The 57083-nt window shown below is 58.6% G+C and carries 50 protein-coding genes and 4 tRNA genes (2 of these 54 cut by a window edge); 31 read left to right on the top strand and 23 right to left on the bottom strand.

Annotated elements, in window-relative coordinates; translation table 11 throughout:
* The 4 genes from J3351_RS05960 to J3351_RS05945 all read left to right on the top strand — a co-directional run.
* Window positions 1-803 carry the 3' portion of a glycoside hydrolase family 32 protein gene (locus J3351_RS05960; protein WP_207697319.1) on the top strand. It extends 673 nt beyond the left edge of the window, so the window shows 803 of its 1476 coding nt (coding positions 674-1476); the start codon falls outside the window, past its left edge; the stop codon is at window positions 801-803.
* A gap of 318 nt (window positions 804-1121) precedes the next feature.
* Complete coding sequence (locus J3351_RS05955) at window positions 1122-2336, top strand: GTP-binding protein (RefSeq protein WP_207697318.1); 1215 nt, start codon at window positions 1122-1124, stop codon at window positions 2334-2336.
* Between the two features lie 31 nt (window positions 2337-2367).
* Entirely contained in the window at window positions 2368-3330 is a 963-nt protein-coding gene (locus J3351_RS05950; protein ID WP_156182206.1) for a GTP-binding protein, read from the top strand.
* Window positions 3331-3358: 28 nt separating this feature from the next.
* On the top strand, window positions 3359-3820 hold the full coding sequence (locus J3351_RS05945; protein WP_207697317.1) for a hypothetical protein: 462 nt from the start codon (window positions 3359-3361) through the stop codon (window positions 3818-3820).
* Between the two features lie 56 nt (window positions 3821-3876).
* Here the strand turns inward: J3351_RS05945 and J3351_RS05940 are convergent, their stop codons facing one another.
* Window positions 3877-4731, bottom strand: coding sequence for an NAD(P)/FAD-dependent oxidoreductase (locus J3351_RS05940; protein ID WP_207697316.1), 855 nt, complete (start codon window positions 4729-4731; stop codon window positions 3877-3879).
* Window positions 4732-5016: 285 nt separating this feature from the next.
* On the opposite strand from J3351_RS05940, the gene J3351_RS05935 reads away from it, so the two are divergent.
* The 3 genes from J3351_RS05935 (at window position 5017) to J3351_RS05925 (ending at window position 9628) form a co-directional block, all read left to right on the top strand.
* The gene (locus J3351_RS05935; protein WP_005934824.1) at window positions 5017-6024 is read left to right on the top strand and encodes an asparaginase; all 1008 of its coding nucleotides are present in this window, start codon (window positions 5017-5019) and stop codon (window positions 6022-6024) included.
* 339 nt (window positions 6025-6363) lie between these two features.
* The gene (locus tag J3351_RS05930) at window positions 6364-7881 is read left to right on the top strand and encodes a sodium/proline symporter (RefSeq protein ID WP_207697315.1); all 1518 of its coding nucleotides are present in this window, start codon (window positions 6364-6366) and stop codon (window positions 7879-7881) included.
* Between the two features lie 334 nt (window positions 7882-8215).
* Window positions 8216-9628 (top strand): MFS transporter, encoded by a 1413-nt coding sequence (locus J3351_RS05925; protein WP_156066737.1) that lies wholly within the window; start codon window positions 8216-8218, stop codon window positions 9626-9628.
* 99 nt (window positions 9629-9727) lie between these two features.
* Here the strand turns inward: J3351_RS05925 and J3351_RS05920 are convergent, their stop codons facing one another.
* The 4 genes from J3351_RS05920 to J3351_RS05905 form a co-directional block, all read right to left on the bottom strand.
* Window positions 9728-10390, bottom strand: a complete 663-nt coding sequence (locus J3351_RS05920; RefSeq protein ID WP_117535875.1) for a helix-turn-helix domain-containing protein — start codon at window positions 10388-10390, stop codon at window positions 9728-9730.
* A gap of 167 nt (window positions 10391-10557) precedes the next feature.
* A complete protein-coding gene (gene pckA / locus J3351_RS05915; protein ID WP_207697314.1) occupies window positions 10558-12162 on the bottom strand; it encodes a phosphoenolpyruvate carboxykinase (ATP) in 1605 nt (534 codons plus the stop codon).
* A gap of 311 nt (window positions 12163-12473) precedes the next feature.
* The gene (locus J3351_RS05910) at window positions 12474-14150 is read right to left on the bottom strand and encodes an AlwI family type II restriction endonuclease (RefSeq protein WP_207697313.1); all 1677 of its coding nucleotides are present in this window, start codon (window positions 14148-14150) and stop codon (window positions 12474-12476) included.
* A 14-nt stretch (window positions 14151-14164) separates the two neighbouring features.
* The gene (locus J3351_RS05905) at window positions 14165-15016 is read right to left on the bottom strand and encodes a Dam family site-specific DNA-(adenine-N6)-methyltransferase (RefSeq protein ID WP_207697312.1); all 852 of its coding nucleotides are present in this window, start codon (window positions 15014-15016) and stop codon (window positions 14165-14167) included.
* Between the two features lie 342 nt (window positions 15017-15358).
* On the opposite strand from J3351_RS05905, the gene J3351_RS05900 reads away from it, so the two are divergent.
* From J3351_RS05900 to trpS, 3 genes are all read left to right on the top strand, one after another.
* A tRNA-Glu gene (locus J3351_RS05900) sits at window positions 15359-15433 on the top strand.
* A gap of 41 nt (window positions 15434-15474) precedes the next feature.
* Window positions 15475-15551, top strand: a tRNA-Asn gene (locus J3351_RS05895).
* A gap of 271 nt (window positions 15552-15822) precedes the next feature.
* Window positions 15823-16884, top strand: coding sequence for a tryptophan--tRNA ligase (gene trpS / locus J3351_RS05890; RefSeq protein WP_005934814.1), 1062 nt, complete (start codon window positions 15823-15825; stop codon window positions 16882-16884).
* A gap of 76 nt (window positions 16885-16960) precedes the next feature.
* Here trpS and J3351_RS05885 read toward each other — a convergent pair whose 3' ends face one another.
* From J3351_RS05885 to J3351_RS05855, 7 genes are all read right to left on the bottom strand, one after another.
* Window positions 16961-17242, bottom strand: a complete 282-nt coding sequence (locus tag J3351_RS05885; RefSeq protein ID WP_207697311.1) for a type II toxin-antitoxin system YafQ family toxin — start codon at window positions 17240-17242, stop codon at window positions 16961-16963.
* Entirely contained in the window at window positions 17239-17511 is a 273-nt protein-coding gene (locus tag J3351_RS05880) for a type II toxin-antitoxin system RelB/DinJ family antitoxin (RefSeq protein WP_055191878.1), read from the bottom strand. The genes J3351_RS05885 and J3351_RS05880 overlap by 4 nt, the downstream gene beginning before the upstream one ends.
* A gap of 138 nt (window positions 17512-17649) precedes the next feature.
* On the bottom strand, window positions 17650-19440 hold the full coding sequence (gene thrS, locus J3351_RS05875) for a threonine--tRNA ligase (RefSeq protein WP_156066729.1): 1791 nt from the start codon (window positions 19438-19440) through the stop codon (window positions 17650-17652).
* A 368-nt stretch (window positions 19441-19808) separates the two neighbouring features.
* On the bottom strand, window positions 19809-21089 hold the full coding sequence (locus tag J3351_RS05870; RefSeq protein ID WP_207697310.1) for a chloride channel protein: 1281 nt from the start codon (window positions 21087-21089) through the stop codon (window positions 19809-19811).
* A gap of 244 nt (window positions 21090-21333) precedes the next feature.
* A complete protein-coding gene (locus J3351_RS05865) occupies window positions 21334-23076 on the bottom strand; it encodes an ammonium transporter (RefSeq protein ID WP_207697309.1) in 1743 nt (580 codons plus the stop codon).
* 252 nt (window positions 23077-23328) lie between these two features.
* The gene (locus J3351_RS05860) at window positions 23329-23739 is read right to left on the bottom strand and encodes a DUF1622 domain-containing protein (RefSeq protein WP_154277096.1); all 411 of its coding nucleotides are present in this window, start codon (window positions 23737-23739) and stop codon (window positions 23329-23331) included.
* Between the two features lie 69 nt (window positions 23740-23808).
* Window positions 23809-24585, bottom strand: coding sequence for an SDR family oxidoreductase (locus tag J3351_RS05855; RefSeq protein ID WP_227622200.1), 777 nt, complete (start codon window positions 24583-24585; stop codon window positions 23809-23811).
* 162 nt (window positions 24586-24747) lie between these two features.
* Between J3351_RS05855 and J3351_RS05850 the strand changes: the two genes are divergently transcribed.
* A complete protein-coding gene (locus tag J3351_RS05850; protein WP_207697307.1) occupies window positions 24748-25668 on the top strand; it encodes a sugar phosphate nucleotidyltransferase in 921 nt (306 codons plus the stop codon).
* A gap of 191 nt (window positions 25669-25859) precedes the next feature.
* Here the strand turns inward: J3351_RS05850 and J3351_RS05845 are convergent, their stop codons facing one another.
* From J3351_RS05845 to J3351_RS05835, 3 genes are all read right to left on the bottom strand, one after another.
* Window positions 25860-26909 (bottom strand): putative ABC transporter permease, encoded by a 1050-nt coding sequence (locus tag J3351_RS05845; RefSeq protein WP_207697306.1) that lies wholly within the window; start codon window positions 26907-26909, stop codon window positions 25860-25862.
* A 1-nt stretch (window position 26910) separates the two neighbouring features.
* A complete protein-coding gene (gene trmB, locus J3351_RS05840; RefSeq protein ID WP_207697305.1) occupies window positions 26911-27663 on the bottom strand; it encodes a tRNA (guanosine(46)-N7)-methyltransferase TrmB in 753 nt (250 codons plus the stop codon).
* Between the two features lie 169 nt (window positions 27664-27832).
* Window positions 27833-29020, bottom strand: coding sequence for an alanyl-tRNA editing protein (locus J3351_RS05835; protein WP_207697304.1), 1188 nt, complete (start codon window positions 29018-29020; stop codon window positions 27833-27835).
* A 124-nt stretch (window positions 29021-29144) separates the two neighbouring features.
* Here J3351_RS05835 and malQ point away from each other — a divergent pair, with 124 nt between their 5' ends.
* The 3 genes from malQ (at window position 29145) to J3351_RS05820 (ending at window position 32177) form a co-directional block, all read left to right on the top strand.
* Entirely contained in the window at window positions 29145-30686 is a 1542-nt protein-coding gene (gene malQ / locus J3351_RS05830; RefSeq protein ID WP_207697303.1) for a 4-alpha-glucanotransferase, read from the top strand.
* A gap of 195 nt (window positions 30687-30881) precedes the next feature.
* Window positions 30882-31676 carry a diguanylate cyclase domain-containing protein gene (locus J3351_RS05825; protein ID WP_117535880.1) on the top strand — a complete coding sequence of 265 codons (795 nt, stop codon included), beginning with the start codon at window positions 30882-30884 and terminating at the stop codon, window positions 31674-31676.
* Window positions 31677-31736: 60 nt separating this feature from the next.
* Entirely contained in the window at window positions 31737-32177 is a 441-nt protein-coding gene (locus tag J3351_RS05820) for a hypothetical protein (RefSeq protein WP_005934706.1), read from the top strand.
* A 16-nt stretch (window positions 32178-32193) separates the two neighbouring features.
* Here J3351_RS05820 and J3351_RS05815 read toward each other — a convergent pair whose 3' ends face one another.
* Window positions 32194-32877 (bottom strand): 5'-methylthioadenosine/adenosylhomocysteine nucleosidase, encoded by a 684-nt coding sequence (locus J3351_RS05815; RefSeq protein ID WP_207697302.1) that lies wholly within the window; start codon window positions 32875-32877, stop codon window positions 32194-32196.
* A gap of 67 nt (window positions 32878-32944) precedes the next feature.
* Complete coding sequence (gene ychF / locus J3351_RS05810) at window positions 32945-34078, bottom strand: redox-regulated ATPase YchF (RefSeq protein ID WP_097771383.1); 1134 nt, start codon at window positions 34076-34078, stop codon at window positions 32945-32947.
* Window positions 34079-34255: 177 nt separating this feature from the next.
* On the opposite strand from ychF, the gene J3351_RS05805 reads away from it, so the two are divergent.
* From J3351_RS05805 to J3351_RS05755, 11 genes are all read left to right on the top strand, one after another.
* On the top strand, window positions 34256-35536 hold the full coding sequence (locus J3351_RS05805) for a serine dehydratase subunit alpha family protein (protein ID WP_035394634.1): 1281 nt from the start codon (window positions 34256-34258) through the stop codon (window positions 35534-35536).
* Between the two features lie 168 nt (window positions 35537-35704).
* Entirely contained in the window at window positions 35705-36403 is a 699-nt protein-coding gene (locus tag J3351_RS05800; RefSeq protein WP_005934701.1) for a response regulator transcription factor, read from the top strand.
* On the top strand, window positions 36403-37917 hold the full coding sequence (locus tag J3351_RS05795; protein WP_207697301.1) for a HAMP domain-containing sensor histidine kinase: 1515 nt from the start codon (window positions 36403-36405) through the stop codon (window positions 37915-37917). The genes J3351_RS05800 and J3351_RS05795 overlap by 1 nt, the downstream gene beginning before the upstream one ends.
* A 254-nt stretch (window positions 37918-38171) precedes the next feature.
* Entirely contained in the window at window positions 38172-38822 is a 651-nt protein-coding gene (gene rpe / locus J3351_RS05790) for a ribulose-phosphate 3-epimerase (RefSeq protein ID WP_097771380.1), read from the top strand.
* Between the two features lie 13 nt (window positions 38823-38835).
* A complete protein-coding gene (locus J3351_RS05785) occupies window positions 38836-39840 on the top strand; it encodes an RnfABCDGE type electron transport complex subunit D (protein WP_207697300.1) in 1005 nt (334 codons plus the stop codon).
* Complete coding sequence (locus J3351_RS05780; protein ID WP_097773173.1) at window positions 39837-40556, top strand: Rnf-Nqr domain containing protein; 720 nt, start codon at window positions 39837-39839, stop codon at window positions 40554-40556. Before J3351_RS05785 ends, J3351_RS05780 begins: the two co-directional genes overlap by 4 nt.
* Window positions 40553-41161, top strand: coding sequence for an electron transport complex protein RnfA (locus J3351_RS05775; RefSeq protein WP_227610946.1), 609 nt, complete (start codon window positions 40553-40555; stop codon window positions 41159-41161). Before J3351_RS05780 ends, J3351_RS05775 begins: the two co-directional genes overlap by 4 nt.
* Window positions 41162-41187: 26 nt before the next feature.
* A complete protein-coding gene (locus J3351_RS05770) occupies window positions 41188-42297 on the top strand; it encodes a putative glycoside hydrolase (RefSeq protein WP_207697299.1) in 1110 nt (369 codons plus the stop codon).
* 33 nt (window positions 42298-42330) lie between these two features.
* Entirely contained in the window at window positions 42331-43629 is a 1299-nt protein-coding gene (locus J3351_RS05765; RefSeq protein ID WP_098924151.1) for a DUF1015 domain-containing protein, read from the top strand.
* Window positions 43626-45560 (top strand): DEAD/DEAH box helicase, encoded by a 1935-nt coding sequence (locus J3351_RS05760; RefSeq protein WP_207697298.1) that lies wholly within the window; start codon window positions 43626-43628, stop codon window positions 45558-45560. Before J3351_RS05765 ends, J3351_RS05760 begins: the two co-directional genes overlap by 4 nt.
* Window positions 45550-46395, top strand: coding sequence for a putative RNA methyltransferase (locus J3351_RS05755; RefSeq protein WP_156062260.1), 846 nt, complete (start codon window positions 45550-45552; stop codon window positions 46393-46395). Before J3351_RS05760 ends, J3351_RS05755 begins: the two co-directional genes overlap by 11 nt.
* Window positions 46396-46456: 61 nt before the next feature.
* Here the strand turns inward: J3351_RS05755 and J3351_RS05750 are convergent, their stop codons facing one another.
* From J3351_RS05750 to J3351_RS05740, 3 genes are all read right to left on the bottom strand, one after another.
* Window positions 46457-47827: a sodium-dependent transporter gene (locus J3351_RS05750; RefSeq protein WP_156062259.1), complete on the bottom strand. Its 1371-nt coding sequence runs from the start codon at window positions 47825-47827 to the stop codon at window positions 46457-46459.
* Window positions 47828-47946: 119 nt separating this feature from the next.
* Window positions 47947-49494: a lipase gene (locus J3351_RS05745; RefSeq protein WP_207697297.1), complete on the bottom strand. Its 1548-nt coding sequence runs from the start codon at window positions 49492-49494 to the stop codon at window positions 47947-47949.
* Window positions 49495-49630: 136 nt separating this feature from the next.
* Window positions 49631-50506 carry a LysR family transcriptional regulator gene (locus J3351_RS05740; protein ID WP_097773180.1) on the bottom strand — a complete coding sequence of 292 codons (876 nt, stop codon included), beginning with the start codon at window positions 50504-50506 and terminating at the stop codon, window positions 49631-49633.
* A 249-nt stretch (window positions 50507-50755) separates the two neighbouring features.
* Here J3351_RS05740 and J3351_RS05735 point away from each other — a divergent pair, with 249 nt between their 5' ends.
* Window positions 50756-51502 carry a TraX family protein gene (locus tag J3351_RS05735; protein WP_207697296.1) on the top strand — a complete coding sequence of 249 codons (747 nt, stop codon included), beginning with the start codon at window positions 50756-50758 and terminating at the stop codon, window positions 51500-51502.
* Between the two features lie 101 nt (window positions 51503-51603).
* Here the strand turns inward: J3351_RS05735 and J3351_RS05730 are convergent.
* Window positions 51604-51697: transfer RNA gene (locus tag J3351_RS05730), tRNA-Ser, on the bottom strand.
* Between the two features lie 33 nt (window positions 51698-51730).
* Window positions 51731-51818: transfer RNA gene (locus tag J3351_RS05725), tRNA-Ser, on the bottom strand.
* Window positions 51819-52048: 230 nt separating this feature from the next.
* On the opposite strand from J3351_RS05725, the gene J3351_RS05720 reads away from it, so the two are divergent.
* From J3351_RS05720 to J3351_RS05700, 5 genes are all read left to right on the top strand, one after another.
* Window positions 52049-52678: a LexA family transcriptional regulator gene (locus J3351_RS05720; protein ID WP_005934683.1), complete on the top strand. Its 630-nt coding sequence runs from the start codon at window positions 52049-52051 to the stop codon at window positions 52676-52678.
* 79 nt (window positions 52679-52757) lie between these two features.
* Window positions 52758-54116 carry a putative DNA modification/repair radical SAM protein gene (locus tag J3351_RS05715; RefSeq protein WP_207697295.1) on the top strand — a complete coding sequence of 453 codons (1359 nt, stop codon included), beginning with the start codon at window positions 52758-52760 and terminating at the stop codon, window positions 54114-54116.
* Complete coding sequence (locus J3351_RS05710) at window positions 54095-54889, top strand: TIGR03915 family putative DNA repair protein (RefSeq protein ID WP_154277114.1); 795 nt, start codon at window positions 54095-54097, stop codon at window positions 54887-54889. The genes J3351_RS05715 and J3351_RS05710 overlap by 22 nt, the downstream gene beginning before the upstream one ends.
* Window positions 54886-55950 (top strand): hypothetical protein, encoded by a 1065-nt coding sequence (locus J3351_RS05705; protein ID WP_207697294.1) that lies wholly within the window; start codon window positions 54886-54888, stop codon window positions 55948-55950. Before J3351_RS05710 ends, J3351_RS05705 begins: the two co-directional genes overlap by 4 nt.
* Before the next feature lie 162 nt (window positions 55951-56112).
* Complete coding sequence (locus J3351_RS05700) at window positions 56113-56589, top strand: peptidylprolyl isomerase (RefSeq protein ID WP_005934679.1); 477 nt, start codon at window positions 56113-56115, stop codon at window positions 56587-56589.
* 332 nt (window positions 56590-56921) lie between these two features.
* Here J3351_RS05700 and J3351_RS05695 read toward each other — a convergent pair whose 3' ends face one another.
* Window positions 56922-57083 carry the 3' end of an ECF transporter S component gene (locus J3351_RS05695; protein WP_157747404.1) on the bottom strand. The gene runs 510 nt beyond the window's last position, so the window shows 162 of its 672 coding nt (coding positions 511-672); the start codon falls outside the window, past its right edge; it ends in the stop codon at window positions 56922-56924.

The raw sequence follows: 57083 nt of genomic DNA, 5'->3' as shown, positions 1-57083 counted from the left end.
GCCCGGACTTCTTTCCGCTGGATGGCAAGCAGGTCTTGATGCTCGGCCCCATGGAGATGCTGCCCAAGGGCGAGTTCCACAACGGTCACAACGTGATTGCCTTCATCGGCAGCTACGACGAAACCACCCACACCTTCACCAAGGAAAATGTGCAGCTGATGGACGGCGGCATCGACTTCTACGCCACCCAGACCACCCTTGCCCCGGATGGCCGCCGGATCATGACGGCATGGCTGCAGACCTGGTCGGACACCGAGGATAAGCCCCAGGGCTGCAAGTGGTTCGGGCAGACCATCTGCCCGCGCGAACTGCACATCAAGGATGGGCGCATTATTCAGACCCCCGTGCGGGAGCTGGATGCCGTCCACGGTAAGCGCACCTTCCACGAAAATGTGACGGTGCAAAGCGAAACTTCTCTGGAAGGCATCAAGGGCCGTGTGGCAGACCTGACCGTCACGGTGCAGCCAGGCGAATACCGTTCCTTCACCCTGAAACTGGCTGCTGACGCAGATCATCACACCAGCCTGACCTACGATCCCTACACTTCCGAGCTGACGCTGGATCGCAGCTATGCCGGTTCCCGTGCCGACATCGTTCACCGCCGCAGCTGCAAGGTACGCAGCCAGAACTGTGCACTCAAGCTCCGCATCCTGCTGGATAAGAACAGCATCGAAGTTTTCGCCAACGACGGTGAGCAGACCATGACCGTATGGATCTACACCCCCCAGTCTGCCGATGGCATCACCTTTGCTGCCGATGGCAAAGCAACAATCACTGCAGAACAGTTTGAACTGAATCTGTAACCTGATATTTTCTTCATTTCTCCTTCATTGAATACAGCCCCGCTTTGGCCTCTCCTTCGCCAAAGCGGGGCTGTGTTTTTGTATGGGTTCTATGCGTTCTGCCCCCGTTCCGGGGGCTTTTTTGTGTCCGGGAGGCAGCGTTTTCTGAAAACGCTGCCAAACTGCAAAAAAAGTTACAATTTTCTCATCAAAAAAGGCGGTTTCCCATTGACAGCCTTGTTATAATAGGAGTGTAAGATTTTTGAGCCAGCACTCTGCGGCTCTGATTGCTGAACGGCCCTTGCGGGCTTTTGGAAAAAGAAAGAGGCATACAGCATTATGACGAATATCGATATTTTCTCCGGCTTCCTTGGTGCCGGCAAGACGACCCTGATCAAGAAGCTCATCAAGGAATCCTTTGCGGGCCAGAAGGTGGTCCTGATCGAGAACGAGTTTGGTGAGATCGGCATCGACGGCGGCTTCCTGAAGGAGTCCGGCATCCAGATTAACGAGCTGAACGCAGGCTGCATCTGCTGCTCTCTGGTGGGCGATTTCCGTGCCGCTCTGCAGCAGGTGGTGGAGCAGTACCACCCCGACCGCATCGTCATCGAGCCCTCCGGTGTGGGCAAGCTGAGCGATGTTACCCGCGCTGTGGAGGGTGTGGCTGAGCATCTGGATGTGAAGCTGAACAGCTTTGTCACCGTGGCCGATGTCAACAAGGTCAAGATGTATATGAAGAACTTCGGTGAGTTCTATGATGATCAGATCAGCCACGCAAGCTGCATCATCCTGAGCCGCACCCAGACCGCCAGCGAGGAGAAGATCGCCGCTGCGGTCGCCATGCTGCGCGAGAAGAATCCCACCGCTACCATCGTGACCACCGCATGGGATTCCCTGACCGGTGAGCAGATCCTGAAGGCCATGTCCTCCAAGGACGATTTCAAGGCAGAGCTGATCGCCATGGCTGCCAAGGCCAATGAGGAGCACGCCGAGGAGGACGAGGAAGAAGAGCACGAGCATCATCACCATCATTACGATGAGAACGGTGTGTGCAGCTGCGGCCATCACCACCATGATCACGATGACGATGACGACGATGATGAGGACGAGCATCACCACGACCACGAGGATGATGACCACGAGGAGCACTGCTGCCACCACCATCACGACCACGACCATGAGGATGACGATGACCATGATGAGCATGAGCATCATCACCACGATGAGGACGGCCACTGCTGCTGCGGCCATCACCACCACCATCACCACGATCACGATGCCGATGAGGTGTTCACCAGCTGGGGTGTCGAGACGGCCAAGAAGTTCAGCAAGGCAGACATCGAGCATGCACTGACCGAGCTGGACGGCGGCAAGTACGGCATGATCCTGCGCTCCAAGGGCATCGTGGACGGCGGTGCCGACGGCTGGCTGGAGTTCGATTATGTTCCCGGCGAGTGGGAAGTGCGTCAGCGCGGTGCCGATGTGGGCGGCAAGCTGGTCGTCATCGGCTCCAAGCTGGACGAAAAGGCCATTGCCGCACTGTTTGGCTGCTGAGCTGCAAGTTGTGTAAGGAGAAAAACCGATTATGGCAAACGAGATCCCGGTTTACCTGTTTGTGGGCTTCCTCGAAAGCGGCAAGACCAAGTTCATTCAGGAGACCTTTGAAGACCCCAATTTCGACTCCGGCGACAAGACCCTGCTGCTGGTCTGCGAGGAGGGCGAAGAAGAATATAACGAGAAGAAGTTCGCCTTCCCTGGCGTGACCCTGAAGGTCCTCGAGGATAAGGCGGAGCTGAACCCCCAGAATCTGGCCAGGCTCGAAAAAGAATCCGGCGCAGGCCGTGTGGTCATTGAGTACAACGGCATGTGGCTGCTGCAGGATCTGGCCAACAACCTGCCCGAGAACTGGATCGTCTACCAGTGCATCGCCACGGCCGACGGCACCACGGCTCTGACCTACGCCCGCGACAACTCCATGCGCTCTCTGCTGCTGGACAAGATCGCCCGCAGTGAGCTGATCGTGTTCAACCGCGCCGAGGCCGTGAACAACGATGCCGCCCGTCAGGAGCTGCACAAGCTGGTGCGTCAGGCTTCCCGCAAGTGCGATATCGCCTATGAGTTCGCCGATGGCAGCGTGGCATATGATGACATCCCTGACCCGCTGCCCTTCGATCTGAACGCCCCGATCGTTGAGATCGGTGAGGACGATTTCGGTATCTGGTATATGGACTGCCAGGACGAGCCCCAGAAGTATGCGGGCAAGACCGTCCGGTTCCTGGCGCAGGTCTGCCAGACCAACCGCGCGGGCAAAAACAGCTTTGTGCCCGGCCGTTTTGCAATGACCTGCTGCGTGCAGGATATCCAGTTCGTGGGCTTCCCCTGCAGCTATGATGGCTACAAGGCACTGGAGCAGCGCGCCTGGGTCACTGTGACCGCCAAGGTCAATTACAAGTTCCACAACATCTACCGCGGCAAGGGCCCGGTGTTGACCGCCATCTCGGTGGAGCCCGCCGAAAAACCGCAGAACGATGTCGTAACATTCTCTTAATCCTATCTTATACAGGGAGGACTTCACCATGAAAACTCTGTTCCGTGTTCTGGGTGCCGCTGCCGCTGTGGCTGTTGCCGGTGCCGCCATCGTCGTGCTGGACAAAGTTCTGAACGACAAGGACCCGCTCCACGTCGAAAACGTGGAGTTCCCCGAGGAAGCTGAAAAGGACCCTGCTGAGGCCGAAAAGACTGCCGAAGCCTACGCCGAGGGCGAGGCCAAGGAGACCGCTCCCGGTGACGCATGGCCCCCTGCCTTTGAAAAGGCTCCTGCCGAGCCCGAGACTGCGCCCGCAGCCCCGGTGGTGGAAGCTGCCCGGGCAGAGGAGACTGCCGAGGAAAAGCCTGCGGCAGAGGAAACGACCGTGAATCCTGTGGAGGCAGGCCCTGCCGTTGCCCCCAAGGATGAGAACGGCAAGTTCGATACCACCAAGATCGCGGAAGCCAGCGATTTCACCGGCATCGAAGAGGAATCCGGCTGCAAGAGCTGAGCAAAGCAATAAAAGGACGCTGTGCCCTGCGGCACAGCGTCCTTTTTCTGTCTGGGTCATTTCCGCAGGGCTTTGGCGGCTTCGGTGCCTGCCACGGCACCCTCGTACACGGCCTTGGCAACCTGCAGCAGCCCGCCGGTGCAGTCTCCGGCGGCATACAGGCCGGGCAGGGAGGTCTGCATGTGGTCATCCACCACGATCCGGCTGCCGTTCACCTCGGCCCCCAGCTTGCGGGCCAGGGCGGTGCTGCCCGCCACGCCCAGCGCCACGAACACGCCGGAGACTTCCAGTGTCCCGCCGTCTTTCAGCTGCACGCCGGTGACCCGCTCCTCACCGAGGATGGCTTCCACAGCTTCCGTCCGCACGGCCACCTCCGGCGGGAACTGTGCCGTCAGCGGGGCCCCGCCCGTGAGCAGGGTGACGCTGTGGGCCACGGGCAGCAGGGCCTGTACCTCATGCAAGGCGTACTCTCCACTGCCCAGCACGGCCACATCCCTGCCGCGGTAGAAAAAGGCATCGCAGGTGGCGCAGTAGCTCACGCCGTGGCCCTCCAGCCCGGCAAGGCCCGGAATGCGGGGCGCTGCCCGGGAAGCCCCTGTGGCCAGAATGACGGCATCGGCAGGGAAATCCCCGGCCAGCGTCTCCACGGTCAGCTTGTCGGTGTAGGTCAGGCCCACGGCCTCAGTGGTGACGAACTCCACCCCCACGGTCTTGGCACCCTCGATGCCCCGGCGTTCCAGCTCGGCACCGGTGATGGGTTCGGCAAAGCCGTAGTAGTTCTGGATGAGCTCGGCCCGGTCCAGTGCGCCGGGGCCCTTGGTCAGAACGGTGGTCTGCACCCCGGCGCGTGCGGCATACAATGCCGCCGAGACACCTGCGGGGCCGGAACCGATGATCACAATGTTTGGCATGGCAGTTTCTCCTTATGGTAGGTTTGCTTTTGTCCAACCTCTCCGTCATTGCTTCGCAATGCCACCTCTCCTAGTAGGAGAGGCCTTGGCAAAGAGGCAAGGCTTTACGCAATGCCAAGGGCTCCCCTACTAGGGGAGCTGTCGAGCGGATGCGAGACTGAGAGGTTGAGGACTGTTTGATCTTATGATAACTATTATACCTCAACTCCCCGCACTTTTCATCTCCGATGAACTGTGCTATACTGAAAACATCGCAAAAATCGACACCATGGAGGGGAAAAACCTATGTCCAAGCAGCGACTGCTTTTTATCACCACCGGCGGCACCATTGCCAGCGTGCGCACCGCACAGGGGCTCAAGCCTGTTCTGACCAGCGAGGAGCTGCTGGCCCATCTGCCGGAATTGCAGCAGCTCTGCTGCCCGGAAACGCTCAACCTGTGCAGCATCGACAGCACCGACCTTGGCCCGGAGCACTGGCTGATGATGGCCAAGGCCGTGCAGGAAAACTATGCGCTTTACGATGGCTTTATCATCTGCCACGGCACCGATACGCTGGCCTACTCGGCGGCGGCGCTGTCCTACCTTATTCAGAATGCGGACAAGCCCATCATCCTCACGGGTGCCCAGCAGCCCATTTCCAACGAGATCACCGATGCCAAGAAGAACCTGCGGGACAGCGTGATCTGTGCCCTTGATCCGGGCAGCCGGGGTGTGATGGTGGTGTTTGGCGGGCACGTCATTGCGGGCACCCGCGCCAAGAAGAACAAGACCATCAGCTACGATGCCTTTGCATCGGTCAACTTCCCGGCGCTGGCGCTGGTGCAGGGCGACCGGCTGGTACGGTATGTGGCTTCGCCCTGGCCCACCGGCCCTGTGGAGTTTGGCCGGGCGCTGAACCCCAAAGTGTTCCTGCTCAAGCTGACCCCCGGCCTTGGGCCGGAACTTATCCCGGCCATCTTTCAACAATATGACTGCGTCATTGTGGAAAGCTTTGGCGTAGGCGGCATTCCCCAGCGGCTCATGGATGCCTTTGCCGAGGAGCTGGGCGATTACGACAAGACCCACAAGATCCTGATCCTGACCACGCAAGTCACTTATGAGGGCAGCGATGTGGGCATTTACGAGGTGGGCAAGCGGGTTAAGAACCGTTTCCGCTTCCTGGAGGCCCACGATATGACCATTGAGGCCGTTGTCACCAAGGTCATGTGGCTGCTGGCCCAGAACTGCGAGAACTTTGACCAGCTCCAGCAGCGGTTCTACCGGCAGATCAATTTTGATACATTCTATCATTGAAACAAACGGGAGATGCCCCACCGGCACCTCCCGTTTCTGTTATGCGAACACCAGCTGCACCAGCAGCACATAACACACCGGAGCCCGGTACAGCTTGTATGGTTTTGGATTCTTTCATGTACACTAACCCCCTGGATTGGTAGTATAACAGATCTCCGGGATTTTGCAAGAAAAATCCCGGGGACGGATGTTTCCGGTCAATTTGAACCCTTTTTGTCCGCCACTCGTGGACTTTTGGCGAATCAGGACAAAGTTTTGCCAAAAGACTTGCACTTTGATGCTTTACTGTGGTAAAATCGAAATGTACTTTCATTTGGAAAGACAAGGGGGAAAAAGTATATGACCAACATCTGCATCATCGCCACCATCATCATCTATCTGGTGGCAATGCTGTTGGTTGGGTTTGCATACAGCAAGTCCAACAACGACAGCACCGATTTCTACCTCGGCGGCCGCAAAATGGGCCCGCTGGTCACGGCCATGAGCGCCGAAGCCAGCGATATGTCCAGCTGGCTGCTGATGGGAATGCCGGGTCTTGCCTACCTCACCGGCATCGCCTCGCCCGGCTGGACCGCCATCGGCCTGGCGCTGGGCACCTGGCTGAACTGGCTCATCGTGGCCCGGCGGCTGCGGCGGTATTCGGCCAATCTGGAAGCCATCACCGTGCCGCAGTTCCTGTCCCTGCGCTTCCACGACCAGCGCAATCTGCTCAACGCACTGGGCGCGGTGATCATCATCGTGTTCTTTGTGCCCTACACGGCTTCGGGCTTTGCCGCCTGCGGCAAGCTGTTCCACAGCCTCTTCGGCGTGGATTACATGGCGGCCATGGTGGTCTCGGCCTGCGTCATCGTGGGCTATACCATCACGGGCGGCTTCCGCGCTGTTACCACCACCGACCTCATCCAGTCCATCGTGATGAGCCTGGCCCTTGTGGCTGTGCTGGTGTACGGCATTGGCGCGGCAGGCGGCTGGGATGCCGTTGTGGCCAACGCCCAGAGCCTGCCCGGCTACCTGACCATGATGGCCAGCCACAACGCTGCCGAGGGCACGGCCACCTCGTACAGCCTGCTGGACATCGTCTCCACCATGGCGTGGGGCCTGGGCTACTTCGGAATGCCCCACATCCTGCTCCGCTTCATGGCCATTGAGGATGAAAAGAAGCTGGTGCTCAGCCGCCGCATTGCCAGCGTGTGGGTCGTCATTGCCATGACCGCCTCCATCATCATCGGCATGGTGGGCCTTGGCATGACCAAGGCAGGTGCGCTGGAGTACCTGAGCGGCTCCTCCAGCGAGACGGTCATCGTCCGCATTGCAAACCTCATTGCACAGCACGGCATTCTGGCAGCCGTGCTGGCGGGCCTGATCCTGGCGGGCATCCTTGCCGCCACCATGTCCACCGCCGACAGCCAGATGCTTGCTGCCGCGTCCAGCGTCTCCCAGAATATCCTGCAGGAGTTCGGCCACATGAAGCTGACCGAGCGCCAGAGCCTGTTTGCCGCCCGCCTGACCATCATCTGCGTCAGCGTGGTGGGCGTGGTGCTGGCCCGTGACCCCGATTCCAGCGTGTTCGGCATCGTCAGCTTTGCATGGGCCGGTTTCGGCGGCGCATTCGGTGCGGTCATGCTCTGTGCGCTCTTCTGGAAGCGCTGCAACTGGCAGGGCGCGCTGGCCGGAATGCTCGCCGGCGGCCTGATGGTCTTTGTCTGGAAGTACCTCGTCAGCCCTCTGGGCGGCGTGTTCGGCATCTATGAGCTACTGCCTGCCTTCCTGACCTCCCTGCTTGTCTGCGTGGTGGTCAGCCTTGTTACTCCGGCTCCTTCGGTGGAGATCGAAGCCGAGTTTGAGGCGGCGAAATAAGAAACAATAGCAAGGGCCCTTGCACAGATCCTCGTGCAAGGGCCCTTGCTTTATGCTCGGCGCACAACGCCGTTCTCAACAAAGAAAAGATTCGGCTAAGAAAAAATATTTTGTATACAAAAAAGAAAAAGATTGTTTGTACAGAATTACAAAAATGCTGCATAGATTAAAGAATACAACAAGAAATACTTTCAAATCGTAAAATTTTTGAGCAATTTCGTAAAAATGTACTAACATTTTGGAAGGAGATGCCGTATCATGGATTTATAAATGAGCATACAGCTTGCGGGCGGTGTGCCAAAATTGTCCGGAAATTTGAGGAAGGAGTATTTTCATGGGAAAATCAACAGTGGATGCGTCTGCAGGGTTTGGATTGCGTGATAAACTTGCATACGCAGCGGGTGACTTTGGCTGCAATATGAGTTTTGCGCTCAAAGGTTACCTGACGATTTATTGGACGCAGTTTATGGGGATCGACAACTACCTGATGGCATCCCTTCTGCTGATCGTGCAGATCTGGGACGCAATCAACGATCCGATTATCGGAGCAATGGTAGATGCGGATACGCGCAAATACCGCCGGAACAAGTTCCTTGCCTATATCTGGTTCGGTGCGATCGGACTGACCGTGGCCGGTGCACTTTGCTATCTGCCGTTCCCGCAGGCTCCCGGTATGGTCAAGAACATTCTGTTTGTGGCAGGCTATATGATCTGGGATGCTTTCTACACCGTTGCAAATGTGCCGTATGGCTCGATGCTGTCTCTGATCTCGGATGACCCGATCCAGCGTGCACAGCTGTCTACCTTCCGCTCCATTGGTTCTATGGGCGGTGCGCTTCTGACCGGTATGCTGATCCCGGTGATCATTTATGATAACCAGAACAACCTGCGCGGTGAGCAGATGTTTGTCATTGCTCTGATCATGGGTTTGATCGGTCTGGTCTGCTTCCGCTTTATGGTCACGAACACAAAGGTGCGTGTGGACACCACGATCACTCTGAAAGAGGATGCACCAAAGTTCAACATCATGAAGGCGTTCAACAACTTTATCCATAATCGCCCGGCTGTGGGCGCAACGCTGGCACCTATCGCAACGTTTATTGGTATGTATGGTGCCTCTACTGCAGGTCAGATCCTGTTCCAGGCTTATTTCAAGAATGCAAAGATCTCCGGCATTGTGGGTATGATCTCCTACTTTGGCGTTTTCATCTTCAGTCCTTTTGTGAGCCGTATCGTCAAGCGCTTTGGCAAGAAAGAAGCCGTGACCTTTGGTTCAGTCGTCTGTGCGCTGGCGTACGTCCTGATGCTGGTTCTGCCCATCACACCGGACGGCCGGGGCCTCAGTCTTTATGTCCTGTGTCAGGTCATTGCAATGCTGGGCGGCGGCATCGGAAGCTGCCTGAGCTGGTCTCTGATGGCAGATGCGATCGATTATAACGAGTGGAAATTTGGTGTGCGAGAAGAAGGCACTACCTATGCACTGCACTCCTTCTTCCGTAAGCTTGCACAGGGCATCGGACCTTCTCTGGGCCTTGTTCTGGCAACCAAACTGGGCTATGATGCATCTCTGAAGGCTGCACAGACGATCGAAGTGGCAACCCGGATGCGCTATCTGGTGCCGGTCATGTATCTGGGAAGCTATATCGTGATGATCATTGCGTACGGCGTGGTGTTCAATCTGGATAAAAAGACCCTGGCGCAGATGGAAAGCGATCTGAAAGAACGCCGTGCAAAGAACGAAAAGTAAAGGATCTTAAAATCAGAGGAATATAAGAACGGAAACCTTCTGATAAGATGATAGAAAGCCCTCCTTTCGCCTGAGTGCGACAGGAGGGCTTTCTTTTTTTCAGTTGATCAGAATCGCCATCATCTCAGCGCAGGGGACCACGAAGCCGAACCCGAAGAAGAACAGCAGGTCGAGCACAAACTTCCAGAGCCGGACAGTAGGGGAGCAGAAGTTCATGGAGCGGGTGACGGAGGCACCTATCTCACCCCAGTGTCGGTAGTAGCCGGTCTGCTCAAAGTTGTTCCAGAGCTCCAGCGAGAGAAATTCTATCCCGACGAACAATGGAAAAAACACCCAGGAGGGAAGCCAGCCGTCTGCCTGCAGGTTCCCATTGCTCAGGGTACGCCAGTGGACGGCCATCCGGCCCGGGCAGGCGAGGATGCCCCAGATGGCCAGTGCGGCACTGAGCCAAAACAAAACTGCCCGTACCGAGCGCCAGTCAATGGATTGTTGACGGCGCAGCAGGGTAAAGAAATCTTCCAGCGGGACTTCCGGTGCAATATCTGCCTCCTGCGGGTCGCGGCAGTGCATCAGGTCGGCAAGGGTCAGCCCCAGCGCGTCGGCCAGTGGTTCCAGCGTGTTGATGTCCGGCAGGCCGACCCCGCGTTCCCATCGGCTGACAGCCTTATCTGTTACATGCAGCTGCTGGGCCAGCTCTGCCTGTGTTAATCCTTGTGACTTGCGCATCCGGGCGAGAAATGCCCCGAACGTTTTCGCATCCATTGTGCTCACATCCTTTGGAAAAAGGATAGCATACCACGCACCAAAAGGCAATCGACGCTTTGTTTACCTGCTCCAAAACACAAATCCCCCACCGCCTGTTCGGTCAATGGACAAGCGGTGGGGGATATTTTATATGGAGTTCAGAAGAAAAATGCTGGGATCAGAGCTTACAGCTGGGGGCCGGCAGAAACCAGAGCCTTGCCGTGCTCGTTGCCCTCGTACTTCTTGAAGTTCTTGATGAAGCGGCCAGCCAGATCCTTGGCCTTCTCCTCCCACTGGGAAGCGTCGGCGTAGGTATCGCGGGGATCCAGGATGCCGGTGTCAACACCGTTCAGGACGGTGGGAACCTCGAAGTCGAAGTAGGGGATCTTCTTGGTGGGCACGTTGTTGATATCGCCGTTCAGGATAGCATCGATGATACCACGGGTGTCCTTGATGGAGATGCGCTTGCCGGTGCCGTTCCAGCCGGTGTTGACCAGGTAAGCCTTAGCGCCGCTCATCTGCATCTTCTTGACCAGCTCCTCAGCGTACTTGGTGGGGTGCAGCTCCAGGAAAGCCTGGCCGAAGCAAGCGGAGAAGGTGGGGGTGGGCTCGGTGATGCCGCGCTCGGTGCCAGCCAGCTTGGCGGTGAAGCCGGACAGGAAGTAGTACTGGGTCTGCTCGGGGCTCAGGATAGAGACGGGAGGCAGAACGCCGAATGCGTCAGCAGACAGGAAGATGACATTCTTTGCAGCAGGTGCAGAAGAGATGGGGCGGACGATGTTCTGGATGTGGTTGATGGGGTAGGACACACGGGTGTTCTCGGTGACAGACTTGTCAGCGAAGTCGATGTGGCCCTCGGCATCCAGAGTGACGTTCTCCAGCAGAGCGTTGCGCTTGATGGCGTTGTAGATATCAGGCTCGGAGTCCTTATCCAGGTTGATGACCTTTGCGTAGCAGCCGCCCTCGAAGTTGAACACGCCGTTGTCATCCCAGCCGTGCTCGTCATCGCCGATCAGCAGACGCTTGGGATCGGTGGACAGGGTGGTCTTGCCGGTGCCGGACAGACCGAAGAAGATGGCGGTGTTCTCGCCGTTCAGGTCGGTGTTGGCGGAGCAGTGCATGGAAGCAATGCCCTTCAGCGGCAGGAAGTAGTTCATCATGGAGAACATGCCCTTCTTCATCTCGCCGCCGTACCAGGTGTTGACGATGACCTGCTCCTTGCTGGTGATGTTGAACATAACAGCAGTCTCGGAGTTCAGGCCCAGCTCCTTGTAGTTCTCGACCTTGGCCTTGGAAGCGTTGTAAACAACGAAATCAGGCTCAAAGTTCTCCAGCTCCTCAGCGGTGGGCTTGATGAACATGTTGGTGACGAAGTGTGCCTGCCAGGCCACTTCCATGATGAAACGGACAGCCATGCGGGTGTCCTTGTTTGCGCCGCAGAAAGCATCCACAACGTACAGGCGCTTGTTGGACAGCTCCTTCTTTGCAATCTCCTTCACGGCAGCCCAGGCTTCCTCAGAAGCGGGGTGGTTGTCGTTCTTGTACTCGTCGCTGGTCCACCAAACGGTGTTCTTGGAATTCTCGTCCATCACGATGAACTTGTCCTTGGGGGAACGGCCGGTGTAGATGCCGGTCATAACGTTCACAGCGCCCAGCTCGCTGACCTTACCCACTTCGTAGCCTTCCAGGCCGGGCTTGGTCTCTTCCTCGAACAGCTGCTCGTAAGAGGGGTTATACACGACCTCGGTCGTGCCGGTAATGCCGTACTTGCTCAGATCTACCTTTGACATGATACTTATACCTCTTCTTTCGTTCAGATCAATTCTGATCGCGCGACGCACATGCCCTTAGCCAATGGGCAGCGCGGGCGATGAAGAAATACAGATGCGTATTCTCCTGTTTATCATTATACATAAAAACATTCCAAAATCAACCAGAGGGGACAAAAGGTTCTTATAAATGTAACAAATTTTATTCAGAATCTTAGCTGTTTGAAGTGATTTCATAAGAAGAAAGGGGAACCGCGGCGAACAAAATAAAGAAAAGAGACCCAAAACACAACTTTGATAATATTTTGTCGATTCTGGATGCAAGATGAAATTTAAGCGCACAACCAGTGAAGTGCTCTTTCCTTGAGGGAGGAATACCATTCCAATTCACTACAGGAAGCTTTAGCGGTAGTCATGGAGTATTCACAAAACTGTTGGATTTTTTCTGGGGTAGGTGTTTGGACAGCTTTGCCGGATTGTTCTACCATCTTCTCAAAAACAGATAGTTCTAACGGGATGATAATAGAGGTTCCACCATAGAAAGAAATGTTAGTCAGATGAAGCGTATAAAAATGTGCGATACAGCCTTCATTGATTCTAGGTGCAATGAAAAAACAGTAGGCAGGTTTGTTCTGATCTTTTTTGACCTTAGCAAGATGACGCGAAACGGGTTCACCCTCCATTTCATACTGACGCTGACCAGATTGCATCGTGACCTCTACGGTCAGAGAAAAATTGTCATAGTCACAGATAATGTCAGCCATGTTGCCGGATGCTGTAGACATAGGCTGACCATTATCATCGAATTTCAGGTTGGCATGGATATTGCCACCATCAAGCATTGTCATGGCGCGCCATGTATTCCACTCAAGCATCAAAGGTGTGTCGTAGAAATTATTTTGCTGAATTTCTTGGAACGTCTGGATTACATCTGCATACTGCTTATAGTTTTTAAGCTGTTTTACCTGATTGCGAATAAGATCATCTTTTCGTTGTTGGATAGCAGTTTGCAGTTGATCTTTTAGAGCAGGTGTGGAGAGATGAGTAGAAGAGATGCCAAATTTTAAGGCCTCATGTTCCAAATTGACACGGTTATCTGTGTAGAGCACAGGAACGGAGGCATCAAAAAGATAAGCTTTATAGGAAGCTTCATCTTGTATAAAAACGGGATTTCGATCAAGATGAGTAAGAAAGTATTCGACTTCCTCTTTCTTTTCGGGAACAATGGAAAGAGATCTCCCGCGTTGAGAAATAGCAATCAGCCCAGTTGCACGGAGATAACGGAAACAAGCATCCGCATAATCACGCATATTGCTGGCTTTTGTTCTTACAAATTTCGCAAGGGAACCATCTGTGGATTCTCGTGTTTGCGTTTTGCCCTGTGCAATCTCTTGCACATATATTTTCAGAATTTCCTGCCGGTGATATTCTCCAGCAAAAACCTTATAATTACGTGTATCGGTGTCGCGGGCCTTACGAAATGTTTTAATTTGGGAAACGACATCATCGAACTTATCATAGCGGGTGAGCTGCATTCCGAAAATCATAAGCTCATCAAAAGTAACATGCCCCAGTGTGTATACGAGGCGAAAGATTTCTAGATAAGGTTTTACAAAAAAGACATTGCGAAGTTGGTCGGTCTCAATATGATATGGTGAGGGCAACTGGAATTTCAATAATTGACGTAAGAGTGCCTCTTCTGAGAAGCGTTCCTCTAAAAATGCTTTTCCAGCAGCTGTCGGGGCGATAACTGGCTTCAAGTCAATAAATCCCAATGCTTTTGGTCCACGGTTGATACGGTCTCTTGCACTAAATGCAGGGTCTTTAAGTGAACCTAATCCCTCAAAAGTTGAATCAGCAGCAAGGCACTCCATAAAAGATGTCTGAGTAACAGGATTCCATGGTTGTCCGGTAAACTTTTGCAGAAGGAGTTTGATTTCAGGAAGCATTTTTAATGGGGTTCGAGGGGAGGTGATAAAGAAAAGAGTACGTCCTTGTAATCTAGCCATGTGTTCACCTGCTATCAATAATTTGTTACGATAATGTGCTTGGATTCCGATTTGAAACGGTTTCGGATGTTCACCGCATAAGATTTGAAATATTCATCCTTGATATAGCTGGAATAAAGTTCTTCCGTTAGCGGCGTTTTTCCGATAATCATCAAAGCTTTACAGGAAAGATTTTTAAAATCAGAAGCAAGACGACGGTGTTCACTTTCATCAAAGTCGCCAGTTGAAACAATATTACCATAATCACTAAAAACACAGTCGTATGGAGGGTCGAGGAACATAAAATCGTGTTCAGAAGCCATCGCAAAAGTTTTTGAGTAGTCGCAGGAGAAAATGGTCGCCTGTTGCAGTAAAGCGCTGTGTTCTGGAGTGATTAGATGTGTATTAAAATTCTGATAGCGGCCGAAAGGAACATTATACTCACCATTAGCATTGTAACGAATCATCCCAGAATAGGCGGTTTTATTGATAAAGTAGTAAATAACTGAATCAAGGTATTCAGAAGGGATTTTTCGATTAAACATATTACGAATTGTATAATATAGCGCTTCGTTTTTATTTTCAACACGGTCTGTGGGATTTTCTTTTTTCAGAGAATTGTACTGTTTCTGATTTGTTTCATAAAGAATCTGCAAGTGATCAAGCTGAATGCGTGCATCAGTGTAGTTTGTCTGCATCTCTGAATAGAAATTGATAAGGCGGTGATTGATGTCACTGATTACAGCTTTTTGGGGTTGCAGATGGAAGAAAACTGCTCCGCCACCAATGAAAGGCTCAAAATAGGTATCGTAATCTGTGGGAATATATTTTTCAAATTGTGGAAGTTCTTTTGATTTTCCACCACGATATTTGATCATAGGGTTCATAAAAAGGATCTCCTTACAACAGAGAAATAGAGTATGCGAGAAAGAATGTGGTATAGCTCAAGCTTCTACCAATGATATTTTTAGTGTAGCATAAGAACGAGAAAATCACAAGAAGAGGAAAGAGTAAAACGTTTTTTTCAATCAATCAAATCCTTTATTGTCCCCAACCCATTATAACTTACAGAAGGGTGGTGGTGCCATGCAGGAAGAGCAGCATTTTGATCTGCCTGGGACAGGACGAAAGAATTTTTGAAAAACTTGAAATTTCCTGTTGACAAAGTACGACTGCTATGCTAGAATAATCAAGTCGGGAGCGAAACCCCGATGCGAAAATGGACGTATGGCCCGTTGGTCAAGCGGTTAAGACAGAGGCCTCTCACGCCTTTAACATCGGTTCGATTCCGGTACGGGTCACCATTTTATAGTAGTAAAACGGCTGTATGCCGTTTTATATAGATGCCTCTTTAGCTCAGTCGGTTAGAGCACCTGACTGTTAATCAGGGTGTCGCCTGTTCGAGTCAGGCAAGAGGCGCCAGTAAAGCGATGGAAATGTTCCATCGCTTTTTTCTTTTTGTTGACAGCGAATGCGGCGGGGGATATACTACTTATAAGAAAAGCATACCGCGTCAGCGGCAGCCTTGCGGCCAGCAGCCTCACCCTCTCAGGCGCGTGCGCGCCAGCTCTCCCAAAGGGAGAGCTCCGGACGAGGGAAAGGCCCTGCCAAGGGCTCCCCCTTTGGGGGAGCTGGCATTGCGCAGCAATGACTGAGAGGGTGAGCCGCCTGACGGAGAAGGAGAATCATTACCATGAAACAGATCATTCTGACCGGCGACCGTCCCACGGGCCGCCTGCATGTTGGCCACTACGTTGGCTCTTTGAAGGAGCGCGTGCGCCTGCAGAACACCGGCAAGTTCGACGAGATCTATATTATGATCGCTGACGCGCAGGCCCTGACGGACAACGCCGATAACCCGGAGAAGGTCCGCCAGAACATCCTGCAGGTGGCACTGGACTATCTGGCCTGCGGTCTGGACCCCAACAAGGTCCACATCTTCATCCAGTCCATGGTGCCTCAGCTGACAGAGCTGAGCTTCTATTATATGAATCTGGTCACAGTGAGCCGCCTGCAGCGCAACCCCACCGTGAAGAGCGAGATCCAGATGCGGAACTTCGAGACCAGCATCCCGGTGGGCTTCTTCACCTACCCCATCAGCCAGGCAGCGGATATCACGGCGTTCGGTGCCACCACTGTGCCGGCCGGTGAGGATCAGATGCCCATGTTGGAGCAGTGCCGCGAGATCGTGCACAAGTTCAACGCCGTCTACGGCGAGACCCTGACCATGCCTGAGATCATGCTGCCCCAGAATGCCGCCTGCCTGCGCCTGCCGGGCATTGACGGCAAGGCCAAGATGAGCAAGAGCCTGGGCAACTGCATCTACCTGTCGGATGAGCCCGAGGACATCAAGAAGAAGATCATGTCCATGTACACCGACCCCAACCACCTGCGGGTGCAGGACCCCGGCAAGGTGGAGGGCAACCCCGTGTTCATCTATCTGGACGCTTTCAGCCGTCCCGAGCACTTCGCCGAGTTCCTGCCGGAGTACCAGAACCTCGATGAGCTCAAGGCCCACTATCAGCGCGGCGGTCTGGGCGACGTGAAGATCAAGAAGTTCCTCAACGCCGTCATGCAGGCCGAGCTGGAGCCTATCCGCAACCGCCGCAAGGAGTGGGAGCAGCGCCTGCCTGAGGTCGTGGAGATCCTGAAGGAGGGCAGTGCTGTGGCCGAAAAGACCGCTGCCGCCACCCTGGCCAATGTCCGCAAGGCCATGCGTATTGACTACTTTGCGGATAATAACCTGCTGAAGTAACTGCTCGTAAAACAAAATAAGCATAAAACAAGCGCCGCCTTCCCATTTTCGGGAACGCGGCGCTGTTTGTTTCGCATTATTTGTTGAATAAATCGCTGTGGCTGCCGGTGCGGGCCAAAGTCAAAACGAGCACATTGTCTTCGATGCGGTAGATGAGCAGCCAGTCTGGCTGGATGTGGCATTCGCGATGGCCGATCCAATCGCCGGTCAAAGCATGGTCTCTGTTTTTCTCTGGGAGCGGTTCCCCACGTGATAAGGTGCGGATGATATTATCCAGAAGATCAACGTCGAGATGCCGTTTTTGAGCAAGTTTGTAGTCCTTCTTGAATTGGTTCGTCCAGACGATATCGAGGTTCATCGCTTCAACTCCCGAAGAGCCTCTTCTACATCAGAATAGTGCTTTACATTCGGGTCCTTTGCGATCCTTTCTGCCTCCAGCATAGCGGCCATGGTCTCCTTGTTGGGTTGATCCATTTTGATTTCAAAAGGGATGCCGCCATCCCGTAGGGACTGCCGGACGAAGATATTGAACGCCGTCGAAAGGTTCATGCCGAGTTCCGAAAACAAGGCATCAGCCTGAGATTTCAAGTCGGAGTCCATCCGAATGCTGATATTGGTCGTTGCCATACAAATCATCTCCTTTACTATTATTATAGCGTTTTGCACGAAAAATGCAATACAGCGCACGAAAAATTAACAGATACAAAATAAAAAGAGACCGCCTCCGGTTGGAAACGGTCTCCCTTTATAGGTTTTGTTCAGAACTTACGCATTGTAGCTGCGGGTCTTGATCTCCTCGGTGACCTTTGCGATGAATTCATCCACTTCCATCGTGGTGGTCTCACCCTTGCGGTCACGGACAGAAAGGTTGCCGGCCTCGGCTTCCTTGGCACCCAGAACCAGCATGTAGGGCACACGGTCCACCTGCTGTGCGGCACGGATCTTGTAGCCGATCTTCTGGTTGTCGTCGTCCAGAGCCACACGGACACCGGCCTCCACCAGCTTCTCGGTGATGCTCTCCGCATACTCGAGGGTCTTTTCGGAAACGGGCAGGACCTTGACCTGAACAGGTGCCAGCCAGGTGGGGAACTTGCCCTTGGTCTCCTCGATCAGGTAGGCCATGAAGCGGTCCAGGGAGCCCAGGATCGCACGGTGCAGGACAACGGGGGTCTTTTCGGAGCCGTCCTTGTCCACATAGGTCAGGTGGAACTTTGCGGGCAGGCAGAAGTCCAGCTGGCAGGTGGACAGGGTGTACTCAGCACCCACGGCGGGCTTGACGTTCACGTCCAGCTTGGGGCCGTAGAAGGCGGCCTCGCCGATCTCCTCGGTGAAGTGGATGCCCAGCTCGGTCAGCACCTCGCGCAGAGCGTTTTCGGCGTGGTTCCACATGGCATCGTCGTCGTGGTACTTCTTCTTGTCGGCGGGGTCACGCAGGGACAGAACGCAGCGGTAATCGGTGATCTTGAAGTCCTTGTAGGTCTCGAAGATCAGGTTGCAGACATCGGCGACCTCGCTCTTGATCTGCTCCGGAGTGCAGAACAGGTGGGCATCGTTCTGGCAGAAGTGGCGGCCGCGCTCAATGCCCTTCAGGGTGCCGGAGGACTCGTAGCGGAAATCGTGTGCGATCTCACCGATGCGCATGGGCAGGTCACGGTAAGAGTGGGGACGATTTGCGTAGATCATCATGTGGTGGGGGCAGTTCATCGGGCGCAGGACGTAGCTCTCGCCCTCCATCTCCATGGCAGGGAACATGTTCTCGCGGTAGTGATCCCAGTGGCCGGAGGTCTTGTACAGGTTCACGGTACCGATGCAGGGGGTCATCACGTGCAGGTAGCCGCGTGCACGCTCCTTCTCCTTGATATAGTTCTCCAGCTCCTGCCAGACGGTGTAGCCTGCGGGCAGGAACATGGGCAGGCCGCGGCCCACCAGGTCGTCGGTCATAAATAGGCCCATCTCCTTGCCGATCTTGCGGTGATCGCGCTCACGGGCCTCCTGCTGCTCCTTCTCCCAGGCTTCCAGTTCTTCCTGGTTGTGGAATGCCACACCGTTGATACGGGTCAGCATCTTGTTTTCCTTGTCGTTCTTCCAGTATGCGCCGGACTGCTGGGTGATCTTGAAGGCCTTCAGCGCCTTGGTGTAGGTCAGGTGGGGTCCGATGCACATGTCAACGTACTCGCCCTGCTGGAAGAAGCTGAACTCGGTCTCGTCGGCCAGGTCAGCCATGTGCTCGATCTTGTAGTGCTCCTGGCGCTCCTCCATCAGCTTCACAGCCTCGTCACGGGGCAGGATGAAGGGCTTGATGGCCAGATTTTCCTTGCAGATCTTGCGCATCTCTTTTTCGATGTTGGCCAGATCGTCATCGGTGAGCTTGGTGTCGCCCAGATCGACATCGTAGTAGAAGCCGTTCTCGGTGGCAGGGCCAAAGGCAAAGTCAGCCTCGGGGTACAGGCGCTTGATGGCCTGCGCCATGATGTGAGCAGCGGTGTGGCGGATAACATGCAGTTCCTGGTCCTGCGGGCACTCGTCCACATGGCCGTCTTTGTAGATGATCTTCATAGTGGTTCTCCTTTTGATGAAAGTTAAAACAAAAAAGCGCTCCATCCCGCTCAAATTTACGGGATGAAGCGCCTGAAAATTTCACGCGTTCCACGGTTCCACCCGAATTGCGTGCCCTTGAGAACACGCCACTCGCTGTGCTGTAACGGGCGCACCCGGCAGAGGTTCTCCTCTGCGCTCTGCGGTGGTAGAAGCCCGATGCACGGCAGGCTGCTTGCAGCACCCGGTATCCGGGGCAGCCCTCTCTGCGTCATGGGGAACGAGCTTCGGTATGTCCGCATCATCGCTTTGGTCAGGATGAAACTACGCTGATTGTAGCACGATGGCGGCAAAAAATCAAGCTCTCCGCGGCGAAAATCTGCGAAAAATCATTCTTCTTTTTTCTTCAGCTTGCCCCGCCACTTGTGGGAGGCGTACTCTGGCCGCAGCTTGTTGGTGACAAAGGTCTGGCTGCTGTAGAGGCCGTGGTGGCCCGAGAGCATGTAGCACACGCCGCAGCCCAGCGCAATAAGCTCCAGCCCCTGCCCGCCAAACAGCTCGAATCCCAGCAGGATGGAGGGGATCAGGGCGTTTGTGGCTCCGCAGAACACGCAGACCAGACCGATGGCACCGGCAAACCCGGCGGGCAGGCCCAGCCATGGCCCGGCGATGCAGCCAAAGGTCGCCCCGATGTAGAAACTTGGGACCACCTCGCCGCCCTTGAAGCCTACTGCCAGGGTCAGGGCGGTCAGGAAGATCTTGCACAGAAAATCCCAGGGCAGCGCGGCTCCCTGCTCCACGGCATCGGCAATGACGGCCATTCCGGCCCCGTTGTACCGCCCGACACCGAACAGATACGAGAACGCTACCACGGCTGCACCGCCCGCAAAAGCCCGGAGCCAGGGATTCGGGATCCGTTTGGGGATCCCGTGTTCCAGGGTGTGAAGCGTCCAGCAGAACAGCCGGGTCACGGCGGCGCAGGCAATGCCCAGCAGGGCGGTCTGAAGCGCGGTTTCCAGCGTCAGGTGCGGGATGGAATTGAGCACAAAATTGGTCGGGGCGATCCCGAAGAACAGGGATACGCCGTAAGCAATGAGGGCCGAAGTGAACGCGGGCATAAAGGCCGAAGTGAACGTCAGCCCCACGTCCTCCACCATCATGGCGAAGAGGGCAGCGGTCAGCGGGGTGCCGAACAGGGCGGAGAAGAACGCTGCCATGCCGCTGATGGTGGCGGTGCGGCGGACGTAATCGCTCAGATGGAGCAGTTTGCCCACGTTCCAGCCGATGCTGCCGCCCATCTGCAAAGCGGCACCCTCGCGGCCGGCAGAACCGCCGCACAGGTGGGTGAGCACCGTGCCCAGAAAGATGGCGGGCACCAGCAGCGGGCTGACCGGCTCGCCGCTCTGCACGGCGCGGATGACATTGTTGGTGCCCACGCCTTCGCACTTTGTGACCTTGTAGAGTGCCACGATGGCAAGGCCCGCCAGCGGCAGGCAGAGCAGCAGCCAGCTCTGCGCGGCCCGCAGCTCGGTGACGTACTCCACGCTCAGGTGGAACGCTGTGCCGACTGCGCCGCAGACCAGACCCGTGGGCACGGCCAGCAGCAGCCATTGCAGGACCACCCACAGGGCGGCTTTGGCCTCGCGGTTAAAATCATTCAAGTTGCTCATAGAAACTCCTGATACAAAAAAACTGAAAATTTTACACTCCAAAATAACACGCCCGCACGGGGATGTCAACCCGGAACCATTGCAGGGGGGCTCACATCGTGGTGACAACGACAAACCCCTGCTTCCTTGTGCGGAGGAAGCAGGGGTTCTGCCAAATGGATTTCAGAAAAAGGAAAAGGAGAACAAGGAGAACAAATATCGTCACGCTTTCAAAGCGGGACAGCGGTTGAAATTGTGCGGAGCGTTACTCCACATCCTGCAGGGCGGCAAAGTCCTCTTCGCCGGTGCGGATCTTGACCACGCGGGTCACGTTGTAGACAAAGATCTTGCCATCGCCGATGTGGCCGGTGTACAGGGCCTTCTTGGCGGCATCCACCACAGCGTCCACGCTGATCTTGGAAACGATGACCTCGACCTTGATCTTGGGCAGCAGGGTGCTGTCCACAGGCACGCCGCGGTATTTCTCGGTGGTGCCCTTCTGGATGCCGCAGCCCATCACCTGGGTCACGGTCATGCCGGTCACACCCAGATCGTTCAGCGCGGTCTTGAGCTGATCGAACTTGGAGAGCTTTGCAATGATGGACACCTTGTGCATACCGGTGTCGTAGATGCCATCGTGGATGACGGCAGGCTCCTTGACCACAGGCACGGCAGCGTTCATCTGCACGGCGCTTGCCTTGGAGACATCATCCTCGCCCAGATCGGTGTTCTCGTTGGGCACCATGGCAGCGGCGTTGGCATCGGAGATGGAGAAACCGGCGTAAGCGGAAGTTAGGCCGTGCTCGTGGATATCCAGGCCGTCGATCTCCACCTCAGCGGGGACACGCAGGCCGATGGTTTTGTCGATGATCTTGAAGATGATGAACATCACGACCACAACGTACACATCAACGGTGATAAGGCCCAGCAGCTGGGTGCCCAGCTGTGCAAAGCCGCCGCCGTAGAACAGGCCCTTGCCCACGCCGTCGCCGCCGTTGGAGAACAGGCCCACGGCAATGGTGCCCCACACGCCGTTTGCAAAGTGAACGGAGACAGCACCCACGGGGTCATCGATCTTTGCGATCTTATCAAAGAATTCAACGCTCAGGACCACAAGGATACCGGCCACGAAGCCGATGATGAAGGCACCGAAGGGAGAGACCGCGTCGCAGCCTGCGGTGATGGCGACCAGACCGGCCAGAGAGCCGTTCAGGGTCATGGAGACATCGGGCTTGCCGTAGCGCAGCCAGGTGAAGATCATGGTCACGCAGGTGGCAACGGCAGCGGCCAGGTTGGTGTTGAAGCAGACAAGACCCGTCAGGGTCATGGCCTCATCGGTGGCAAGGCTCAGGGAAGAGCCGCCGTTGAAGCCGAACCAGCAGAACCACAGGATGAACACGCCCAGCGCACCGGCGGTCAGGTTGTGGCCGGGAATGGCGTGGGGGTTGCCGTCCTTATCGTATTTGCCGATGCGGGGGCCGAGCATTGCGGCACCCAGCAGGGCGATCACGCCGCCCACATTGTGAACGGCTGCGGAACCGGCAAAATCATGGAAGCCCATGCTCTGCAGCCAGCCGCCGCCCCACATCCAGTGGCCGCAGATGGGGTAGACCACCAGCGAAATGGCAGCGGAATAAACGCAGTAAGCCTTGAAGTTGGTGCGCTCGGCCATGGAGCCGGACACGATGGTGGCTGCCGTGGCACAGAACACAGTCTGGAACACGATGTACACCCACAGCGGGATATCAAGCCCCAGGTGGCTGTAATCACCCTGAATGAATGGATCGAACCCGCCGATCAATGCGCTTGTGCCGCCGAACATCAGGCCGAAGCCGATGACCCAGTAGCACGGTGTGCCGATGCAGAAGTCCATCATGTTTTTCATCAGGATGTTGCCGGTGTTTTTGGCGCGGGTAAAGCCCGCCTCACACAGCGCAAAACCGGCCTGCATAAAGTAGACCAGGAATGCAGCAACCAGCACCCAACAGGTGTTTATGGAACTGAACATTATAATACCTCCCCGGTTTGTAATGTGCTCCCCGCACCGAATGTGCGCGGGAGCCTTGTTCAGGAGGCCCTCTATTCCTCCCGAGCAATATCCAGCGAAAACACAAAAGGCGCTGGCGGAATCACTTCCGTCAGCGCCTTTGCTTTCGATGGCACGAGTATAGCCCCTTTGTGCAAAACTGTCAAGAGCCGGGACGCGATTTTTACGTTTTACACAACACAGAACCGAGAAAAAAGAGAAAAGCTTTACAAGTCATTCTTTTTTCTCGGCCTCACCGGCGGGCGTTTCTTCCTTTTTGCGGCCGGAGCGGTGCCCGCCCTCCATCTCCCAGTGGAGCATCAGGCTCATCATGGCCCGCAGGGCAAAGGTGGCCGCCAGCGGCACCACCGATTCCAGATTCTGCAACAGGAAGGTCTTGGCGATCTCCGCCGACATCAGGAACTCCAGCGCCGTGGTCAGGCCGCTGGACATCTCATGGAGGAAATCGTGCTGGCCATGGAAAAAGGTGACCCGCACATAGTGGTAGGTGGCCTTGACAAGGCTGGTGACGATAATGAACAGGCCGATGATCTCAGCCAGCCCGGAGATCAGCGGCACCGCCGTCTCCAGAAACCCCTCCATGCCGTGGGTGACGATCTGATTGAAATGGTATAACCATGCCATATTAGACTTCCTCCTGCTTTTTCGGATACCTCTAAAATACATGAGCGGCGGTGCGCTGTCAAGCGGCCATCAGCCCAGCTTTTTCTTCTGCTGGTGGGCCAGGATGGGCATGAGCAGGGGCGTGGGAACGAGCTTCTGGGCCGTGGTGGCAAGGCGCATCAGGGTGCTGGGCACAATGATGGTCTTGCAGCGGAGCATCCCGCGCATGGCTTCCTCCACGCAGAGCTCCGGGGTGATGCCCTTGAGGGCGAACACAACGTCGGCGCGGTCGTTGAACTCGGTGTCCACGGGGCCGGGGCAGAGGGCACAGACATAGACCGGGCTGTGCTGCTCCCGCAGCTCCTCAGCCACGCCGCGGGTCAGGCTGACAACGTATGCTTTGGAGGCATAGTAGCCCGCCATATAGGGCCCGCCCGGCAGCAGGCCCGCCGAGGATGCCACGTTCAGGATGGTGCCAAAGCCCTGGGCTTCCATCTTGCGCAGGGTGAACTTGAACAGCCGGTGCATGGCCAGCACGTTCACCCGCAGCATGGAAAGCTCCTTGCCCGCGTCCGTCTCGGAAAAGGCACCGCAGGCACCAAAGCCCGCGTTGTTGAGGAACAGGTCGATGCGCTCGTCTGCCAGTGCTTCGCACAGGGCGGTGACCTGCGCATCCTGCTCAAGGTCGGCGGGAACGATGCGGCAGAGGGTGCCGTGTTTCGCCCGGAGCTCGGCGGCAAGGGTCTCCAGCCGGTCGCGGCGGCGGGCGGTCAGAATGAGCCGGAAACCCAGCCGGGCATAGCGGCGGGCAAACTCCCGCCCGATGCCGGAGGACGCGCCGGTGATCCAGACAGTTTTGGTTGACATAAGCATTCTCCTTTTCTGCGGAAACTCCATTGTCTCTATTCTATCACGGCAGCGGGTGAGAATCCATGCAAAAATTCAAGGAAAAGCTGTCCCTTGTTGCCCGGGAAAATTTGGAGTATAATAGACTCAAAGAACAGCGCACTGACGCAGGAGGAAAGAAAAATGAACAAACCGGTATTGGTGGTCATGGCTGCCGGCATGGGCAGCCGTTACGGCGGCATGAAGCAGATCGACCCGGTGGGCCCCAAGGGTCAGCCCATTGTGGAGTACTCCCTGTACGATGCCCACCGCGCAGGCTTTGAGACCGTGATCTTTGTCATCAAGCACGAGATCGAGGAGGCCTTCAAAGCCGCCATCGGCGACCGCGTCTCTCAGGGCATGAACGTGAAATACGCTTTCCAGCAGCTGGATGAGCTGCCCGCAGGCTTCACCATCCCCGAAGGCCGTGTTAAGCCCTGGGGCACCTGCCACGCCGTGCTGGCCGCAAAAGACCTCATTGATGGGCCCTTCGCTGTCATCAACGCGGACGATTACTACGGCCCCGAGGCCTTCAAGGTCATCTATGAGTATCTGTCCACCCATCAGGACGGCACTGTCTACGATTACTGCATGGTGAGCTACCTGCTCAAAAATACCGTCTCCGAAAACGGCACCGTCTCCCGCGGTGTCTGCGTGGTGAACCCGGACGGCACCCTGCACAGCGTGACCGAGCGCACCGGCATCGAGACCTGTGAGGGCGGTATCCGCTGCACCTCCCTCACCGGTGAGGGCACGGATGACCTGCCGGTGGAAGCACCTGTCAGCATGAACCTGTGGGGCTTTGGCAAGAGCTTCCTGGACGAGGCCGACCACCGCTTTGCAGGCTGGCTGCGTGAGAATCTGCCCAAGAACCCCCTCAAATGCGAGTATTTCCTGCCCACTGTGGCCAGCGAGCTCATCGATGAGGGCAAGGCAGCAGTCACCGTGCTCAAGAGCACCGATAAGTGGTACGGCGTGACCTACCGCGAGGATAAGCCCACCGTGGTGGCCGCCATCGCCCAGAAAACCCAGGAGGGCCTGTACCCCGAGGATCTGTGGGCGTGATAAGCTGAAACAGGCGCAGATGCGAAACAAAATCTGTGGCGGCCCTCTTGACTTTTTGCGCAGGAGTGCATATACTAAAGTTGTAGATGAGACTACGGAACCATTCCATGGTTCCACCAAAGCAACAAGAAGCCCCCTCGGTACTGCGAATACCAAGGGGGCTTCTACTGTATTATCTGCAACGGGCAGGGTCAGTGCCTGCGCTCGTACTTCAGGCGCTCCCGCAGCTCGTCCAGAGAGCGGTGCTTTTCGCCGTGGCGCAGCTTGGGGTAAGCGCGGAGCATACGGCCCTTGCCAAAGTACTTGGAGCTCCGGGTGCGGGCGCGCATCTCCTCGCTGCGGGCCTGCAGCTCCTCGGCCAGCTGTTCCAGACGGAGCAGCTCTGCCGTGCGCTCTGCGGTGCCCCTGGCGGCCAGCTTGACGGCAGCGGCGGCCTCAGAGGCATTGAGCCGGGCCTCCTGCGAGGACTTGCGGGCAGCCTCCATGGCCTCGTCGGCCTTGGCGCGCAGGGCGGCAGCGGCATCCCGGGGGCTCAGTTTGGCGGCATTGTTCCGGGCCTCGGCAGCCGCCAGCTTGAGCTGCAGGCGGCTCTCGTCCATCTTCTGGTCCACATCCATGGCGGTGGTGCCCAGCAGCTCGGTCATGGCATCGGACACGGCGTGCATACTGTCGGCCACCTTTTCCAGGGCATCCAGCTCACGGGCCAGGTCAGAGGCCGCAAAGGCGGTCACGACCACGTCGGCGGCGTAGCAGGCGTACAGGATGCACATGAGGACAAAGCCCACCATCTGGGGGACCATCGCCACAAAGCCCGCGATCACGGGGTGAACGGCCTTCATCACCACAACGGTGCCCACGCCCCACAAAAGGGAGAACTCCAGGCAGATATATCCGCCGATGTTGAAGGGGAAGTCGCTGTAATCCCACCACCGGGTGTGGTAGAGCTTGTAGAGCGCCCAGCCGCCCACCAGCTCCAGTACGCTGGGCAGGATCACGCCGCCGAGATAGAGCAGCAGCAGGTTGTCTGCCAGCGGCGAAAGGGTGAACAGCACGATGATCATGCCAAAGCCGTAGATGGGGCAGACCGGGCCGTTCAGAAAGCCGCGGTTCACCAGCTGACCGGTGGAAACGGCGGCATAGATGACCTCCAGGCACCAGCCCAGGCAGGAGTAGATCAGGAAAAACGCCAGGATCTGATACAGCGAAAAGCCGCAGACCATGGTGTTGACAAAAAAGGACATCTTACTCCTCCTTTGCGGCGGCAGCGGCTTCCTCCGCAGCCTTCCTCTTTTTCAGGACCTTGGGTTCGATCCAGGTCACGGCGGCATCGCCGGGCAGCTTTTTGGCGATCAGGGCCTTGATCCTGATGCCCATCTCGGTGAACATCCCCTCGTGCTCGGTGCGGATATTCCACTCCGGCTCGTTCTCGTGCAGGTCAAAGGTCTTCCAGGTGATCTCGTAGCCGGAAGCGGGGAAGTACTCCAGGCTGTCGCGGAACAGGTCGTCGTCATCGGTCTTGAAGTAGATCTCGCCGCCGTCCTTCAGGAATTCGCGGTACTGGATGAGCTGGCGGGGATAGGTGAGCCGGTGCTTGTTGGAGGAAGCGTTCTTGCTCCACGGGTTGCAGAAGTTGATATAGATGCGGCTGACGGTATCCTCGGCGGTGAGCACGCCCTTGATGCGCTCGATGTCAGTGCTCATGATCTTCACGTTGTCGATGGGGCGGCCTGCCTCGGTGTAAGCGGCCTCGATCTTGCGCTTGGCAAGGATCAGCACCTTGTCGGTGATGTCGATGCCCAGATAGTTGTTCTCCGGGTGGGCGCAGGCCAGCTGGGAGATAAAGCCGCCCTTGCCGCAGCCCAGCTCCAGCACAAAGGGCTGCTCCGGGCGGGCATACTGTGCGTGCCACTTGCCGCCCCAGATCAGGGGCTCGTGGATGTGGAAATCGGCGGCCATCAGCTCATCGTGGGCGTAGGGTTTGAAACGCATTCTCATAGTTTGTTGTTCTCCTTAAAATTAACGTGGCTCGCCCTCTCAGGCGCTGACGCGCCAGCTCCCCCAAAGGGGGAGCCTTTGGCAAAAACGGATGGTTTTTCGCACTGCCAAAGCCTCTCCCTTTGGGAGAGGTGGCTTTGCGAAGCAAAGACGGAGAGGGCGAGGATGCTTACCGGTCTTGCTTCCGCAAAAATTCTTCCACCTGTTCCGGCTCTGCGGCGCAGCTTCCCTGGCAGATGCCGGGTTTGCCGCCGCCGCGGCCATTGAGGGCGGCGTTCAGGGCTTTGGTCAGGGCGCGGACATCGCCGCCCGCCTGGGCAAGGCAGTAGCCGGTGCCCTTTTCGTTGGGGGTCAGGGCCGCGCACAGGCCGGTGGTGGCTTCGGTCAGGCGGACAGCCAGCCGGTGCAGGCCGTCCGGGTCCAGCCCCGGCACGATGCGGATGGCATCCGCACCGGGCGTTACCTGCGCGGCCAGCGCGTCAAAGAGCTGGCTGCACAGCCCGAAGTGGGTGAATTTCAGGGCGGTGTACTCGTCATACACCCGGTGCACGGCGTTGGCCGTCTCGCTGGCCTTGGCGCTGAGCAGGGCACCGATCTCTGCCTGCCGTGCCCGCATGGCCTGCGCGGCTTCCAGCGCGCGCCCGCCGCAGACGATGCTCAGGCGCACGCCGCCCTTATAGTTTTCGGCGGCCAGGATCTTGATCTGGCCCACCGCACCGGTAAAGGCGGTGTGGGTGCCGCAGCAGGCACAGACATCCGCCCCGGGGATGGTCACGATCCGCACCTGCCCCTCGATCTCCTTTTTGGAGCGGTAGGTCAGGGCGGCCAGCTCCTCCCGGGTGGGGTAGGTGATGTTCACCGGTACATTCTCCCAGATGATGCGGTTGGCGGCAGTCTCGGCCGCTTTCAGCCCCTCGGCGGAGATGGGGATGTTCGTGTCCATCCGCACGGCATCGGAGCCGATGTGGAAGCCCACGTTCTCGGCCCCGAACATGCTGTGCAGGATGCCGGAGAGGATGTGCTCGCCGGTGTGCTGCTGCATCTTGTCAAAACGCCACGCCCAGTCGATGGCCTGTGCGGCTTCGGCCCCGGGCACCGCCCCGGCGGGCAGGGAAGTGACCATGTGCCAGATGACACCCGCCTGCTCGTGGACATCGGTGACGGTCAGCACCGTGCCGTCGGCAAGGGTCAGGGTGCCCCGGTCGGCAGGCTGGCCGCCGCCCTCGGGGTAAAACACCGTGCCGTCCAGCGCGATGCGCCCGCCGCCGGTCCGGCTGTCCGGCTCTGCGGCTAAAATATGCCCCACCGCCTCCCGGCGGTAGGCATCGTGTTCATAGTATTTTTCGGTTGGCTGCATAAGCACCTCCTAATATAAAAACAAGTATACCACGTTTTTTGCCTGTGGAAAATAGTCTGCGGTTATGTTATGATAGAAAACAGACAAGCCCCAGCAAAAAGTTTGAGACGAGGAAGGATTTACAATGCGTGAAAGTGGTATTCTGATGCCGGTGTCCAGCCTGCCCGGCCCCTACGGGATCGGCTGCTTTGGCAAAAAGGCAGAAAAATTTGTGGATTTCCTTGCGGCGGCAGGCCAGAAGATCTGGCAGATCCTGCCCCTGAGCCCCACGGGCTATGGGGACAGCCCCTACCAGAGCTGCTCTGCCTTTGCGGGCAACCCCTATTTCATTGATCTGGATGCTCTGAAAGCCGAGGGGCTGCTGACAGCCGCCCAGCTCAAGGCCGAGCCTTGGGGCAAGGACCCGCTGAACGTGGATTACGGCACCCTGTACACCAGCCGCTACAAGGTCCTGCGTGCCGCCTATGCCGCCTGGCGCAGGCAGTGCGCGGGCCAGCACGGCTGTGCCTATTACTATCCGGATGCGTACTATGCCTTCACGCTGGAAAACGAGGGCTGGCTGGAGGATTATGCCCTCTACATGGCCCTCAAGACCGCCAACGGCATGAAGAGCTGGACCGAGTGGCCCCGGGAGTACCGCAAGCGGGAGCCGCAGGCGCTGGAAGCTTTTAAGGCAGAGAACGAGGAAGAGATCGGCTTCTGGAAGTTTCTGCAGTACGAGTTCAGCATCCAGTGGAAGAAGCTGAAAGCCTACGCCAACGCCAACAACGTGCAGATCCTGGGCGATATCCCCATCTATGTTTCGGCAGATTCCGTGGATGCCTGGGTGGGCGGCCCGCTGTTTGAGCTGGATGCAGACGGCGGCTTTGCCCGGGTGGCAGGCTGCCCGCCGGATTACTTCTCGGCAGACGGCCAGCTCTGGGGCAACCCGCTGTATAACTGGCCCTACCATAAGCAGACCGGCTATGCCTGGTGGATCCAGCGTGTCCGCCATGCGCTGGGCATCTATGACCTGCTCCGCATCGACCACTTCCGTGGTTTTGACACCTACTGGGCCATCCCGGCAGACAGCACTACCGCCAAGACCGGCAAGTGGGAGACCGGCCCCCGGATGGAGCTGTTCAACGCGCTGGAAGGTGCGCTGGGCAAGCTGCCCATCATCGCCGAGGATCTGGGTGAGCTGTTCCCCAGTGTGCGGGAGCTTCTGGCAGACAGCACCTTCCCGGGCATGAAGGTGCTGCAGTTCGCGTTCGGCGGCGGGGACAGCGAGTACCTGCCCCACAACCACGTCAAGAACAGCGTGGTCTACCCCGGCACCCACGACAACACGACGCTGACCGCCTGGTGGGACGAGAGTGCATCGGCCAAGGAGAAGGCTGTGGCCGCCGCCTACCTGCATCTGACCGGCTGTCAGCCCACCGCAAAGGAGGTGGCCGCTGTCAAAACAGAGGCGGCCCGCACCGCGCTGCTCCGGGCTGCGCTGGGCTCTGTGGCCGACCGTGCCATCATCCCCATGGCCGACTGGCTGGGCCTGGGCGAGGAAGCCCACCTGAACAGCCCCGGCAAGCTGGGTGGAAACTGGAGCTGGCGCGCCGCCGATGGGTTCGACACTGCCGCGCTGGCCAAGCGCATTCTGGCGGAGTGCGCCGTGTACTGCCGTACATAACCGGGCCGGAAACCCGGAGTGTGTTTAGCAGTTTGACGAAAATGTAAAAAATTACGTTAAAGTTTGTGCGTTTTGCTGGAAACGCCCGGCACAAGATGGTATAATTCCGGTAATGGGGGCTGCGCTTTCAGCGGCCGTGTGGCAAAGCTGTGCCGGAGGGGAGAGAGTCCGGCACCGGATAATGGGGAAAAACGCATGAAAAAAGAATGGACGGAACAGGATCTGCGCGCCTTTGCAGAAAACGCACAGACCGCCTTTGAAGACGTGACCCTGACGGAAGCCGATGAGGAGACCGCGGACACCTGGCAGGACGATGGCCTGCAGGTGGATTATGTCCTGCGCAATGGGCAGGTGGACTGCGTGCTGCGCCGCCTGATCGAGGCGGACGGCAAGCTCTGGCAGCTGCAGATGACGGCTCCGCTGGCGGGCAGCGACCTGCCGGAGGACCGGATGACCGCGCGGGAGCGGGAGCTCTGCCGGGACGATATGAATCACGATTTCCTGACCGGCGTGTTCAACCGCCGTTATTTTGAAACGGAGTTCTGCACCCGGCTGGATGAGTGGACGGATGCCCATCGCTGCGCTTCGCTGGCGCTGGTGGCGCTGGACGATGAGGACGGGATGCGCACCCGGCAGGGCGATGCCGTGATGAACCAGCTGGTCTGTTTTGTGGCCAACCAGTGGAAAAAGTACTACGACCGCCCTGCAGAGCGGGTGGTCTGCCGCCTGACGGACACGCTGTTCGCCATCGGCTGTGCGGATAAGAACTGCGCAGAGCTGGCCGAGGAGCTGAACGGCATTTATGCCGAGATGCCCCGCGCGTGTGTGGCATCGGTGGGCCTGATGCGCCGGGTGCCCTTTACCCAGTCCATCGGCTGCGCCTGCACCGGCGAGGTGCGGGGCAAGAACTGGGACGCGCTGTATCAGCTGTGCGAGCAGCGCCTGAAGGCGGCCCAGACCGCCGGCGGCGACCAGATCTGCAGCAAATAAACCGAATGCATAAAATCCCCCTTTGCGGTACAAGCTAGTGCCACAAAGGGGGATTTTTGTATGGAAAATCAGAAAAATGATAACCTGAATCTGCTGGAAGCGGTGGTGCAGAACACGGAGATGGGCAAGAACACGCTGGAACAGATCGTGCCCATGACCGAGGACCCTGCCTTCCGGGCCGAGCTCCTGCGGGAGCGGAACCTCTACCGGGAACTGAATCAGGAGGCCCACACCGCCATCGAGGCCTGCGGCGGCACGGCTCAGGGCCAGAGCATCATGGCAAAGCTCAACACCAAAATGGGCATCGGCATGAAAACGCTCACCGACAGATCTACCCGCAATCTGGCCGAAATGCTCAGCGAGGGGAGCAGCCAGGGCGTGATGGACTGTATCAAGAGCCAGAAGGATTATCCCGATGCGGCTCCCGGCTCCAAGCGCCTGATGCAGAAGCTGCAGGATCTGGAGGAAGAGAACCGGCTGAAACTGGAGCAGTTTCTGTAAAGGCTGCTCCGGCTGCTCAGAGTGCTTCTACCATGGCCGCCACGATCCGGGTGGCGGTAGCCACATACTCGGCGATGCTGAACTTCTTCACCACCAGCACCTCGTGGCCGTCTTCGTCGGCGTTGTCGCTCATGGCCCGGAGGATGACACAGGGCACATCGTTCTTGGCGGCGATCTGGCTCACGGCAGCACCCTCCATCTCAACACAGTCGGGGGCGCACTTGGCTTCGATGGCGGCCTTGGTCTCGCTGTCGCCCACGAACAGGTCGCCAGTGGCGATCTTGCCGGTCAGGGCCTTGACCCCGGCCTCGGCGCAGGCTTTTTCAGCGGCGGTGATGAGGGCCGGATCGCCGGCGTACTCCTTCAGGTAGGGCGGGTTCTGGCAGATCATGTCCAGCTGGGCATCGTGGTAGAGCACCGTCTTGCCGATGACCACATCACCAATGCCGATCTTGCTGGTCATATTGCCTGCAATGCCGGAGAAGATGATCTTCTCGGCACCGTATCGGGTGATGAGCACCTGAGTGGTGGCGGCGGCATTGGCCTTGCCCATGCCTGCACAGCAGACCACGACCTGCTTGCCTGCCAGCGTGCCCCTGTGGTACTCCACGCCGCCGTAGGGCTCCACGGTGACATTTTCCAGTTTTGCACACAGCTGATCGACTTCATCGGGCATTGCGCCCATAATTCCGATAATCATATAGATGTCCTTTCTCCTGGGCAAAAGTGTCTCCCGCGCGGCGCGCGGGAGACACTTTTATCATACATCAGACGTTGAACAGGAACTCGATCACGTCGCCGTCCTTCACGACGTACTCCTTGCCCTCGGTGCGCTGCAGGCCCTTGGCCTTGACAGCGGCATAATCGAAGTTGTTGGCTTCCAGGTCGCCGTAACCGATGACGCTGGCGCGGATGAAGCCGCGCTCGAAATCGCTGTGGATCTTACCGGCGGCCTGAGGTGCCTTGGTGCCCTTGCGGATGGTCCAGGCGCGGCACTCCTTCTTGCCGTCGGTCAGGAAGGAGATGAGGCCCAGCAGGTCGTAGCTGGCAGTGATCAGGTTGTCCAGGCCGCTGGCCTCGATGCCCATCTCGGCCAGGAAAGCCTTCTTCTCCTCGGGGGAGTAGTCGGCAATGTCTTCTTCGGTCTTGGCGCAGATGGGAATATAGCGGGCCCCCTCCTCGGCGGCGCGGGCGGCCACCAGCGGGACATAGCGGTTGTTCTCAATGCCCTCCATCAGGTCATCCTCGCCCACGTTGCAGGCGTAGAGCACGGGCTTGGAGCTCAGCAGGCCCATCTCGTGCAGCACGGCCTGCTGCTCGGCATCCCCCTCGTCAAAGTCAAAGCTGCGGGCGGGCTTGCCTGCGCTCAGGTGGTCGGCCAGCTTCTGCAGCCAGGCAGCCTCTGCGGCAGCGCCCTTGTTGTTGCCGCTCTTGGCAGCCTTGGCCATCCGGCCCGCGCGGTTCTGAACGACCTCCAGGTCAGAGAGGATCAGCTCGTAGTCAATGGCATCGATGTCGGCGATGGGGTCCACGGCCTCGGCCTTGGTCACGTCCTCCACCACATGGATGATGTTGTCGTCATCAAAGCAGCGCACCACGTGCACGATGGCATCACACTCGCGGATGTGGCCCAGGAACTTGTTGCCCAGGCCTGCACCCTGGCTGGCACCCTTGACCAGACCGGCGATGTCTACAAACTCCACGATGGCAGGTGTTTTTTTATTGGTCTGCCAGATCTCAGCCAGCTTGTCCAGCCGCTTGTCCGGCACGGCCACGATGCCGCTGTTGGGCTCAATGGTGCAGAAGGGGTAGTTGGCGGCTTCCGCGTTCTTGGTGGAGGTGATGGCGTTGAACAGAGTGGACTTGCCGACGTTCGGCAGACCGACGATACCTAACTTCATATAAAATACGCTCCTTACACGTTTTTTTGGCATAACGATACAACTATCATTATACGCGATGAAAACCCGGAGCGCAAGGGGATGGGCGCAAAACAACGGATTTACACGGCGGGAGTTCTATATTATACTGTTCTTAAAATACGAACCGATTTCCGGAAGGGAAGGCAGGAGGATGTTATGGAACGCAACGACCCGCGCTATCAGGCTTATGTGGAGATCCTGAAGGAGGAGCTGATCCCGGCGATGGGCTGCACAGAGCCCATCGCGCTGGCCTATGCGGCGGCAAAAGCCCGCGAGGTGCTGGGGGTGCTGCCGGACAGCGTGCAGCTGCAGGTGAGCGGCAGCATCATCAAGAACGTGAAAAGCGTCATCGTGCCCAACACCGGGCACCTGAAGGGCATGGAGGCGGCGGTGGCGGCAGGCATCATCGCCGGTTCCGCTGAGAAGGAGCTGGAGGTCATCTCGGAGGTCAGCGAGGAAAAGAAGTCTGCCATCCGGGACTATCTGCAGACGGTGCCCATCACCATCGAGCACACCGAGCAGGGGCATGTGTTTGACATCGTCGTCACCGAGCGCTGCGGGCAGGACTACGCCCGGGTGCGCATCGCGGACTACCACACCAACATCTGCCGCATCGAGAAGAACGGCACGGTGCTGTACGAGGTGCCCCTGCTGGACGAGACCGTGCAGGAGGATGCCCGCGCCGACCGCAGCCTGCTGAACATGCAGGACATCTGGGACTTTGCCGAGACCGCCGACCTGCGGGACGTGGCAGACCTGCTGGAACGGCAGATCCGCTACAACAACGCCATTGCAGAAGAGGGCCTGCTGGGCGACTACGGTGCCAACATCGGGCGGGTGCTGCTGACCACTTACGGCAACGATGTCTCCAACCGCGCAAAAGCCAAGGCCGCCGCCGGCTCCGATGCCCGCATGAACGGCTGCGAGCTGCCGGTCATCATCAACTCCGGCAGCGGCAATCAGGGCATCACCTGCTCGGTGCCCCTCATCGAGTACGCCAAGGAGCTGCACAGCGGCAAGGAAAAGCTCTACCGCGCCCTCATCATCTCCAATCTGGTGGCCATCCACGAAAAGACCGGCATCGGCACCCTGTCTGCCTACTGCGGCGCGGTCAGCGCGGGTGCGGGTGCAGGCGCAGGCATCGTGTACCTGTGCGGCGACGGCTATCAGGCTGCCATCCACACGGTGGTCAACGCCCTTGCCATTGTGTCCGGCATCGTGTGCGACGGAGCCAAGGCTTCCTGCGCCGCAAAGATCGCATCTTCGGTGGATGCGGCGCTGCTGGGCTACAACATGTACAAGTGCAATCAGGAGTTCAAGGGCGGCGATGGCATCGTGATGAAGGACATCGAGACCACCATCAAGGGCATCGGACGTCTGGGCAAGGACGGGATGCGGCAGACCAATGAGGAGATCATCCGGCTGATGATGAGCTGAGCGGCGGAGCCTGCGTCCCAAAAATCATACAAAACCTTCTTTATTTTGTCATAACTATTCCGTATAATAAGGGATAGGGGAACTTTACCCTGTTTGATTCGGAAATACTGCTCCGGCAGACAGCCGGAGAATTTGATTTTTGGAGTATCAGGTACAGGAGGAACACTCATGGCAAACGAAAAGATCCTCGTCGTGGACGACGATACCAACATCTGCGAGCTGCTGCGGCTTTATCTGACCAAGGAGGGCTATCAGGTCACCACCGCGAACGACGGCGAAGAAGGTCTGGACAAGTTCAATCAGGTTAAGCCCGATATGGTGCTGCTGGATGTGATGATGCCCAAGATGGATGGCCTGGAGGTCTGCCGCCGCATCCGCAAGCTGGGCAACACCCCCGTGATGATGCTGACCGCCAAGGGCGAGACCTTTGACAAGGTGCTGGGCCTGGAGCTGGGCGCAGACGATTACATGGTCAAGCCCTTTGACACCAAGGAAGTCGTGGCCCGCATCAAGGCGGTGCTGCGCCGCTGCACCACCACCACCGCCCAGACCGAGAGCACTGAGGGTGTGATCGAGTTCGACAACCTGCGGCTGGACATGAACAGCTACGAGCTTCGGGTCAAGGGCAAGGTGGTGGAGGCTCCCCCCAAGGAGCTGGAGCTGCTGAACTGCCTGGCCTCCCACCCCAACCGTGTTTACACCCGCGACCAGCTGCTGGACGAGGTGTGGGGCTTTGAGTACTACGGCGACAGCCGCACCATCGATGTCCATGTCAAGCGCCTGCGCGAAAAGCTGGCGGGCGCTTCCGACAAGTGGGAGCTCAAGACCGTCTGGGGCGTGGGCTATAAGTTCGAGGTGCGTCAGTAATGCGCAAAAGTATTTCGGTCACCTTCTTTTCGATGGTGGCCACCCTGCTGGTGCTGGGCACGGCGGTGCTGGGCTGTTCCGAGTGGCTGCTGTTCAGCCGCTATTTTGCCCAGGAGCGGTACGACACGCTGGACAGCGTGGCGGATGTGACCCAGCGCGCGGCGGATTATATCGTGCAGCAGGCGGCTCTGCCCAAGGGGGCTGAGCTGGATGCCCTGAACACCAAGCTGGAGATCATCGGCGAGAGCGCCGAGGCCTACCTGTTTTTTACCGATGAAGAGGGCAGGGTTCTCATTGCCTCCAACCCCGAGATGGTGGGAACAGATATTGTGGGGCCGGAGCTTATGAAAAAAGTTGCCGGGGATCAGCCCTACCACACCCTGAGCACGCTGGATGGTGTGCTGACTGAGAAGAGTTATGTCTCGGTGCGGCACATGCAGGATGCACGGGGCAACAACAGCGGCTATCTCTTCCTCTGCTCCTCCGGCGCGCGGCTGACCGACTTCAAGGAGGAGTTCTGGTCGAACTTCTTCTTCTCGGCCTGTGTCATGCTGCTCTGCGCCAGCGTGCTGACCTCCTTCCTGATGCGGAAGCTGACCGACCCGCTCCAGAAGATCACCGATGCCGCCCAGCGGTTTGGCGGCGGGGACTTCTCTGTCCGTGTCGAGGGCGTGGAAGGTGAGGGCGAAGTGGTGGATCTGGCCCACACCTTCAACCAGATGGCGGAGAACATCCAGTCCAACGACAATTCCCGCGGCCAGTTCATGGGCAACATCGCCCACGAGCTGCGCACCCCCATGACCACCATCAAGGGCTTTGTGGACGGCATTCTGGACGGCACCATCCCGCCCGATATGCAGAACCACTACCTGCAGCTGGTCAGCGAGGAGACCGGCCGCCTGGCCCGGCTCATCCAGAACATGCTCGATCTCTCCAAGCTGGAAAGCGGCGAGTATCAGGTGAACGCCCGGATGTTCAACATCTGGGAGACGCTCACCGGTGTGGCCCTTTCGGCGGAGCAGCGCATCAACGACGGCATGATCGATCTGGAAGGCCTGACCATGGATGAAAAGGTGCTGGTCTACGCGGACCCAGACCTCATCCATCAGGTGGCTTATAACATTCTGGACAATGCCATCAAGTTCACCCCGGCGGGCGGCACCATCAAGTTCCATGTGGAGAAGCTGGGCCCCGAGGTGGAGATCTCGATCTGGAATTCCGGTCAGGGCATCAGTCCCGAGGCGCTGCCCTATGTGTTCCAGCGCTTCTACAAAGAGGACAGGTCCCGCGGCCTGCACGCCCGGGGAGCCGGTCTTGGCCTGAATATCTGCAAGGTGCTGGTCAACCTTTCCGGAGGCCAGATCCGTGTGGAGAGCCAGCAGGGCGAGTGGTGTCAGTTCGTGTTCACCCTGCCCGCCACGCCCCCCAACCCCAGCGGCATGAAGCGCCTGCCGGACGAATCCGGTCAGCCCGTGCCGGTGGAGGACCCCGCCAGCATGAAGCCTGTCAACTGAATCCGCGGCCAGACTGTCCCCCTGAAACGGGCGGGGCGGTCTGGTCGTTTTTGGTTTTGGAATGGATTTTGGATGTATCCGGGGGCAGGTTTGAGACTTTTCCGTGAAAAACACGGCTCCGGGTTTGATTTTTTGCGTGTTTTCATGTAAACTAAGAATAACCATGCCCGCCCTGCATTCCGGCCCCAAAACAGGGGCTCTGGCAGAACGAATGGTGTAATCTTTCTGAAAAATAACGGAGAGTATAAAACACAATGACGATCATTAGTCCTTCGATCCTTTCGGCTGATTTCAATCAGCTTGGCGCAGACTGCCGCATGGTGCTGGATGCCGGTGCGCAGATGCTGCATTATGACGTGATGGACGGCCACTTTGTGCCCAACATCAGCTTTGGCGTGCCGGTGCTGAAAAGCCTGCACAAGGGGATGCCCGCAGCATTCTACGATGTCCACCTGATGATCAGCCACCCGCTGCAGTATGCAGAGCCTTTTATCAAGGCGGGTGCCAGCCTGTACAACTTCCACCTCGAGTGCGAGGACGACATCCAGCAGACCATCGATGCGGTCAAGGCACTGGGCTGCAAGGTGGGCCTGACCATCAAGCCCGGTACTGATCCGGAGGCGCTGGCCCCGTATCTCGACCAGCTGGATCTGGTGCTGGTGATGAGCGTGGAGCCCGGCTTCGGCGGGCAGAAGTTCATGCCCTCGGCGCTGGAAAAGCTGCGCTGGCTCAAGGAAGAGCGGGCAAAGCGGAGCGCCCGCTACCTGCTGGAAGTGGATGGCGGCGTGGACGACACCACCGCCCCCCTGTGTGTGGAGGCGGGTGCCGATATTCTGGTGGCGGGCAGTGCCGTGTTCGGCGCAGCCGACCCGGCTGCGGCGGTGCGCCGTCTGGCCGCCCTGTGAGAGGTGCCTTACCATGGATGAACGTTTGATCCAGCAGCAGGAGCAGGAGCTTGCAAAGACGGGGCGGTACTATCTGCACGTCTGCTTTATGACCATCCCGCTGCTCTGCATGGCCTGCTTCCTGTACGGTCTGCGGCCCCTGCTGCTCTGCGGCGCGGCGCTGCTCACCGGCAATCTGTGTGACCGCCTGGTCTCCCTGCTGCGCCGCCGCGTGTATCGGGCCGGGGATTTCTCCAACGAGAGCTTTGCCCTCATCATCGCCCTGCTCATGCCCGCCACGGTGGACTGGTATGTGGTCATTATGGCGGTGCTGGCCGGTGTCCTCATCGGCAAGGAGGTGTTTGGCGGCTACGGCAGCTATCCCTTCAACCCTGCTGCTGTGGGCTACGCCGTGGCGGCGGTGTCCTGGCCGGAGCAGGTGTTTCGCTACCCCCAGCCCTATACCAACATCCCCCTGTGGGATGCCACCGGCGTGCCGGTGTCCAGCACCATCTCGGATACCCTGCGCAGCGGCGGCAGCCTGAACATCGGCGCAATTTCGCTGGTGTTGGGCGAGTATGCCGCCCCCATGGGCACCGGTGCTGCCCTCATCCTTCTGGCCTGCGGGCTTTTCCTCTGGCTGCAGAAGGATGTCCGTCTGAGCGCTTCTGTCAGCTTTGTGGTCACCTGTGCCCTCATCGCCTTCCTCTTCCCCCGTCAGGTGGGGGTGAACGGCGTGGACATCGCCCTGCGCCTGCAGTGCGTGCGGGACGAGCTGCTGACCGGTGCCATGCTGTTCAGTGCGGTGTTCCTGCTCAACGAGCCCTACACCTGCGCCCACCACCGTCTGGGCCGCATCCTGTACGGTGTGCTGGTGGGGGCAATCACCATGGGCTTCCGGTATTACGGCGTGTACGAGACGGGTGTCTGCTTTGCCCTGCTCACGGTCAACAGCATTTCCGGCTGGATGGACCGCACCGAGAGCCGCCTGTATCAGCTGATGCACCGCCCTGCGGCCGGAAAGGAGGGTGCTGAATGAAACGTTCCATTGCAGAACTGATCACCCGTGATCCGGAGAAGTTTGCCCACCATGACCGGGTGTTCAAAAATAATCCCGTTGTCATGCAGGGCATGGGTCTGGCTCCGCTGGTGGTGCTTGCCACCACAGGCAAAAATGCTTTGATGCTGGCCGTGGCTGTGGCCCTGCTGCTCACGCCTTCCCGGATGCTGGCCTGCCTGGTCAGCCGCCTGTTCCCCCTGCGGGACGAGCAGCCCGCCCCGGAAGAGCTGGAGAAAAAGCTGCTGCCCCGGGCGCTGGTGTACAGCGGCAGTGCGGCGGTGGTCTACCTCGCCGCTTATCCTATCCTGAACGCCGTGTTCGGCACCGACCTGCTGATGCTGGGCATCTACCTGCCCATGCTGGTGGTGGAGCCCCTGCTGACCTACCGCTTTGGCCGTGTGCAGGAAACCATGCGCAAGGCTGTCTCCAAGGGTCTGCGCATCACGGTGGGCTACGCGCTCATCCTGTTCATCGTGGGCTGCCTGCGGGAGTGGCTGGCGCTGGGCAGTGTGTTTGGGATCCAGCTCAGCCGCTCTGTCCTGCCCATGGCATCCATGCCGGCAGGCGGTTTCATCGTGCTGGGCGTGGTGTGTGCCGTCTGGCGCGCGCTGGCCCGCAAACACAAGGAATACCTGAAAACTGAGGCGCGCGGCACTCTGGCTGCGCACCCCCGGAAGGAGGTGCAGGATCAGTGAGTGCTGTGATGAATACCATCGGTGTGGCCTTTGCCTACGCCGTGCTGGCCCTGTTTGCCCAGAACGCCATCTTTACCCGTGGTCTGGGCGTGTCGCGCCTGATCCAGCTGGTGGGTGACGAGCGCACCAGCAGCTGGTGGTTTGCCCTGCTGCTCTGTGTTACCCAGACGCTGGTGGCCCCGCTGGCGTATTTTGCGGGCAGCCAGATCGTGGATCTGCCCTACCGTGCCCAGCTCCGCCCGCTGCTCTACCTGGCCTGTGTGGCGGTGGTCTGCATCTTTGAGCACGCCATCCTGCGGGCGGTCAAGGGCCCCCGCAGCGGCCTGCTCATCCGCATCCTGCCCATTGCCGCCGTGAACAGCGGCGTGCTGGGCACCGTGCTGGTGGAACGCACCCAGAGCTTTACGCTGGCGCAGTCCATCGGCTTTGGCCTGGGCAGCGGCCTGGGCTACCTGCTGGCTGTGATGCTGGTGACCGAGGCGGGCAACCGCCTGCGCAGCAAGGCCATCCCCGAAGCATTCCGCGGCCTGCCCATCACCCTGATCTATATCGGTGTGCTGGCGCTGGCCATCTACGGCTTTACCGGCCATTCCGTGATCCTGTAAGTTGACCCCAAGGAGGGTGGTTGATTATGGCAAGATATCCCAAACGCCAGAAGGTCAAGCGCTACCGGCGCAGCTTTTACACCCGCGAGATGCGGCTGAAAAAGGGCATCGGCATTGCGGTGCTGGTGGTGGCCGTGCTGGCAGCGGCCTGGGTGGCCGCGCCCCATGTGCTGGACTGGGCCACCCACACCTGGTATACCGTGGTGCGGGATCGTGACCTTTCCGCATCCAGTGCCGTCAGCGAGAGTGCATCCTCCGGGACGCAGAGCACCGCTGCCAGCGAACCGGCAGCTTCCTCGGTGCCGGAAAAGGAGCCGGAGCCAGAGGTCAAGGGCACTGATATTGTGACGGGCCTGTGGGCAGAGGTGGATGTGACCACCCTGACCGACGAGGCCGCCATCCGCTCCGCCGCCCGGCAGCTCAAGGCACAGGGCATGACCTATGCCATCCTGACCCTGAAGGACACCGCCGGGCAGGTGTATTACGCCTCCCAGACGGCGGTGGGTGCCGCCAATGCGGCCCCCACGCAGGTCGAGCTGACGAGTGTGGCATCCATCTTCAAGGAGGAGGGGCTGGTGCCGGTGGCTGCGCTGACTGCCTTCCGTGACCCTGCCGGTGCCCGGGCCGACCACGCTCTGGCCATCCGGTATCAGGGGCAGGAGTACCTCTGGCTGGACAACAAGGCTTCCGCTGGAGGCAACCCCTGGCTGAACCCCTACGCCGCGGAGACCGTGCAGTATATCGGTGATCTGATCGCCGAGGTGCACGCCGCCGGGTTTGATCAGGTGCTGCTGGAAAATGTCCAGTTCCCCTCGTCCACCAGCGCCAAACAGGACTATGGCAACACCAACGGTGTGGATCGTGCCGGGCAGCTGACTGCGGATATCGCCGCCTGGCAGGCCCGTTTCGGAGATACGGTGACGCTCTGGTACGGTTATTCGCTGGCCGAGGTGACCGGCTCCTCCAGCCAGCTGGGAGCCCCTGCGGCCCAGCTGGGCGTGAAGAATCTGCTGGTGAAGGTCCCGTCCTCCTCTACGCTGGACGCAGCGGCCCGGGAGGAGCTGACCCTCTCCCTGACCGAGGCAGGTGTGGAGCATGTGGTCATCCGGGACGATGCCGCCAGCTATTTTGAGTGATCCCTGCGTTTTTGTGAGAGGGAGGGAAGTATTATGAACAAAACACCCTGTTTTTCCCCGGCGCACATTCTGCTGCCGTCGGAACAGATCCCGGTGGGGCAGTGGGGCTGTGTGGCCTGCGATCAGTTCACCAGCGACCGCTCCTATTGGGAAAAGGCTGCGCAGGCCGCCGCAGGCGGCCCCAGCACACTGGACCTGATCCTGCCGGAGGTCTATCTGGAAGAGGATGACGTGGATGCAAGGATCAGCGCCATCCATGCGGCCATGGACGATTATACCCGGAACGTGCTGACCCGCGCGGTGGACGGCTTCATTTATGTGGAGCGCACCGAGCAGAGCGGCCGGGTGCGGCAGGGCCTTGTGGGCAGGATCGACCTGGAGGCATACAGCTATGCCGAGGGTGCGGTGCCTGCCATCCGTCCCAGCGAGCACACCGTGGAAAGCCGCATCCCGCCCCGCATGGCGGTGCGCCGGGGGGCAAGGCTGGAAACGCCCCATATTATGATGCTGGCCGATGATCCCGGCTGCACCCTTATCGAGCCCATCGGCGAGAAAAAGGAGCAGCTGCGCAAGGTCTACGAGGGCGACCTGATGCTGAACGGCGGCCACATTGCCGGCTGGGCAGTGGAAGATCCCGCCCTGCTGGCCCAGATCGACAGCGCCCTGAACGCTCTGGGCAGCCAGGAGGCCTTTGATGCCCGGTATCCCCAGGCAAAGGGCGGCGCTCCCCTGACGCTGGCCGTGGGCGACGGCAACCATTCGCTGGCTTCCGCCAAGGCCTGCTGGGAGGAGCTGAAAAAGACCCTGACCCCGGAGCAGCAGCTGACCCACCCGGCCCGCTGGTGCCTGGCTGAGGTCTGCAATGTCCACTCTCCGGCCATTGAGATCGAGCCCATCCACCGTGTCCTTTTCAATGTGGACTGCGGTGCCGTGCTGCTGGCCCTCATCGCGTGGAGCGATTCCCACGCGGCAGGCATCTGCTTTGGCGATGCAAAACAGCAGTCCTTTACGCTGGCTGGCCCCCATGTGGCCAATGTGCTCAGCTTTGAACATCCCGTTGCCCCGCTGACCGTGGGCACCATTGACGCATTCATTGAGTATTTCATGGCCCGCCATATCGAGGCCCGGGTGGATTATGTCCACGATGAGCCCGCTGTCCGCGCCCTGTGCAGGCAGGGGGGTGTGGCTTTCCTGATGCCGCCCTTTGAGAAGAGCGATCTGTTCAAGGGCATCGTTATGGGCGGTGTGCTGCCCCGCAAGACCTTCAGCATGGGGCACGCAGAGGAAAAGCGCTATTATATGGAATGCAGAAACATTTTAGGTGAAGAATGACATTTAACGAACTGAATCTTTCCGCGCCTGTGCTGCGTGCTGTGGCACAGGCGGGCTATGAATCCCCCTCGCCCATTCAGGCAGCGGCCATTCCGCCGGTGCTGGCCGGGAGGGACTTGATGGGCTGCGCCCAGACGGGTACCGGCAAGACGGCTGCCTTTGCGCTGCCCATGCTCGACCGCCTGACTGCCAGCGCGCCCCGCAAAAAGGGTGCCATCCGCGCCCTGATCCTGACTCCTACCCGGGAGCTGGCTTTGCAGATCGGCGAGAGCTTTGAGGCCTACGGCAAGTATCTGACCCTGCGCAGCACCGTCATCTTTGGCGGTGTGGGTCAGGCTCCGCAGGTCGCGGCCCTGAAAAAGGGCGTGGACATCCTCATTGCCTGCCCGGGCCGCTTGAACGACCTGGTGGGGCAGGGGCTGCTGGACCTCTCCAACATTGAGATCTTTGTTCTGGACGAAGCCGACCGGATGCTGGATATGGGCTTTGTCCACGACGTGAAAAAGGTGATCGCCAAGCTGCCCAGGCAGCGCCAGAACCTGATGTTCAGCGCCACCATGCCCAAGGAGATCGAGCAGCTGGCCGCAGGCATCCTGCATGACCCGGCCTTTGTCAAGGTGGACCCGGTGTCCAGCACGGTGGACCGCATCCAGCAGAGCCTGTATTTTGTGGAGAAGGGCAACAAGAAATTCCTGCTGCCCTGGCTCATCAAAAACCTGAGGCCTGAGGTGGTGAACGCGCTGGTGTTCAGCCGCACCAAGCACGGAGCCGATAAAATTGCAAAAGATCTGAACAAGCAGGGCATCCCCGCTGCCGCCATCCACGGCAACAAGAGCCAGACCGCCCGCGTGACGGCGCTGGAGGATTTCAAGGCGGGCAAGACCCGGGTGCTGGTGGCGACCGATATCGCCGCCCGCGGCATTGATATCAGCGAGCTGTCTCATGTGTTCAACTACGACCTGCCCGAGGTGCCCGAGACCTACGTCCACCGCATTGGCCGCACGGCCCGTGCCGGTGCCGACGGCACTGCCGTCAGCTTCTGCGCCCCGGAGGAAAAGGAATATCTGGCCGGGATCGAAAAGCTGAACCGCCGCCAGATCCCGGTCGTCTCCGGCCATCCCTGGGACGGCGTGCCCGCCCCTGTCAAGGCTGCACCCCCGGTGCGGGGCAAAAAGCCCAAGGCGGAAGCAGAGCAGCCGGAAAAGACTGTGAAGGCAGAGAAGCCTGCCAAAGCAGAAAAGGCAGCCAAGGCCGAAAAGCCCGCTGCCCCCAAGAAGGAAAAAGCGGCTGCAAAACAGCCCAGCCCCAAGAATACCGAACCGAAAGAAGGAACATCCATGGAGGAAAACCAGAAGCGCACTTCCGGCGGTCGCAGTGAGAACCGCCGCTCCAATAACAGCCGCACCCGCCGCGAGGGCAATGCCACGCAGCCGGCCAACCGCGGCAGCAACGCCCAGCCCAAATTCGACCCTCACTTTGTGAGCGCCCCGGAGGCTACCCCTCTGCGCCCGGTCAAAAAGGCTCCGGCTGCGCAGCCTGCCGCAAAGCAGACTGCTCCGGCCCAGAACGGCCAGCGTCAGCGCGGCGGTCAGCCTGCCCGTGCCGAGCAGCGCACCGACCGCAATGATCCGCGCACCGAGCAGCGGGCAGAACGGAACAGCCGCAATGCCCGCCCGGCCCAGAACAGCCAGAGCCAGCAGGGCAGCCGCAATAACCGCAATGAAGTGCAGAGCAGCCGCCCGGCCCGCCCCGCCAAGAGCGAGGCACCCCGCGGCCGCAGCCGGAACACCGCCCCCGCACGGGACGAGGACCCGGGCCTGATGCTGATCAGCCGCCGCCCGCCCCAGCAGAAGTTCACCAACTTTGAAGAGTATATGACCGCCCACGGCGGTGCCACCGCACCCATTGAGGATCACACCGATGAAACCTGAGCCGTTTGCCCCCTGGCAGTGCCCGCTCTGCGGCGAACCCCTGACCGGGGACACTGCCCTGAAATGCGGCAGGAACCACAGCTTTGACCGGGCGAAAGAGGGGTACTGGCACCTGCTGCCGGTGCAGAGTATGCGCACCAAGGCCCCGGGCGACAGCAAAGAGATGGTCGCCGCCCGCCGTGCCTTCCTGAACGCCGGGTATTACGGCATCTTCGGCCGGGCGCTGGGGGAACTGTGCCTTGCGTATGGTGTCCCCACCGGGGCAGATGCACCGCTCCACCTGCTGGATGCGGGCTGCGGCGAGGGCTGGTACGACCGCTGCATTGCACAGGCCTTTGCGCAGGCGGGCAGGCCGGTGCAGCTGGCGGGCTTTGATATCGCAAAGCCTGCGGTGCGTCTGGCCGCAAAGGCACTGCCTGCCGCAAAATACGCGGTGGCATCCAGCTTTGCCCAGCCTGTCCGCACCGGATGGGCCGACCTGCTGCTCAACTGCTTCTCGCCCTTTGCACAGGAAGAGTTCCGGCGCGTGCTGCGCCCGGGCGGACGGATGATCTATGTCGTGCCCGGTGCAGAGCACCTCTACCAGATGAAGGCTGTCCTCTACGACACGCCCTATAAAAATCCGGTGCAGGAGGTGGCCTATGAGGGCTTCCGTCCCATTGGGGAGCGGGAGGTCTCGGGCAGCATCACGGTGCCTGCCGGGCAGCTGGAGGCGCTGTTCGCCATGACCCCCTATTACTGGAAAACGCCACGGGATGGCGCGGCCCGCCTGGCCGCCCTGCCCGAGCTGACCACGGACATCGCGTTCCGCTTCCTTGTGTTTGAAAAAGAATGATCGAAAAGCCCCCGGCCTGTATTCTCACAGGCCGGGGGCTTTTTGCGTGCAGAAAACAAGGTCACATCGCGATCCAGCCCAGTGCGTTGGCGACCGAGCTGGCCAGGATGATAGCCGCGAAGATGGGGCAGAGATACCGGAGCATAAAGTTGAACACCGGTTTGCGGCGGAAGGGCTGACCTTCCCGTGTGACCTCTTCCTCGATCTTTTCCACACCGACGATCCGGGAGACCAGCAGGCAGGTGGCAATGGCCGCAATGGGCATCATCACCGAGTTGGTCAGGAAGTCGAAGAAATCGAGGAACTGCATCCCGAACACGGTCACGCTGGCAAGGGGGCCGTAGCCCAGCGCGGAAAGGCTGCCCAGTGTGATCATAATACAGCCGATGAGGATGGTGGAGCGGGTGCGGTCCCAGCCCAGCTCGTCCTCAAAGGTAGAAACGGCACTCTCGGTCAGGGCAATGGAGCTGGTGAGGGCCGCGAACAGCACCAGCACAAAGAAGAGCACGCCTACGGCAGTGCCCATGCCCATGCTGGCAAAGACCTTGGGGATGGTAATGAACATCAGGGCCGGGCCCGCCTGCAGGGTGTCAGGGTCGCCGCCCGAAAAAGCGAACACGGCGGGAATGATCATCAGGCCCGCCATGATGGCAATGGCGGTGTCGAAGATCTCCACGTTTTCCGTGGACTGCTCAATGGACACGTTCTTTTTCATGTAGGAGCCAAAGGTCACCAGGATGCCCATGGCAATGGAGAGGGAGTAGAACATCTGGCCCATGGCGGAAACCACGGTCATCCACGAGAAGTTGGCCGGGTTGGGCACCAGAAAATACTTTACGCCTGCCAGTGCGCCGGGCCGTGTGACCGAGTAGACAGCAATGACTACCGAGAGCACCACCAGCACCGGCATCATCACCTTGGAAACGCGCTCCACGCCGTTGCGCACACCCGCAAAGATGATACCCAGCGTGATAAAGGTGAACAGCAGGAACGCGATCTCGGCCAGCAGACCGTTGGAGATGAAGCCGGAGAAATACCCGTCCGATGCCAGCGCGCTGCCGTGGCCGGTGAGATACTGGGCCAGATAGTGGATGACCCATCCGCCGATGACCGAATAATAGGGAACGATCAGGATGGGGATGACGGCGTTGATCCAGCCGCCGAACGCCAGCCCCTTCCCCTTGCCAAAATGGCTGTAAGCGCCCACCGGGCTTTTGCGGGTCATCCGGCCCAGCGCCGTTTCGGCAATGATCATGGTGTAGCCAAAGGTGACAGCCAGCAGGATGTAGACGAGCAGAAAAATGCCGCCGCCGTATTTTGCGGCCAGATACGGGAAGCGCCAGATGTTTCCCAACCCGACCGACGCACCGGCGGCGGACAGCACGAATCCGAGTTTGCCGGAAAACGCACTGCGCTTGTGTTGAGTTTCCATGTTTTTTCCCTCTTTTCCAGTTGATAAAATCAAGTGTAACATAGAGAAAACGGGATTTCAACGAATCGCAGGCGTTTCACCGGTGGAGAGATTTCAGGCGGAAGATGAAGAAAAGTGAATCACTTTCGGGTAAAGGGCTCCATACCGTGCTCCTCGGGGGTGTAGTATTCCATCAGGGAAATGTAGTTTTCCGGGTGGTGGCAGAACGCCGCGCGCAGAACACTGTCCAGCTCGCCCCGGGCGGTGAGCAGACGGATGATGTACTGGGCCACCATCTGCACCACATCGGTCTCGATGCCGTAGCACAGGCCGACCGCCAGCACCGGGATCAGGATCTGCCGGGCCAGCAGGGGCACGTTCTGGCCGTACCGCTCAAGGATGGGGCGGCTCATGGTGGAGGCGGCCCAGACGCTGCCCACGATCTGCCAGTAATCGATCTCTTTCATGTGGGAAAGGCTCTGCAGCCGCTCCACGATCTCACCGTCGCTGAGGATGTAGCCATCGACCACCTCTTTTTCGGAGCGGAGAAAGGCACACTGGATCATGTCCATGATAGCGGCTTCGTATTTCTGATGGAAATTTTCCCGGGAAACGCAGAACTTGGCCACGATGCCGATGAGGGCACTGGTGTCCTCGGCGGTGGCAAGGTTGCTGATCACCAGCGGCGTGGGGCCGAATTCCGCCCCCAGTGCGTCCAGGTCGGCCAGCTCTTCGGCATTCCGGGTGGCGGGCAGAAAGCGGTCGCAGCCGTTGCGGTGGTAGCCCCAGGCAGCGGGCAGCACCCGGGCCACCGCGTCGCCGCTGGAAATGATGCTGAAGATGTTGCTCTCGGGCCAGTTTTCCAGCAGGGTGCCGTCCGGGGCGTGATTGGCATCGAAATCCTGCTGCAGGTCAGGCCGGTCGGCGGCAGTCAGGGCTGCAGGCACCGCAAAGCCGTAGGCATAGATGTTCTCCCGCCCCAGCTGGGGGAGCTCCCGGGCGATCTTTGCCGCCAGCAGATTTGCAATGATGGAACCGCGGCTGTAGCCGCCCAGCCAGAGCTTGAAGGCACCGCCCTGCCCTGCCCGGGCCAGATAGGCCTTGAGGGATGCAAACACCGCCGCCACAGGCGTGACAAAGCCGGTGTGCGCGCTGGTATCGCCTATGTGGAAGTTGCTGGCCCACTCGCCGCCGTAGCCGCCGCCCCGCAGGACAAGCGCCACAAGGGTGGTGCGCTGGCCGTTCAGGGTCAGGGTCTTGCGGGCCAGCGAGTAGCCCACAAAGTCCCCGGCCCGGCCGGTGTCGAGATCGTAATTGTAGAACAGCGCGTCCTCAAAGCCCAGGGTCTCGTAGGCGGCGGCAATGTGGGCTTCCCGCCCCACAGAGCCGTTGACCCAGTATTCCGCATCGCTGGCCACGGTGTTGGCCGCAGCGCAGACCAGACCCAGCGTTGCCAGCGCCAGCTGGTGGTCATATTGGGTGGCCGGGTGGGTGAAAAAGCTGTCGGAATAATAGAACGCGTGGGTCAGGTCGCAGCCGCTCAGGTCGCTGCGGATGCCGATGGTGTAGCGGCCATCCGGCACTGCATGGCCCACGGAGCTCTGCCCGGTGGCCTGGACCATCAGCCCGGGAAGCAGAGTGCTGCCGGCCGCAAACCCCAGCACCTTGCAAAAACTTCTTCGATCCATAATTTTTCCCCTCAAAAACCAGAATGGATTTTTTCTTAGTATACCGTATCCCGGGCGGGGATACAATCCAAAGTTTTCCGGGCGGCAAAAAACGGGCCGGTGTTGCGCACACCGGCCCGTTATGTTACACTGTTGTTCAGTCCAGATCCTTGCAGCACTCCACGATGTGGTGGAACATCTGCTCCACGGCGGGAGCCATGGCGGTGGGGCGCTGGACGGCCAGACCCACCACACGGTCCTCTTCTGGCTCGATGGGGTAGATCTTGACCGCTGCCGTGCAGTTGCGCAGCAGCATCCGGGGCATGATGGAAATACCCAGGCCTGCCTCGACCATGGCAATGTTCGACTGGTCGTCGATGACATGGCAGCGGCGCTCCGTTGAGAGGGAATACTTCTTGAGGAACTGACGCATCTCCGCGTCGGTGGCATCCCACTGCACCACAAAGTTCTGCCCGTTCATCAGGGCGGGGGTCATCACGCCGTTGGGCGGTTCGGGCCAGTCCATGGGGGTGATGCAGAGCAGCGGCTCGTGGAACAGCTCGGTCAGAACAAACTCCTCCCGGCAGTTGTTGGAGAGGAAGGCGATGTCCACCTGACCGGTGCGCAGCCACTCCTTAACATCGTCGTAGGTGCCCTGATAGACCTCGACTTCGATCTGGGGGTAGTGGGCCATAAAGCCCTTGAGGATGCTGGGCAGCAGCCCGGAGCAGATTGAGTTGAAGGCACCCAGCTTGACCTTGCCCTTTTCCAGGCCGTTCAGGCGGGCAATGCTCTGCTGTAGGGCCTCGTCGCTGTTCAGCACCGCACGGATGGAGGGGTACAGCGAAGCGCCGTAGCTGGTCATGGTAACGCCGTTTTTGCCGCGATTGAATAAGGTGAAGCCCAGCTCAGCCTCCATCACGGCGATGGCGTGGCTGATGGCCGAGGGAGTCAGATGCAGCTGCTGAGCCGCCTTGTTAAAGCTGCCCTGCCGTGCAACTGCGTCGAAAATCTCATAAGAAAACAGCGTCATTCCCAATGCCTCCTTCCGGTCTGATCTGGTTCGGAGACGCTCGATCCTCTGTGAATCTTTTTCATCTTTGGTTTGAGATAGTTCAATTATCTTCTTGATTTTACTATCCTGCGCCCGTCCTGTCAAGCATTTTGGGCTGATTTGTGCATGCTCTGTGCAGATTTTGCCGCAGCAGACGCAGGAAATGCCACCTTTCCTCCGTTATAGTTCTTATAACGATTTTTTACAAACTGACCGAGGTGTTTTTTTATGACCGCACTTTCCCCGCGCTGCAGCTTCAGCGGCACCGCCCTTAAAACCATTGCCTGCATCACCATGCTGGTGGACCACATCGGCGCGTCCTGCATCGAGGCAGGTATCCTTACGCCCGGGCTGGACAGCGGCACCCTCTCGCGGGACACCCTTTCCGCCTATCCGCTGTACCGGCTGGACATGGTGCTGCGCTTCACCGGACGGCTGGCCTTTCCTATCTTCTGCTTCCTGCTGGTGGAGGGCTTTGTACATACCCACGATGTGAAAAAATACGTCCGGAGGCTGTTCCTGTTTGCCCTCATCAGTGAGGTGCCCTTTGACCTTGCGTTCTTCCGCACCCCCTTTGACTTCAGTGCGCAGAACGTTTACTGGACGCTGGCGCTGGGCGTGCTGGCCATGGCAGGCCTGAAGCATTATGAAAAGCCGGACGGCTCTGCCAGCTGGAAAGGACTCTTGTGTGCGGCAGGCTGCACGCTTGCGGCGCTTCTGGCCTGTACGGACTACAACGGCATCGGCGTGCTCATCATCTGCGCGCTGTATCTGACCCGCACAAACCGCAAGCGGCAGTGCATCGTGGGAGCCGTGCTGTTTGCCTGGGAACTCACCGCCCCGCTGGCCTTTGTGCTGGTCTGGTTCTACAACGGCCAGCGGGGCGCGTGCAGTCCGCTGCAAAAGAAGGCCTTTTACTGGTTCTATCCTGTGCACCTGAGCGTGCTGGCTGCGGTGACGAATCTGATCTTGTAACAGAAAGGCCGCTTTCACGGAACAAATTCCGAGGAGGCGGCCTTTTGGTTTCTGAAAATGGAAAAAGCCCGGTGATTTCAAAGAATCATCGAGCTTTTTCTTGGCGGAGTAGGAGGGATTTGAACCCTCGCGCCGTTGTTTAGACGACCTACGCCCTTAGCAGGGGCGCCTCTTCGGCCTCTTGAGTACTACTCCAGAGCAAAGTGTGTTGCACTTATTCAATAAAAATGGCGGAGAGAGTGGGATTCGAACCCACGGTACGTTGCCGTACGGCAGTTTTCAAGACTGCTTCCTTAAACCACTCGGACATCTCTCCTCGTGGGCACCCGCACACGCCGTACCGAATGCCTATTTAATTTACCAGATTTCAGCGGCGCTGTCAAGCCCAAAATCAAAATTTCCGCTCGTTGTGCGCATTTTTGTGCGGAGCGACAACTTTTCTTCGAGAAAAAGCGGGATTTCCTCTTTACTGAAACATCTTTTTGTTGTATAATAAATACAGATAAAACCTTACCGGACCCGGTACAAGCAGAGGAGTGTTGAACAATGTCGTTTCCGGAGCTGTTACGGCAATGCCGAAAGCAAAAGCACATGAGCCAGGCGGAGCTTGCTTCCCTGTTGGGCGTGACTCAGCAGGCCGTGGGAAAATGGGAGAGCGGAAAGAGTTCCCCGGACCCCACCACCGTGGCAAAGCTGGCGGAGATCCTGGACACGACCGCGGACTATCTGTTGGGTCTGTTCGACCCCACCGCGGAGGGCCAGACCGAAGAGCGCTTCTTCGGCAGCTATGTGTACAGCCTGATCCCTGTCATTGGCACGGTCAAGGCGGGCTACGGCGCGCTGGCCTATGAGGAAGACTACGGCAAGGAGTATGCCCGGGTCAAGGACCCTTCCAGCTACTTCTATCTCGTTGTGCGCGGCGACAGCATGGAACCCCGCATCCACGATGGTGACCTTGCCCTGGTGCACCGTCAGGACACGCTGGAAAACGGCGACCTGGGCGTGCTGATCTACGGTGACGAGGGCGAGGGTACCCTCAAGCGCTACCTCCAGCGCGGCAACTGCGTGGTGCTGCAGCCCTTCAACCCGGCCTATAAGGAAATGGTCATCAAGGGCGAGGAGCTCAACCACCTGCACATTGCAGGCCGTGTGGTGGAGACCAAGGCGAAGTGGTAAAAACGCCCCACCAGCGCCTGAAAAAGAAAAGCCATCCTGTATGGCTTTCTTTTTTATCCCCATTTTTCGGAGGTGTCCCATGGAACAGAGCCTGATGGATAAGCTGACGATCCTGGCGGACAGCGCAAAATATGATGTGGCCTGTACCTCCAGCGGCGCTTCCCGGGCAGCAGGAGCGGGCGGGGTCGGCAGCTGTTACGCCCCGGGCTGCTGCCACGCCTTTACTGCCGATGGCCGCTGTGTCAGCCTGCTGAAAGTGCTGATGACCAACTGCTGCTCCTTCGATTGCAGCTACTGCGTCAACCGCAAGTCCAACGATGTGCCCCGGGCCACCTTCACCCCCCGGGAGCTGGCCGAGCTGACCATTGAATTCTACCGCCGCAACTACATCGAGGGGCTGTTCCTTTCCAGTGCCGTGCTGGTGAGCCCGGACTATACCACCGAACGGATGCTGGCGGTTCTGCGCCTGCTGCGGGGGGAGTACCGTTTCGGCGGATACATCCACGCCAAGGCCATTCCCGGCACCAGCCCGGAGCTGCTGGAACAGCTGGGCTTTCTGGCCGACCGCCTGAGTGTGAACATTGAGCTGCCCAGTGAGCGCAGCCTGAACCTGCTGGCTCCGGACAAAGGGCGGCACTCCATTTTCCGGCCCATGAAGCAGATCGCGGTGGAGGGGGCCGCCAACCGGGAAGAGGTGGCGCTCTACCGCAAGGCCCCCAGATTTGCCCCGGCGGGCCAGAGCACCCAGATGATCGTGGGTGCTTCCCCGGAAACGGATTATCACATCCTGCAATTAACGGAAGGATTATACAATAAGTATCACCTGAAACGGGTGTTCTACTCCGCCTACATCCCTGTGACCGAGGACACCCGCCTGCCCACGCTGGACACCAAGCCGCCGCTGCTGCGGGAGCATCGGCTCTATCAGGCAGACTGGCTGCTCCGCTTTTACGAGTTCAAGGCAGAGGAACTTCTGGACAGGGACAACCCCAACTTCAACCCCTATCTGGACCCCAAGTGCAACTGGGCGGTGCAGCATTACGGGCTGTTCCCGGTGGACGTGAACCGCGCCCCCTTTGAGATGCTGCTGCGGGTGCCGGGCATCGGCCCCAAGAGCGCCCGGCGCATCTGGCACGCCCGCAAACAGGCCGCGCTGGGGCTGGACGAGCTCAAGCGGATGGGCGTGGTGCTCAAGCGGGCACAGTATTTCATCACCTGCCGGGGCTTTGCGGGAGCGCACCCGGGCCGCGGCAGCGCCGGGCGGGAGCGCATCACCCGGGCGCTCATCGACCCCAACGTATTCAGCGGCGGGGTGGAGCAGCTGAGCATGTTCAGCCCGCCCGCCGTGGATCGGCTGGTGGAGCAGGGCGTGCCGCCCCGCACAGCCCAGAAAATGGTGCGGGAGGAGGCAGTGCAATGTCTGGCCAGAGCCCTGTGAGCCCTGCCCGGAAGCTCCACGATGCCGACGTGGTCTACCTCTATGATGGCAGCTTCGAGGGCTTTCTCTGCTGTGTGTTTGAGAGCTTTGCCCAGCATGAGCTGCCCTTCGCGATCTGGACCCCGGAACGGGAGACGGCTACCCTCTACCCTGTGAAGGAGATCCCCACTGACCACGCAAAGGCCCGGCGGGTCTTTGCCAGCTTCCGCGCCAAGCTGGGCGAAGAGACGGAATCCCTCGTCACCCGGGATTTTCTCTCGGGCTGGGAGGATAAGGAGCTGCGGCTCATCCGATTTCTGCATCTGGCCTTTGCGCTGGGGCCAGGCACCGTCAAGCGGCGGGGCCACCCGGAGGTGGCTCCGCTCTACCAGATGAAACAGAGCCTGGACTGGGAAGTGGACAAGTTTCAGGGCTTTGTCCGTTTTCAGGAGCACGACGGGATGCTGGGTGCAGTCATCCACCCCAAAAACTATATTCTGCCCCTCCTGCGCGGGCATTTCTGTGCCCGCTTCCCGGAGGAGAACTTCCTGATCTATGATGCTGTCCATCAGGCGGTGCTGCTGTACCAGAACCACAAGGCTCAGCTCATGGAGCTGGCCGAACCCCTCACCCTGCCCCCACCTGATGAAAAGGAGCAGCAGTTTCAGGAGCTCTGGCGGCAGTTCTACAAAACGCTGGAGATCAAGGCCCGCCACAACGAAAAGGGCCGTATGACCCACTGCCCCAAACGCTTTTGGGCAGATATGACCGAAATGAAAGAGGAATTGAAATGAAAACGGAAACAAAGACCGGACGCTGGAAATATGCGGCCATCGTGCTAATTGTGACCCTGCTGGTGGGGCTGTTCTGGAGTTATGTAAAAAATGGGCCGAAGGGCGAAATCTATCTTTACGGAGAAGAACACAGCAAGCAGAGCATTCTCGACAAGGAACTTTCCATCTGGGGCGAGTATTACGAAAAAGGAATGCGGGATCTGTTTGTGGAATTTCCGTATACGGATGCACAATTTCTGAACCTGTGGATGCAGGCCGACGATGATGAATTGCTGGATCTGCAGTTCAAGGACTGGGAAGGTACAGCAGGCGGCACCGAGGTCGAGAAGAATTTTCTGAAACAGATCAAGGAGCAGTATCCTGAGACCGTGTTCCACGGCACCGACGTGGGCCATACCTGGGAAAGAACCGGGCCGCGGTATCTGGCCTATCTGGAAGCCAATGGGCAGAAGGACAGCGAAGAGTACCGGCGTGCGCAGGAAAACATGGAACAGGGCAAACGGTACTATGAGATCGAGGCGACGGATGAAGCTTCTTCGGTCCGATACCGGGAGGATCGGATGGTGGAGAACTTCCGGCGCAGCTATCAGGAGCTGGAAGCGGTACGCCGCACCGATATCATGGGTATCTATGGAAGTGCACATATTGTGGAGTCGGAGTATTTGAACTCGGATTTTCGCATGGCAAAACAGTTGAGCGAGAACTATGGGGAACATCTCCATACCAAAGATCTGACGCAGGAACCGGAACGGATCGACGCGCTGGAAGTCAACGGAAAGACCTACACAGCATCCTATTTCGGTGAGCAGGATATTTCGATGGTAAAGGGCTACAAGACCCGAAAGTTCTGGCGGTTGGAAGACGCATATGAGGACTTCAAGAATCTGCCGACACCCCGTGAGATTCTGCCAGCCGACAACTACCCTGTAAAAATCCAGGCTGGGCAGGTGTTTGCTGTGGAGTACCTGATGTCGGATGGATCGACCGAGTGGAAGTATTATATCTCGGACGGCACAGTACAGAACGGCCAACTCATCACAAAGCGGATGAAGATGGAATAAGCAGGCTCCCGGCCCCGGAACTTTGACGAATTTACAAAAAGGTTGCATCTGCGTGGTTGCAACCTGTAAAACCTATGGTATACTATAAGAGATATCCGGGCAGGCATTTCTGCCCCACACACCCCCGCTGCGGGGTCAACACAAAAGGAGTATTGTAGCGTTATGGTTCGCATTACTATGGAAGACGGCGGCATCATCGACATTGAGCTGAATGAGGAAGTCGCCCCCATCACCTGTGAGAATTTCAAGAAGCTGGTCAGCGAGGGCTTCTATAACGGCCTGACCTTCCACCGTGTCATCCCCGGTTTTATGATTCAGGGCGGCTGCCCGCTGGGCAACGGCACCGGCGGCCCGGGCTGGAACATCAAGGGCGAGTTCGCTGCAAACGGTGTGAACAACCCCATCAAGCACACCCGCGGCGTGATCAGCATGGCCCGCAGCATGAACCCCAACAGCGCCGGCAGCCAGTTCTTCATCATGCACAAGGACGCTCCCCATCTGGACGGCCAGTATGCCGCTTTCGGCAAGGTCGTTGCCGGAATGGAGGTCGTGGATAAGATCGCTTCCGTCCGCACCGACTGGAACGATAAGCCCACCACCCCCGTCAAGATGAAGACCGTTGAGCTCATCGAGGGCTGATCTTCTGCGCTTCTGTCCCACATTGCCTGCCCGTGAAGTGCCCCGTCAAGGAGACAGAAAAAATAATATAAGATTTTTGTTCGCCGTTTCCACAAGGGAACGGCGAATTTTTTGTGCAAATTGGCGTTAGGCCGCTCGATTCATGGCACGGACGTGAGCTTGCAGCGTCCAACACGGGATATTTTTTTGATATTTTACTTCCGCTGTATCGTGATTGTTCTTGCATGACATGAAAATACCCCCAGAGTACGCAGAGCTTTCTTTTTACTCTGTCTACTCTGGGGGTAGCATATCATGTTGAGGATACAGGCCGGGGACTTTCCATATATGCGTCAGAAAGAGATGAGAGGCTTACTTTTTTCGCCCTTGGGCAGCAGACCGGCGCGCTCCAGAGCCGGGCGCAGAGCCAGATACAGGATGACCACGCAGATGGTGGAGGCTACGCTGTTGACAAAGGTGACACCACCGGCGATCTTGGACAGGGCCTGTGCCAC

The organism is Faecalibacterium sp. Marseille-Q0746, assembly GCF_017377595.1.
GTDB lineage: Bacteria > Bacillota > Clostridia > Oscillospirales > Ruminococcaceae > Faecalibacterium > Faecalibacterium duncaniae.
The sequence above is the reverse complement of the archived record's forward strand: the minus strand, read 5'-3'. Positions and strand labels throughout refer to the sequence as shown.

Excerpts from the sequence above, each read along its gene's own strand:
- J3351_RS05955 (WP_207697318.1), top strand. The coding sequence starts at position 1,122 with ATGACGAATATCGATATTTTCTCCGGCTTCCTTGGTGCCGGCAAGACG.
- J3351_RS05950 (WP_156182206.1), top strand. The coding sequence starts at position 2,368 with ATGGCAAACGAGATCCCGGTTTACCTGTTTGTGGGCTTCCTCGAAAGC.
- J3351_RS05945 (WP_207697317.1), top strand. The coding sequence starts at position 3,359 with ATGAAAACTCTGTTCCGTGTTCTGGGTGCCGCTGCCGCTGTGGCTGTT.
- J3351_RS05940 (WP_207697316.1), bottom strand. The coding sequence starts at position 4,731 with ATGCCAAACATTGTGATCATCGGTTCCGGCCCCGCAGGTGTCTCGGCG.
- J3351_RS05935 (WP_005934824.1), top strand. The coding sequence starts at position 5,017 with ATGTCCAAGCAGCGACTGCTTTTTATCACCACCGGCGGCACCATTGCC.
- J3351_RS05930 (WP_207697315.1), top strand. The coding sequence starts at position 6,364 with ATGACCAACATCTGCATCATCGCCACCATCATCATCTATCTGGTGGCA.
- J3351_RS05925 (WP_156066737.1), top strand. The coding sequence starts at position 8,216 with ATGGGAAAATCAACAGTGGATGCGTCTGCAGGGTTTGGATTGCGTGAT.
- J3351_RS05920 (WP_117535875.1), bottom strand. The coding sequence starts at position 10,390 with ATGGATGCGAAAACGTTCGGGGCATTTCTCGCCCGGATGCGCAAGTCA.
- pckA (WP_207697314.1), bottom strand. The coding sequence starts at position 12,162 with ATGTCAAAGGTAGATCTGAGCAAGTACGGCATTACCGGCACGACCGAG.
- J3351_RS05910 (WP_207697313.1), bottom strand. The coding sequence starts at position 14,150 with ATGGCTAGATTACAAGGACGTACTCTTTTCTTTATCACCTCCCCTCGA.
- J3351_RS05905 (WP_207697312.1), bottom strand. The coding sequence starts at position 15,016 with ATGAACCCTATGATCAAATATCGTGGTGGAAAATCAAAAGAACTTCCA.
- trpS (WP_005934814.1), top strand. The coding sequence starts at position 15,823 with ATGAAACAGATCATTCTGACCGGCGACCGTCCCACGGGCCGCCTGCAT.
- J3351_RS05885 (WP_207697311.1), bottom strand. The coding sequence starts at position 17,242 with ATGAACCTCGATATCGTCTGGACGAACCAATTCAAGAAGGACTACAAA.
- J3351_RS05880 (WP_055191878.1), bottom strand. The coding sequence starts at position 17,511 with ATGGCAACGACCAATATCAGCATTCGGATGGACTCCGACTTGAAATCT.
- thrS (WP_156066729.1), bottom strand. The coding sequence starts at position 19,440 with ATGAAGATCATCTACAAAGACGGCCATGTGGACGAGTGCCCGCAGGAC.
- J3351_RS05870 (WP_207697310.1), bottom strand. The coding sequence starts at position 21,089 with ATGAGCAACTTGAATGATTTTAACCGCGAGGCCAAAGCCGCCCTGTGG.
- J3351_RS05865 (WP_207697309.1), bottom strand. The coding sequence starts at position 23,076 with ATGTTCAGTTCCATAAACACCTGTTGGGTGCTGGTTGCTGCATTCCTG.
- J3351_RS05860 (WP_154277096.1), bottom strand. The coding sequence starts at position 23,739 with ATGGCATGGTTATACCATTTCAATCAGATCGTCACCCACGGCATGGAG.
- J3351_RS05855 (WP_227622200.1), bottom strand. The coding sequence starts at position 24,585 with ATGTCAACCAAAACTGTCTGGATCACCGGCGCGTCCTCCGGCATCGGG.
- J3351_RS05850 (WP_207697307.1), top strand. The coding sequence starts at position 24,748 with ATGAACAAACCGGTATTGGTGGTCATGGCTGCCGGCATGGGCAGCCGT.
- J3351_RS05845 (WP_207697306.1), bottom strand. The coding sequence starts at position 26,909 with ATGTCCTTTTTTGTCAACACCATGGTCTGCGGCTTTTCGCTGTATCAG.
- trmB (WP_207697305.1), bottom strand. The coding sequence starts at position 27,663 with ATGAGAATGCGTTTCAAACCCTACGCCCACGATGAGCTGATGGCCGCC.
- J3351_RS05835 (WP_207697304.1), bottom strand. The coding sequence starts at position 29,020 with ATGCAGCCAACCGAAAAATACTATGAACACGATGCCTACCGCCGGGAG.
- malQ (WP_207697303.1), top strand. The coding sequence starts at position 29,145 with ATGCGTGAAAGTGGTATTCTGATGCCGGTGTCCAGCCTGCCCGGCCCC.
- J3351_RS05825 (WP_117535880.1), top strand. The coding sequence starts at position 30,882 with ATGAAAAAAGAATGGACGGAACAGGATCTGCGCGCCTTTGCAGAAAAC.
- J3351_RS05820 (WP_005934706.1), top strand. The coding sequence starts at position 31,737 with ATGGAAAATCAGAAAAATGATAACCTGAATCTGCTGGAAGCGGTGGTG.
- J3351_RS05815 (WP_207697302.1), bottom strand. The coding sequence starts at position 32,877 with ATGATTATCGGAATTATGGGCGCAATGCCCGATGAAGTCGATCAGCTG.
- ychF (WP_097771383.1), bottom strand. The coding sequence starts at position 34,078 with ATGAAGTTAGGTATCGTCGGTCTGCCGAACGTCGGCAAGTCCACTCTG.
- J3351_RS05805 (WP_035394634.1), top strand. The coding sequence starts at position 34,256 with ATGGAACGCAACGACCCGCGCTATCAGGCTTATGTGGAGATCCTGAAG.
- J3351_RS05800 (WP_005934701.1), top strand. The coding sequence starts at position 35,705 with ATGGCAAACGAAAAGATCCTCGTCGTGGACGACGATACCAACATCTGC.
- J3351_RS05795 (WP_207697301.1), top strand. The coding sequence starts at position 36,403 with ATGCGCAAAAGTATTTCGGTCACCTTCTTTTCGATGGTGGCCACCCTG.
- rpe (WP_097771380.1), top strand. The coding sequence starts at position 38,172 with ATGACGATCATTAGTCCTTCGATCCTTTCGGCTGATTTCAATCAGCTT.
- J3351_RS05785 (WP_207697300.1), top strand. The coding sequence starts at position 38,836 with ATGGATGAACGTTTGATCCAGCAGCAGGAGCAGGAGCTTGCAAAGACG.
- J3351_RS05780 (WP_097773173.1), top strand. The coding sequence starts at position 39,837 with ATGAAACGTTCCATTGCAGAACTGATCACCCGTGATCCGGAGAAGTTT.
- J3351_RS05770 (WP_207697299.1), top strand. The coding sequence starts at position 41,188 with ATGGCAAGATATCCCAAACGCCAGAAGGTCAAGCGCTACCGGCGCAGC.
- J3351_RS05765 (WP_098924151.1), top strand. The coding sequence starts at position 42,331 with ATGAACAAAACACCCTGTTTTTCCCCGGCGCACATTCTGCTGCCGTCG.
- J3351_RS05760 (WP_207697298.1), top strand. The coding sequence starts at position 43,626 with ATGACATTTAACGAACTGAATCTTTCCGCGCCTGTGCTGCGTGCTGTG.
- J3351_RS05755 (WP_156062260.1), top strand. The coding sequence starts at position 45,550 with ATGAAACCTGAGCCGTTTGCCCCCTGGCAGTGCCCGCTCTGCGGCGAA.
- J3351_RS05750 (WP_156062259.1), bottom strand. The coding sequence starts at position 47,827 with ATGGAAACTCAACACAAGCGCAGTGCGTTTTCCGGCAAACTCGGATTC.
- J3351_RS05745 (WP_207697297.1), bottom strand. The coding sequence starts at position 49,494 with ATGGATCGAAGAAGTTTTTGCAAGGTGCTGGGGTTTGCGGCCGGCAGC.
- J3351_RS05740 (WP_097773180.1), bottom strand. The coding sequence starts at position 50,506 with ATGACGCTGTTTTCTTATGAGATTTTCGACGCAGTTGCACGGCAGGGC.
- J3351_RS05735 (WP_207697296.1), top strand. The coding sequence starts at position 50,756 with ATGACCGCACTTTCCCCGCGCTGCAGCTTCAGCGGCACCGCCCTTAAA.
- J3351_RS05720 (WP_005934683.1), top strand. The coding sequence starts at position 52,049 with ATGTCGTTTCCGGAGCTGTTACGGCAATGCCGAAAGCAAAAGCACATG.
- J3351_RS05715 (WP_207697295.1), top strand. The coding sequence starts at position 52,758 with ATGGAACAGAGCCTGATGGATAAGCTGACGATCCTGGCGGACAGCGCA.
- J3351_RS05710 (WP_154277114.1), top strand. The coding sequence starts at position 54,095 with ATGTCTGGCCAGAGCCCTGTGAGCCCTGCCCGGAAGCTCCACGATGCC.
- J3351_RS05705 (WP_207697294.1), top strand. The coding sequence starts at position 54,886 with ATGAAAACGGAAACAAAGACCGGACGCTGGAAATATGCGGCCATCGTG.
- J3351_RS05700 (WP_005934679.1), top strand. The coding sequence starts at position 56,113 with ATGGTTCGCATTACTATGGAAGACGGCGGCATCATCGACATTGAGCTG.